Origin of the sequence: Streptomyces sp. SID13726 (assembly GCF_010548375.1) — a bacterium.
GTDB lineage: Bacteria > Actinomycetota > Actinomycetes > Streptomycetales > Streptomycetaceae > Streptomyces.
On record NZ_JAAGLY010000006.1, the window covers coordinates 55,936 to 113,198 of the forward strand.

Consider the following 57,263-nt stretch of genomic DNA (forward strand, 5'->3'; position numbering starts at 1 on the left):
GGTGGCGCCGACGGCCCAGTACCAGCGCTGGCCCGAGACCAGCTGGCCGACGACGAGGGCGAAGCCCGCGCCCGCCGTCGCCTGGACCGCCTGCCGGGTGGTCGCGCGGGCGAGGCCGGTGCCGGCGTGCGGGGCCGGCACGGGGGCCGGGGGCAGTCGGCGTTCGTAGCACCACAGGCCGAAGCGGACCCCGGCGGCGGTGAGGACGGAGAGCAGGACGGCGGCGTACAGCTGGGGCAGTTGGCCGGTGCTCGCGTGCAGGAACTGCGCCACGAAGAAGGTCATGAACGCGAAGACGCCGAGGCTGTGGCCGCGCGGACCCCAGCGCCTGGCGTACACGCCCGCGCCGACCACGGCGAGGAAGGTGAGGTCGCGGGCGACGGGGTGGTCGTGGAGTTCGGCCGCGGCGGTGAGGACGGGCAGGCCGACGGCGGGCAGCAGCGCGGTGGTGAGCGCCTGACCGCGCACGGTGGCGTCGGTGACGGTGAACAGGGCGAGCAGCGCGGCAAGACCGCCGGTGACGGCACCGGCGAGCGAGTGGCCGGCGAGTCCGCACACGGCGACCGCGAGGCCGATGCCGAGCACCGCCCGCGTGGCGAAACGCAGCCGGACGCGGCCCGGGTCCGGCGCCACGAACACCCTCTTCAGCACGTACCGCCCCCTGAGTCCCTCGTACAACGGCATGGAAAAGGCGCCGCGGGGTCCGCAGCGCCATCGACGGGCTCATTGCAGCATCCTCGCCGCTGTCGGCTCAAGCGAGGTCGCATACGCTGGGCCATTGGTACAGGGAACGCGGTCCCGGATGGTCCATCGGCGGGCCAACGGACCAGGTGTGAGGAGGCCGTACGGCATGGCGGTGGACGAGCTGGACACCCGGATCCTGCGGCTGCTGCTGGAGCAGCCGCGCACCAGCGTGCGGGAGTACGCCCGGATTCTCGGGGTGGCGCGCGGGACCCTCCAGGCACGCCTCGACCGGCTGGAGCGGGACGGGGTGATCACCGGGACGGGGCCTTCGCTGTCGCCGGCCGCGCTGGGCCATCCGGTGCTGGCGTTCGTGCACATCGAGGTCACCCAGGGGCGGATCGACTACGTGGGGGACGCGCTGGCCGCCGTACCGGAGATCGTGGAGGCGTTCTCGATCGCGGGCGGCGGGGATCTGCTGACGCGAGTGGTGGCGCGGGACAACGCGCATCTGGAGGACGTGATCCAGAAGGTGATCAGCCTGCCGGGTGTGGTGCGCACGCGCACCGAGGTGGCGCTGCGGGAGCGGGTCGCGCACCGGCTGCTGCCGCTGGTGGAGTCGGTCGGGCGCGCTGCCCGGAATTGATCTTTGACATCCTGGGGGCCATGAGCAGGCTCAGCGGCATCTCGGTCATCTTCGATCTCGACGGAACACTCGTGGACAGCGAGCCGAACTACTACGAAGCCGGTCGGCAGACCCTCGCGGAGCACGGCGTCCCGGACTTCACCTGGGCCGACCACGAGCGGTACGTCGGCATCAGCACCCAGGAGACGGTCGCGCGGTGGAAGACGCTGTACGGCCTGCGGGCGTCCGTGCCGGAGCTGCTGGCCGACAAGAACCGGCGCTATCTGGAACTGGCCCGCACCGCCACGCGCGCATACCCGGAGATGCGGAAGTTCGTGGAGCTGCTGGCCGGTGCGGGCGTGCCGATGGCCGTGGCCTCGGGGTCCTCGCTCCGGGCCATCGACGCGATCCTCGCCGGGACGGGCCTGGACGCCCATCTGCGTACGGTCGTCTCGGCCGACGAGGTCGCCCACGGCAAGCCCGCGCCGGACGTCTTCCTGGAGGCGGCCCGCCGGCTGGGCGCCGACCCGGCCGACTGCGTGGTCCTGGAGGACGCGGCCCCGGGCGCCGCCGCCGCGCACGCCGCCGGGATGCGCTGCATCGCGATCCCGTATCTCGCCGCCCAGGCCGACGCCCCGGAGTTCGCCCGCGCCGATCTGCTCCTGCGGGGAGGCCAGGAGGAGTTCACGGCACGGGCGGCTCATGAGTGGCTGGTCCGGAGCGCGGGCTGACACCGCTCGCGCTCCGCTCCGGTGTCCGCTCCGATGTCCGCTACGGCCGTGCCCCGTGCGAGGGCTTCGGCGCGGGCTGGATGTTCTGGTTGAGGCGGAACACGTTCTCCGGGTCCCGGTCGGCCTTGATGCGGGCCAGCCGGTCGTAGTTGCCCCGGTAGCTGGCGCGGACCCGCTCCTGGCCCTCGTCCATCATCATGTTGACGTAGGCGCCGCCCGCCGAGAACGGGTGCAGCGCGTCGAAGTAGTCGACGGTCCACCGCTTGATCAGCTCGGCGTTGGCCGGGTCGGGGTCGACGCCCGCGAAGACGGACGCCCAGTTGGCGTGGCGGTAGGCCCAGGGGGTTTCGTCCTGGCCCACGTCGTGGGCGGCACCGTCGATCGGGTAGAGGTGCATGGTCGACTGGACGGTCGGCACCTCGGCGCCGAACTTGGCGTGCAGCTGGACCGCCTCGTCGGGGACGGTCTCCACGAAGTCGGCGCGCCAGTACCACTGGTGACCGGGCGGGTAGAGGCCGTCGAACATGGTCTGGAGGTCGGGGTGCTGCATGACCATGGGCGCGTGCAGCAGTGGCGCGGGCAGGGCGTCGAGCAGCGGGGCCATCGCGCGCGCCGCGGCCTCGGTGTCGTCGCCGGTCCAGCACCAGACCACGCCCGCCGTCTTGCGGAGCTGGATCTCCTCGGGGAACGGCGGGGCCGGCGGGACGGTGCCGTGCAGGAAGAAGCCGCCCAGCTCGCGGGGCGCGCCCAGGATGAAGTCCCGGTAGGCGGCGAGGACTTCGGCGCTCTCCTCGACGGCCCAGAAGGTCGGCCCGGCGATCACCGTGCCGATCTCGTGCAGCCGGAAGAGGAAGGACGTCACGACGCCGAAGTTGCCGCCGCCGCCCCGGATCGCCCAGAACAGGTCGCTGTTCTCGTCGGCGCTCGCTCGTACCTTGCGGCCGTCGGCGAGGACGACGTCGGCCTCCAGCAGGTTGTCGATGGTCAGCCCGCACCTGCGGGTGAGGTGGCCGAGCCCGCCGCCGGTGGTGATGCCGCCGACTCCGGTGGTGGAGATGATCCCGCTGGGCGTGGCCAGGCCGTGCGCGTTGGTCGCGCGGTCCACCTCGCCCCAGACGCAGCCGCCGCCGACCCGTACGGTGCGGGCCGCCGGGTCAACCTGGATGTCCTTCAGGGGGGACAGATCGGCGACTACTCCCCCGTCGACGGTGCCGAGTCCGGCGCCGTGGTGGCCGCCGCCGCGTACGGCGAGCGGGAGGCTGTGCGCGCGGGCGAAGCCGATCGTGCGGGCGACCGCGTCCGCGTCGGCGCAGCGGGCGACGAGCGCGGGGCGCCGGTCGATCATGGCGTTGTAGACAGTGCGCGCCTCTTCGTAGCCGGTGTCCTCGGGTCCGATCAACTCCCCGGTGAATCCGGTCAGTTCCCGGCGAGCGGCCTGGGCGGGTGTGCTGGACATGCGGTCCCCCGTTTCCGAATCGGGTTGATTCGCCCGTTCTACTCGCGTCACGCGGAAGCGGACATCCGTGACCGTCACCCACCTCGGCGGCCCGGTATACCTACCTTTGCGTGGCGTCGGGCAGCAGCCCCAGCTCGGCGGCGCGGGCGGCGGCCCGGCGCCTGGTCGGGGCGTCGAGCTTGTCGAGCACGGCCCGCACATGGTTGTCGACGGTGCGGACGGACACCACGAGCCGGGCGGCGATCTCCGCGTTGGTGAGCCCTTCGGCGAGCAGCCGGATGACCTGGAGCTGGCGTTCGGTGAGTCCGGCGGGGTTCTCACGGGTCGCGGCGAGCGGACCGCGGGGGATGCGGCGCACCCCGAGCCGCCGCAGCTCGACGCGGAGCAGCCGGGCCGCGGGTTCGGCCCCGAGCGCGTCGAAGGCGGCGAGGGCGTCGAGCTTGTCGGCGGGGTCCGGGCTCTCGGCGAGCGCGGCGGCGTGTTCGTACGGACATCCCGCGGCCTGCCAGAGCATGGCGGCCCGGCGCCACTCGCCGCGCGTCTGGAGGGCGTACGGATGGTCCGAGTCGTCCGGCGGGACGGGGTGACCGGCCTTGGTGAGCCAGTAGCCCAGTTCGGCCCGGTGCGGGGCGCCGGGCAGCCGGATCGCCTGGGCGAGGACGGGCTCGGCGGCCTCGAACACCGCCTTCGCGTCCCCGCGCAGCCACGCGGATTCCGCCCGCGCCGCGGCCACCGGCCCGGTGCGTTGCAGCTCCTTCGTCCCTACGGCGATCTCCCAGGCCTCGGCGAGCAGTTCCTCGGCGCCGGGCCGGCCGCAGCGGACGCGGACCCGGGCCAGGACGGTCAGGGCGGGGCAGCGGGCCGGAACGAAGTCGTGCATGCCGTACTCGGCGTGCTTCTCGGCGTCGCACCAGTCGGCGGCGGCGAGTCTGCGCATGGCGAGTTCGACGTGCAGGTAGTTGAGGAAGCCCAAGTGCTCGGCGCGGTCGGCGAGTTCCATCGCCGGGGGCAGGAAGGTGTCGGCCTCGTCGTACCGGAGGTTGTCGAGGAGGGTCCAGATGATGTTGGCGTAGGAGCGGCAGGCGTGCTCGACCTCGCCGGCGGTGAGCGCCACGTCCAGGCTCTCCTCCAACTGCGCCCGGCCGCCCGGGTCTCCTGAGCGCCAGCGCGCGGTGCCGACGTTGTTGAGGGCGTGGGCGAGGATCGCCGGGTCGTCGGCCTTGCGGGCCAGGGCGATGGCGCGCTCGCCGTGCTCGACGGCCTCGGCGTAGCGCTCGGACAGCATCCGCAGCTGGGCGGTGTTGCTGACGGCGAGCGCCAACAGCCGGTCGTCCCCGGCGTGTTCGAGGACGGCCACGGCCTCCCGGGCGGCGTCCTGGGCCTGGTCGGCGTTGCCGGCCCACCAGTGGATGCGGGACAGCCAGCGCAGGTCGGCGCCGAGGGCGAGGGTGTCACCGAGGGCGCGGCGCAGGGCGACGGCCTCCCGCTGGGCGGCGACGGCGGCGGCCGAGTCGGCGATGGTGTAGCTCTCCACGGCGTAGCGTTCGAGCAGGTCGGCGAGTTCGGCGGGGGCGTAGCGGTGCCGTTCGCGCAGCACCAGCCGGAGTTGGGCGGCGGCCTCCCGGTGGGCGCCGGTCGCGGAGGCGTCGCGCGCCGCGTCGGGGCCGTAGCGGGCGATGGCGTCCTGGTCGCCGGCATGGGCCGCGTGGTGGACGATCCGGGCGGCGTCGGAGCCGGGGCGGGCGACCAGGGCCGCGAGGACGGCCCGGTTGAGGCCGATGCGCCGGGCGGCGGGCAGCGAGTCGGCGACGGCCCGCCGGATCAACTCGTGCCGGAACGCGACCCGTTCGGGAGTGACGGTGAGCAGACCGCGCTGCTCGGCGGCGGCGAGCACGGAGACTCCGCCGGTGAGCGGGCTGCGATATTCGACTGCCGCCGGTTCGGAGACCCCACCGGCGAGCGGACCACGGTGTTGGGACACCGCCGGTCCCGAGACTCCGCCGGTGCGCGGACCACGGTGTTCGACCGCCGCCGGACCGGAGACCCCACCGGCGAGCGGACCACGGTGTTCGACCGCCGCCGGACCGGAGACCCCGCTGGCGAGCGGACCACGGTGTTCGTCTGCCGCCGGACCCGAGACCCCACCGGTGCGCGGACCAAGGCTTTCGCCTACCGCCGGACCCGAGACCCCACCGGCGAGCGGACCACGCCAGTCACCGGCCACGGCCCCTTCGTCGGCCAACAGCGCGTCCATGAGCGGGCGTTCGACGGCCGAGGGCACGACGGCCAGTTGCTCCAGCGCGTCCACGGTGGCGCCGGGCAGCCCCCGCAGCCGGGCGAGCACGGCGTCGACGACGGTCGGGGGCACCTTGCCGGTGCCGCCCGCGGCGACGATCTCGGCGACGAAGAAGGGGTTGCCGTTGGTGACCGCGTACACCTGGGCGGGGTCGGCCCGGCCGGCGCTGAGGGTGCGTACGGCGTCCAGGGAGAGCCGGGCCAGGGGCAGCCGGTGCACGCGGGGCGCACGGGACACCTGTCCCAGGAGATGCCGCAGGGGGTGTTCACGGCTCAACTCGTCGTCCCGGTAGGTCAGGACGAGCAGGGCGGGCAGCCGGTCCGTCCGGCGGACCAGGAAGCGCAGGGCGTCCAGGGAGGCCTCGTCGGCCCAGTGGACGTCCTCCACGACGAGGACCGCTCCGCGCAGCTCGTCGAGCAGGGCCTCGTGGACGCGGTGCCGGTCGCCGCCCTCCGCCACGGCACCGGCGAGTTCGCCGCCCACGCTGCCGATCAGGTCGCGGAAGGGGCCGAGGGGGCGCCGGGTGGCGAGGTCGTCGCACTCGCCGACGAGGATCCGGGTGCCGGCTGGGAGGCGGTCCGGAAGGGCCTTCACCAGGCTCGACTTGCCGATCCCGGCCTCACCGGAGACGAGCACCACGGATCCGGCCCCGTCCGCCGCCTCCTGTGCGGCCGTGGCCAGTCGCGCCAGCTCGGGCTCGCGCTCGAGGATCCCCCAGTCCACGGGGCCGATTCTGCCACCGGGGGCGCCGGGCGGGCCCTGCCGCGACGGGCGGGGTCCGCCGCCTGCTGTACGGCCGCGGGCACGGCCTGCGTATCCGGTGCGCGAAGGGCCCGTGTTCCAGGGGGCGTCGGGGAGTCCGTCCCGGGCGGCTGACCGGAACTGACCGCTCCAGACCCGTTGACCCTCCCCTTCCTCCTCTTTATCGTCTGCTCGAAGATCCGAACACTGTTCGTCATTCCGAACATCCTTGAGCCGTAGAGGAGCACCCATGGCACCGCCCCTCTCCAGACGATCCCTTCTCCAGGCCGCCGCCCTCGCGGCCGCGACTCCAGCGATCAGCTGCACGGCGGGCGGGCGGGCCGTCGCCGCGGTTTCGGAGGCACCGTCCGTGTGGACCGCCCAGCCCTTCGCCCTCGACGAAGTCGCCCTCGGTCCGGGCCTCTTCGCCGACAAACGGGGGCTCATGCTCGACCACGCCCGCGGCTACGACGTGAACCGGCTCCTCCAGGTGTTCCGCGCCAACGCGGGCCTGTCCACCGGCGGCGCGGTCGCGCCCGGCGGCTGGGAGGGACTGGACGGCGAGGCCAACGGCAATCTGCGCGGCCACTACACCGGGCACTTCCTGACCATGCTGTCGCAGGCGTACGCGGGCACCGGGGAGCAGGTGTTCGCCGACCGCATCGCGACCGTGGTCGGCGCCCTGACCGAGGTGCGCGCGGCCCTGCACACCGACCCGAGGATGCTCGCCGTCACCGGGAAGTGGGGCGGCGCGCTGGAGAACGTGCGCGGCTCCTACCAGTACGTCGAGCTGCCGTCCGCGGTACTCGGCGGGGCCTCCGCGATCACGCTCTCGGTGTGGGTCCGGCCCGCCCATGACGCCAACTGGCAGCGGGCGTTCGACTTCGGCAACAACACCACCCGGTACATGTACCTGGCCACCCGCAACGCGAGCGGGGTGCCGCGGTTCGCGATCACCACCTCCGGCGCCGGGGGCGAGCAGGCTCTCAACGGCACGGCCGCGCTGCCGCTGAACCAGTGGAGCCATCTGGCGGTGACGCTCTCGGGGAGCACCGGCACCCTCTACGTCAACGGCACCGCCGTCGCCACCAACACGGCGATGACGCTCACCCCGGCGACGCTCGGCACCCTCACCAACAACTGGCTCGGCCGCTCGAACTACGCGGGAGACCCGGTGTTCGCGGGCGCCTTCGACGAGTTCAACGTCTGGTCACGGGCGCTGACCCCGGCCGAGATCACCTCGCTCCAGACCAGCGAGGCCAAGCTCTCCTCGCCGGGACTCGGCACGCTGGCGTCGTACTGGTTCCAGGCCACCACCGGCGGCACCTTCACGGACGCCTCGGGCCGCGGCCTCACCGCCACCCTGCGCCGGACCTGGGGCGGGCCGAGCCACCCCGGGTTCCTGGCCGCCTACCCCGAGACGCAGTTCATCCAGCTGGAGTCGATGACGTCCAGCGACTACACCAAGGTGTGGGCGCCGTACTACACCGCGCACAAGATCCTCCGGGGCCTGCTGGACGCGTACGCGGCGACGGACGACGCCCGGGCGCTGGACCTCGCGTCGGGCATGGGCGACTGGATGCACTCCCGCCTGTCCGTGCTCCCGGAGGCGACGCTCCAGCGGATGTGGGGCATCTTCTCCAGCGGTGAGTTCGGCGGCATCGTCGAGGCGATCGTCGACCTGCACTCCTACACCGGCAAGGCCGAACACCTCGCGCTGGCCAAGCTGTTCGACCTCGACTCGCTCATCGACGCGTGCGCGGCGAACACCGACACCCTCAACGGGCTGCACGCCAACCAGCACATCCCCATCTTCACAGGCCTGTTGAGGCTGTACGACGCCACGGGCGAGGCCCGCTACCTCGCCGCCGCGAAGAACTTCTGGGGCATGGTCGTCCCGGTCCGGATGTACGGCATCGGCGGCACCAGCACCGGTGAGTTCTGGAAGGCCTCCGGGGTGATCGCGGGCACGATCAGCGACACGACGGCGGAGACGTGCTGCGCGTACAACATGCTGAAGCTGAGCCGGACCCTGTTCTTCCACGAGCAGACCCCGAAGTACATGGACTACTACGAGCGGGCCCTCTACAACCAGGTGCTCGGCTCCAAGCAGGACAAGGCCGACGCGGAGAAGCCGCTGGTCACCTACTTCATCGGGCTGACGCCCGGTCATGTCCGGGACTACACGCCCAAGCAGGGCACCACCTGCTGCGAGGGCACGGGCATGGAGAGCGCCACCAAGTACCAGGACTCGGTGTACTTCAAGGCCGCCGACGGCAGCGCGCTGTACGTCAATCTGTACAGCCCGTCCCAACTCACCTGGGCCGAGAAGGGCGTGACGGTCACTCAGACCACGAGCTACCCGAGTGAGCAGGGCACCACGCTCACCTTCGGCGGGAGCAGCGCGGCCTTCGGGCTGAAGTTGAGGGTGCCGTCGTGGGCCACCGCGGGCTTCCAGGTGACCGTCAACGGCGGTGCGGTGAGCGGGACTCCGGTCGCCGGGTCGTACTTCACGGTGTCGCGGACCTGGAAGGCCGGGGACGTCGTACGGATCACGATCCCGTTCCGGCTGCGGGTCGAGAGGGCGCTGGACGACCCGACGTTGCAGACCCTGTTCTACGGCCCGGTCAACCTGGTCGCCCGCAACTCGGCCACCAGCTCTCTCCCGTTCGGGCTGTACGCCAACGCCGCCCTCTCCGGCGACCTGTTGCCGACCCTGGCCCCGGTGAGCGGCAAGCCCCTCCACTACACCCTGAACGGCACCGAGTTCGCGCCCTTCCACGAGGGGACCGAGGACCCGACGCACGCCTACTTCCGGCGCTCGGAGCCCAAGGCGGTGTTCGGCAGGCTGGACTCCGGTGTGGCCAACCCCGTGAAGGCGGACGGGACTTCACTGCTCGACGAGATCTGGGCGGGGGCACCCTTCGCCTCGAAGAGCGCGCTCGTCACCCGGGTGCAGTCGACGGTGAACTCGTGGGTGTCGGCCGGGCTGCTCAGCCAGGCGAACGGCCAGACGGTGGTGAGCACGGCACAGCAGGCCACGTACGTGGCCTGAACCCCCGTAGGACGCGGGCGCGTTACGACCCCACCACCTTGGCGACGAAGCCGGCGAGGTTCGTCACCGTCCGCCGGACCTTCTCCTCCAGGGTGAGCGTCTCGTGCAGGCGCGCACCCGCGCCCGCGTCCTTCTTGCCCCGCACGTAGAGCGAGCACGCGAGGTCGTCGCAGATGTAGGCGCCGACCGAGTTGCCCTGCTGCCCCGCCTTGCCCGCCTTCGGCGCGACCATCAGGGACACCCCACCGGAGTGCACGGTCAGACACAGGGAGCACATGCTCTTCCGCGTCTGCGAGAACCCGCGCGACCCGGCCCGCAGCTGGACGGCGCTCGGGCGACCGTCCAGGACGGTCACGAGGTAGGCGCGGTCGGGGGCCTGCGGGTCGCGCCAGCCGAGGTAGTCCAGGTCCTCCCACGGCCGCTCGGCCAGGTCGCGCGGGACGGACAGGCGCTTCGCCTCGCCCTTGGTGCAGTTCACGAAGGCGGCACGGATCTCTTGCTCGGTCAGCGGTTCCATAAGCTCACGCTAGTTTGCCTAAAAGCTTTAGGCAAATGCATAATCGGTTCTGGCGAGCGAGAGGATGCTGATGGCACGGGTAGGGCTGAGCACGGAACGGCTGGTCCGGGCGGGGGCGGATCTGGCCGACGAGGTGGGCTTCGAGCACGTGACCGTCTCGGAGCTGGCCCGGCGCTTCGACGTCAAGGTCGCGAGCCTGTACTCGCACGTCAAGAACTCCCAGGACCTCAGGACCCGGATCGCCCTGTTCGCGCTGGAGGAGCTGGCCGACCTGTCCGCCGACGCGGTGGCAGGACGGGCCGGCAAGGACGCCCTGACCGCCTTCGCCAACGTCTACCGCGACTACGCCCACGCGCACCCCGGCCGGGCCGCCGCCGCCCGGCTCAGGCTCGACCCCGAGACCGCCGCTGCCAGCGCGGGCGTACGGCACTCGCAGATGATGCGGGCGATCCTGCGCGGCTACGACCTGTCCGGACCCGACGAGACCCATGCCGTACGGCTGCTGGGCAGCACCTTCCACGGCTACGCGAGCCTGGAGGGGGCAGGAGGGTTCAGCCACAGCTCGCCCGACTCCGAGGAGTCCTGGAACCGGATCCTGGACGCCCTCGACGCACTGCTGCGCAACTGGCCCACCCGCTGACCGACAGGCTGAGGACATGCCCGACTTGATCACCACCCCCGTCACCGCCGAGCTGCTGCGCGGCGCGCTGGACGTGGAGCGCACCGAGCTCGGCGTGCTGCCGCACCGGCTGCCCGCCCGGGCCCGTGCCCAGAACACCGACGGACAGCTCGCCATGGCCGAGTCCCAGCCGTCGGGCGTACGGCTGGTCTTCCGTACCCGGGCCACCACTGTGGAGCTGGACACGCTGCCGACCAAGCGGGCGTACGTGGGTGCGCCGCCCCGGCCGGACGGTCTGTACGACCTGGTCGTCGACGGGCGCCCGGCCGGCCAGGGCAGTGTGCTCGCCGGCCATGTCATCACCGTCGACATGGCCGCGGGGACCTCTGAGGTCCGGACCGGGTCGCCCGGCACCGTGCGGTTCGACGGGCTGCCCGGTGACGGTGAGCTCAAAGACGTAGAGATATGGCTGCCCCACAACGAGACCACCGAGCTGATCGCCCTGCGCACCGACGCCCCCGTCGAGCCCGCCGCCCCCGTCGACCGCCGGGTCTGGCTGCACCACGGCAGCTCCATCAGTCACGGCTCCGACGCGGCCGGCCCGTCGCACATCTGGCCCGCGGTGGCCGCGACGCTGGGCGGGGTGGAGCTGGTCAACCTCGGTCTCGCGGGCAGCGCGCTGCTCGACCCGTTCACCGCGCGGGCCGTCCGGGACACCCCCGCCGACCTGATCAGCCTCAAGATCGGCATCAACATCGTCAACCACGACGTGATGCGGCTGCGCGCCTTCGGTCCCGCGGTCCACGGCTTCCTCGACACGGTCCGAGAAGGCCATCCGGACGTGCCCCTGCTGGTCGTCTCGCCGATCCTGTGCCCGATGCACGAGGACACTCCCGGGCCCTGCTTCCCGGACTTCAGCGCGATCGGGGAAGGGCGGCTCAGGTTCAGGACCCTGGGCGACCCGGCGGAGCGCGCGAGCGGCAAGCTGACCCTTCAGGTGATCCGCGGGGAACTGGCCAGGATCGTGAAGCAGCGGGCCACCGAGGACCCGAACCTGCACTACCTGGACGGGCGTGAGTTGTACGGGGAGAGCGACTCGGCGGAGCTGCCGCTACCGGACGACCTGCATCCGGACGCGGCGACGCATCGACGGATGGGGGAACGGTTCGCCGGGGCGGTCTTCGGGGGCGACGGGGTGTTCGGGGGCGTGTGAGGTGTGCTGGGGTGGTGTGCTGGGGCGCGCTGTCCCGCTGCGCCTGAGGCCGCGTCCCGGTGCGCGCTATCCCCTGCGCTTGGGCTTGCCCTTCCGAGCGCCGGCACCCTTGGGGCCACCCGACCTGCCGGAACCCCCGGATCTGCCGGAAGCCCCGGACCTGCCGGAAGCTCCCCGAGCCGCCCCCTTCCCGGTGCCCGCCGCCTTCCGAGCACCGGTCTTCTCGCTGCGCTCCTTGCGCTCCGGCTCCGGCTGGGTGCGGCCGCGGGAGCTGTTGACCGTCCGGCCGCGGACGATGCCGATGAAGTCCTCGACCCTGTCCGTGGTCGCGTCCTCGCGCCAGGACAGGGCGATGTCGGACTGCGGGGCGTCGGTGAGGGGGCGGTAGGTGAGGTCGCGGCGGTGGTGGAGGCGAGCCAGGGACTGGGGGACGACCAGGACGCCGATGTTCGCCGCCACCAGCTCGATCGCGTCCGCCGTGGTGGCGGGGCGCTCGAAGGCGGGTTCCCCGGGGAGCCGTTCCCAGCCGATGACGTCGTCGAGGGGGTGCAGGACGACCTCGTCGGCCAGGTCCTCCAGGGTCACTTCCTCGGCCGCCGTCACCACGTGGTCCTTGGGGACCACGACGACCGTGGTCTCGCTGTAGAGGGGGATCGCGCTGAAGACCGTACGGTCGACCGGCAGCCGTACGAGACCGGCGTCCGCGCCCCCGTCGCGCAACACGTCGGAGGCCTCGGCGGCGGCGACCTGGAGCAGCTCCAGGGGGATGTCCGGCAGCCGCTCGTTCCAGATCCGCACCCACTTGGCGGGCGTCACCCCGGGGACGTACGCGAGCCGGAAGGAGGCGGATTCTGGGGAGTCTGTCACGCGGCAAGGTTACCCACTGTGGTCGGAGGTCTCGTGCGCGGCCGATAGTCTTGACTCCATGAAGTCGCACCAGACCGCCCAGACGATGAAGCCCGCGACGGCGGCGAAGAAGCTGGGTGTGTACCTCCCTGCCACGCCCGCCGAGTTCCAGGAGGGTGTCGTGTCGCGCGCCGAGCTCGGCGAGCTCCAGACGAACCCGCCGCAGTGGCTGCAGGATCTGCGACGCACCGGTCCGCACCCCCGCCCGGTCGTCGCGGCCCGGCTCGGTGTGTCCATCGCCGGTCTCGCCCGCGGCGGGGTCACCGAGGCCCTCACCACCGAGCAGATCGACGCCCTGCGCGAGGACAACCCCGACTGGCTGGAGAAGGAGCGCGCCACCCAGGCCGAGGTCCGCAAGGAGACCGCGCGCCTGAAGGAGAAGAAGAAGGCCCAGGAGGACTAGGTCCGGTCCGGCGGATCAGGCCGGCGTCGCGGGGCGGGCGCGCCGGTCCGCCGTGTTGTCGTCGGTCGCCGGCGGCCTCGAAAACCCCGGTGCGCGGGATCGAACGTCTCTGCGACCATTCCGGCATGGTCCACCGTCTCGAATCCCTGGTCATTCGGCATGCCCTGCGGCTGCCCGCGCCCGCGGGCCCCGCGGGGCAAGGTGACATCGCGGCGCGGCAGTTCGACGCCGCGCTGATGTCCGTCGGCTTCAAGCTGTCGGCGCAGGCGCTGCGGGAGTTGTCGGGGCTGTCCGAGGGGGCGGTCGTCGACACCGCCGTGCGCACGCTGGACACCGTCCGAGAGATGTCCGGCGACCACGTCCGGCACAACGTCTACTTCAAGGACTTCCCGGCGAACGTCCCGGACACCTTCGAGTTCTGGACGCGCTGCGTGCGCGAGGCCCTGGAGGACGGCAAGGCCCGTTCGAGCGTCCTCGCACAGCTCCGCAACGGCGTGCTCAACCTGCTCACCCTGCCGTCGTACGGCACCTACCGGCACACGTACGAGGAGATGCTCGCCGCCCACGACGAGCTGACCGCGGCGGTGGGCGACCGGCTGACCGTCCTGCACCTGGGCGGCCCCCTGGACGCCGAGGTCACCGCCCTGTACCTGGCGCTGGCCGGGAGCACCACGCCGCTCGGCGAGGAGCACCTGACCGACCTCGGGGTGCTCGCCGGGCACTGCGTGGACGGGCCCCAGCCGGAGACGATCCCGGTGCGGGAGAACCGTGCCGTCGTCAACGCGGCCCGAGTGAAGGCGGGTTCGGGCCCGCTCCTCGACACGGTCACCGATGTGCTGCGACTGGCCTGCGTGTTGGCGGACGGGGACGTGAGTCTTCAGGAGCCGACCCGGTTCCGGTCCCTGTCGCGGCCGGTCCGGCGAGCCCTGCTCGCGGGCCTGGACTCGGTCGTCGCGGCGAACCCCGCCAAGGTCGCCGACGTACGTCTGCACCGCGAGCCCTTCAAGCGGCTGGGCGAGCGGCTCCATCCGCACGAGTTCCCCCAGTGGCCGTACGCCGCCGAGGTGTTCGCGGTCGCCCGCGGTGACAAGCGGGTGTCCACCTTCGACGGCCGGATCGAGGTGCTCCTCGGTGCGGGCGATCTCACCGGGGCGGTCGCACTGCTCACGTCGGCGCCGGGCAAGCTGCTGCGCGCGCTCGACCGGCTGCTGCGCGAGGCCGCGACCCAGGAGGAGCGGGACGCGGTCGTGGCCGCCGTCGAGCGGGTCGCACCGGAGGTCTCCGGGCGGGTCCTGCTCTCGGTGCGGGAGCATCTGCACAACCGGGCCGAAGAGGCGGGCCGGCGGCGGGTGTTCGTCAACCGGCTCGGCCGCGCCCATGTTGCCGACGACGCGCGTCCGGCCGTACCGGAGGCGGAGCGCAAGCGGCTGATCGCCCTGCTCGACGCGGAGATCGGGCGCCGACTGCCGGTCACGGAACGGCTGTTGGTGGGCCCCGACGTGCTGGACGTGGCGCTGCCGCTCAGCGGGCGGGCGACCACGGCGGGGCTCGGTGTGCTGCCGCGCGGGTCCCGGTCGCCGGTCGAGGGCGAGTTGCTGCGGTTCTTCGTGTACTGGAAGCAGGCGCAGCGGGTCACCGACTACGACCTGTCGGCGCTGCTGCTCGACGAGGACTACGAGACGGTGTCCTGGCTGTCGTACACCAACCTCCGGGACATGGAGGGCGAGCACTCCGGTGACATCACCGACGCCCCCGACGGCGCCTCGGAGTTCATCAACCTGCGGCTCGGGACCGTGCGCGGCGCGTACATCGTGCCGCAGGTCAACATCTACTCCGGGGAGGGGTTCGAGGAGGCCGAGGAGTCGTTCTTCGGGTTCATGCTGCGCGAGGGCGAGCAGCAGGGGCGGCCCTTCGAGGCGCGGACCGTGCGGATGAAGTCGGAGCTGCGGGGGCCGGGGCGGGTGGCGCTGCCGCTGGTGTTCTGCCGTGCGCAGGACGGGAGTTGGCACGCGCGGTGGCTGCACCTGTACCTGAAGGGCGCCCCGGCGCAGAACCAGGTGGAGAACAACCGGGCGTCGGTGGCGACACTGCTGCGGGGCATCGTCGAGCGCGAGCAGCTCACGGTCAGGTACGTGACCGATCTGATGGCGAACGGCGGTACGGACGTGGTGCCTTGGGACGCCGGGGCGGTCCCGGACGGGCCCGTGACCTACATCGGACTGGAGCGTCCCGAGGGGCTGCACCCGGACTCGGTGGTCATCACCCCGGAAAACCTGCGCGACTTGATCCCCGAGTGACTGTTACGGTTCACGTGGCGAGGCCATGGAAGGGCTTCCTTCTCACATGAGATGAGCCTCTCGGGGCTTGGATGCCAGTCCTTCCGCTCTCCTCGCCCTCGACGTCACACGCGGGGCCATGAAGGGGCTTCCTTCTCATCGGCTGTCAACCGAATCCTTCAGTCCCTTCGCTCTCCCCGCGCGTGACCTCGCGGACCTCGGCGGCCCGGACCGGTGCACTCACCGCTCCAGGGCCGCCTTCGCCGTGCTGAGCGCCTGTTCCGCGTACCCCCGCCCGAACAGCACCGCGTGCACCAGCAGCGGGAACATCTGGTGCAGTCCGATGCGGTCGGCCCAGCCGTCGGCGAGCGGGGCCGACCGCTCGTAGCCGCGCAGCACCTCGTCCAGGTGCGGGCAGCCGAAGAGCCGGAGCATCGCGAGGTCGGTCTCGCGGTGGCCGCCGTGCGCGGCCGGGTCGATCAGCCAGGCGTGGCCGTCGGCGCCCCACAGGACGTTGCCGTTCCACAGGTCGCCGTGCAGCCGGGCGGGCGGCTCGGCGGGGCCCGCGAGGCCGGGCAGCCGCTCGCAGAGCCGCTCGATCACCGGCGTCTCCCCCGCACCGATCGTGCCGTCGTCCACCGCCCGCCGCAGATACGGCAGCACGCGGTGCTCGGCGTACCACTCGGGCCAGTCGGCGCCCTCGACGTTCCGCATGGGCGCGCGTCCGATGTACGCCTCCCGTGGGCCGCCGGGCGGCGCGGAGCCGAAGGCGGGCGCCCCGGAGGCGTGCAGGGCTGCCAGGGCGCCGCCCAGGCCGAGGGCCGTGTCCCGGCCCGGGCGGCCCCGCGGGACCAGGTCGGTCACCAGCCAGCGGTCGTCGTGGCCGTGCACGGCCGGCACCCGGACCGCGCCGGCCGCGGCCAGCCAGCGCAGGCCGGCCGCCTCGGCACGTGTCTCGTCGGGCTCCTCGCCCCGCTTGACCATCACCGCCCGGCCGTCGTCGAGTCCGACATCGGTCAGCGCGCCGGAGAGCGGGCGCTCCCCGCTCGCCGGCCGGCCGGTGAGCCGCGTCGCCGCCGCACCCGGGCCGTCGCCGTCGTCGTACACCTGCGCCTCCCTGACCACTCGCACACCCCGCGTTCCCCGAGGGGCTCGTGCATAGCCTCTGTGAAATCTCCCAGTCATGTCTTGACATACGGAAGAAACGATCCGTAGCTTGGCCGATCATTTAGATTCGTGAAGCAGGTTCACGGATATGAACGGAGAGTGTCCATGGGCGATCGCCGACGACGACGCCGCCTGGCCGCGGCGGCCACCGTCGCGGGATTGATGTTCGCAACGGCCGCCTGTGGCTCCGGCTCCGGCAGCGCGGGCAGCAGCGATCCGAACACGCTGGAGGTCTGGACCCGGAGCAATCCGGACTCGGCCGCCACCTACGACCGGGTCTTCGCCGCCTTCACCAAGAAGACCGGCATCAAGATCGACTACCAGCCGGTCATCAACTTCGACCAGCAGCTCCAGAGCCGGGCGTCCACCAAGGACCTGCCGGACGTCATGATCAACGACACGGCGCTGATGGGCAGTTACCAGAGCCAGGGCCTGCTCAAGCCGATCGACCCGGCGTCGATCGCGGGCGGCGACCAGATCACCGACAACTCCTGGGCGTCCACCGTGGGCGTCGACGGGAAGCACTACGGCGTCCCGTACTCCCGGCAGGCCCAGACGCTGATGATCCGCAAGGACTGGCTGAAGAAGCTCGGGCTCAAGGCGCCGACAACCTGGCAGGAGATGCTCTCCGTCGCCAAGGCGTTCGCCACCGAGGACCCGGACGGCGACGGCAAGGCCGACACCTACGGCATCGTCGCGCCGGCCAGCGCCACGAACGGGTACGCCGCCTGGTGGGGCTCCAGCTTCCTGTGGCAGGGCGGCGCGCAGATCATCGAGCCGGACGGCAAGGGCAAGTACACCCCGGCCATGGACTCGGCCGCCGCGGTGAACGCCGTGACCTGGCTGAAGGACAACCTCTTCTGCGGCAAGAAGGGCATCGTCCAGCCCGGCGCCATCACCGCCGTGACCGGCACCGCCACCAACTTCCAGGACGGCAACGCCGGGATGTACATGACCGGCCCGTACAACATCACCACCTTCGACGCCACGCCCGGCAAGGACAAGTACGAGGTCGTCCCGGCCCCGGCGGGTCCGGCGGGCGGCGACGTACTGGCCGACGGCGAGAACGTCTACCTCGGCGCCAAGACCGGCAAGGACAAGCAGGAGCTGGCCCTGGCCGCGTTCCTGGTCTCGCCCGAGGGCCAGAAGATCGCCATGACCAGCGTCGACGGCCACCAGCCGGTCGTCCGCATCCCGGTCAACTCCACGCTGGACGCGGCGAAGGTACGGAACGACGCCCGCTGGAGTGTCGTACAGAAGGCCTACGAGACCGCCTCCCAGCAGTTCCCGAACGCGCCGGACTTCGCGCCGATCAAGCAGGACACCGCCGACGCGCTGAACTCAATCTTCACGTACTGCGGCGGTGACGTGCGCTCGCAGCTCAAGGAGCTGAACGACACCCTCGCCGGTGACCTCAAGGACCAGGGGCTGCTGAAATGACCGCGACCGTACCCGCCCCCGCGACGCGCAGAGGCCTCGACAGGGCGGCCACCGGCAGGAGGGCCTTCAACAAGAAGGCCGTCGTCCCCTGGCTCTTCCTGGCCCCGGGTCTGCTGCTCGCGCTCGTCTTCAAGTTCTGGCCGATGGCCAAGGGCATCTGGCTCAGCTTCTTCGACGTGCGGCCCTTCCTCGGCGACAAGTGGATCGGCCTCGACAACTACACCCGGGTCCTGACCGACCACCGCTTCCAGGACGCCATCGGGCACACCCTGATCCTGGGCATAGGCCAGTCGGTCGGCGCGATCGTCCTCGGGTTCGCCCTCGCGCTGCTCCTGGAGGGCCAGACCCGCTCGCTGAAGATCCTGCGTACCGCGGTCTTCCTGCCCGCCGTGACCGCCACCGCGGTCGTCGGCGAGCTGTGGCGGCTGATGTACTACCCGACCGACGACGGCCTGATCAACAGCGGCCTGCACCTCTTCGGGCTCGGGACCGTCCAGTTCCTCGACAACCCCAACATCGCGCTCTACTCGACGATGGCGATGGGCATCTGGATCTGGGCCCCGTACAACATGGTGATCTTCCTCGCCGGTCTCGCGGGCGTGGACCGCTCGCTGTACGAGGCGGCGGCGATGGACGGCGTCTCGCTGTGGCAGCGGCTGCGGTACGTCACGATCCCCGCGATCCGCCCGGCGCTGATGATCGTGCTCACGCTCGCCACCATCCGCGGGCTGCGCGTCTTCACCGAGGTCTACGTCCTCACCAACGGCGGCCCCGCCGGGTCGACCGACGTGTGGATGACCCGCGCCTACACCCTGGGCTTCACCCGCAACGACATCGGCGGCGCCTCCGCGGCCTCGGTCGTGCTGCTGTGCGTGACGCTCCTGCTCACCGTCATGGTCAACTACCTCCGCAAGAGGGGAGAAGCGCGATGAGCGCCCCCGTCATCGAACCCGTCCGGCCGGCGGCACCTGACACCCCGGCCGGGCGGAGCACCAAGGACCAGAGCACCACCCCGGCCCGTTTCGACACCGCTCTCGGCTGGAACGACAAGCCCGGAGTCGCCTGGGGCCTCAGGATCCTGCTCTGTGCGATCGCCCTCGCGATCTTCGCGGCGCCCTTCCTGACAATCTTCTCGGGCGCCTTCACGACCCACCCGAGCGGCTCCTCGCTGTCGTTCCTGCCGCACGACACCACCCTGTCGAACTTCAAGGTGGCCGGCGCGCAGGGCATGTGGGACTACCTCGGCAACTCGCTGGTCATCGCGGGCGGCGGACTGCTGCTCCAGCTGGTGGTGTGCACGCTCGCCGCGTACGCCCTGGCGCGGCACCGGTTCCGGGGCCAGGCCCTGATCATGATGCTGTTCATGATGACGCTGATGCTGCCCGAGGAGGTCATCGCGATCCCGCTGTCCCTGGTCCTCGGTGACGTCCCGGTGGTCCACCTGGACCTCAAGGGCACCGTCTGGGGCGTCATCCTGCCGCTGGGTGCCTGGGGCTTCTCGGTGATGATGCTGACCGAGTTCATGCGGGACATCCCCGACGAGATCGAGGAGGCGGCCCGTCTCGACGGCGTCGGCGAGCTGCGGATGCTGTGGCAGATCATCCTGCCGCTGTGCAGGCCCGCGCTCGGCGTGGCCGGCGTCCTCGGGTTCATCATGATCTGGGACCAGTACCTGCTGCCCCTCATCGCCGCCAAGGACCCCACCGACTACACGGTCACCGTCGCCCTGGCCACCCTGCGCACCGACCCCGTGGTCGGCTCGGGCGTGGTGCTCGCCGGTGCGGTGATCGCCCTGATCCCCAGCCTGATCGTCTATCTGCTTCTCCAGCGCTCCCTGGTCACCGGCATCGCCGCCGGTGCCACCAAGGGCTGAGCACACCGTAGTTACGAGGGAGACATGAAGTTCCAAGGAGTCCTGTTCTTTCCGGTGACGCCGTTCGCCGCGGACGGCTCGCTGGACGAGGAACGACTCGCCCAGCACATCGAGAACGGCGTCACGGCCGGGGCCGGAGGCGTGTTCGTCGCCTGCGGCACCGGTGAGTTCCACGCGCTGACCCCCGACGAGCTGGAGCGGGCCACCCGGGTCGCGGTAGAGACGACCGCGGGCCGGGTGCCGGTCCTGGCGGCGGCCGGCGGCCCGACCCCGGTCGCCCGCGACCACGCGGCCCGCGTCGCCCGCGCGGGCGCCGACGGCATCCTGCTGCTCCCGCCGTACCTGGTGACGGCCCCGCAGCAGGGCCTGGTCCGCTACGTCGAGGAGGTCACCGCCGAGACCGACCTCCCGGTGATCTTCTACCAGCGCGGCACCGCCCGCCTCACAGCGGAGACGGCCGCCGAGATCGCCGCCCTCCCCAAGGTAGTCGGCCTCAAGGACGGCCTCGGCGACATCGAGCGCATGCACCGCATCGTCCGCGCGGTCCGTGCCGTACGGGGCACGGAGGACTTCCAGTTCTTCAACGGCCTCCCGACGGCCGAGATGACCGCCCCCGCCTACCAGGGCATCGGCGTCTCCCTGTACTCCTCCGCGGTCTTCGCCTTCGCGCCCGAGATCGCCCTCGCCTTCCATCGGGCGCTCGCCGCGGGCGACCGACCGCTGATCGACACACTCCTCGACGAGTTCTACGGCCCCCTCGTGCGCCTTCGCGACGAAGTACCGGGGTATGCCGTGGCGTTGGTCAAGTCGGGAGTGGCCCTGCGTGGCCTGGACGTGGGTGGGGTGCGGGCGCCGCTCGTGGATCCGACGCCGGAGCATGTCGCGCGGTTGTCGAAGCTGATCGACCACGGCCTGGAGGTGATCGGCGCATGAGTGAGCCGACCCGCATCAAGGAACTGATCGTCACGCCGATCGCCTTCCGCGACCCGCCCCTGCTCAACTCCAACGGTGTGCACGAGCCGCTCGCCCTGCGGATCATCCTCCAACTCGTCCTGGAGGACGGCACGGTGGGTCTGGGCGAGTCCCCCGGCGGGGTGGCCCGGCTGGAGCGACTTGAGGCGGCGGCGAAGGTCGTGGTCGGCATGGACGTCTTCGACACGACCGCCGTCTCGGCCGCGATCGACGCCGCCCTGCTGCCGACGGTGCCCTCCTCGCACGAGCGCGGCTGGACCAGCTCCGCCGTCGAGGTGGCCTGTCTGGACGCGCAGGGCAAGCTGCTCGGCCGTCCGGTGAGCGACCTGCTCGGCGGGACGGTCCGGGACTCGGTGCCGTTCGCCGCGTACCTCTTCTACAAGTGGGCCGAGCACCCGGCCCTCGACGGCCGTGCCGCGGTCGGCGACGAGTGGGGCGAGGCGCTGGACCCGGCCGGCATCGTGGAGCAGGCCCGGCTGATGCAGGAGCGGTACGGGTTCAAGTCGTTCAAGCTGAAGGGCGGCGTCTTCCCGCCCGACCAGGAGATCGCCGCGATCAAGGCGCTCGCGGAGGCCTTCCCCGGACAGCCGCTGCGCCTCGACCCCAACGTGGCGTGGACGGTGGAGACGTCGACGTACGTGGCCCGTGAACTCGACGGTGTCCTGGAGTACTTGGAGGACCCGACCAAGGGCATAGAGGGCATGGCGGAGGTGGCGAAGGAAGCACCGATGCCGCTGGGCACCAACATGTGCGTGATCGCCTGGGAGCATCTGAAGCCCGCGATCGAACAGAACGCCATCCAGGTACTGCTGACGGACCATCACTACTGGGGCGGCCTGCGCCGCACCCGTGAACTGGCCGCGGTCTGCGAGGCGTTCGGCATCGCGCTGTCCATGCACTCCAACTCGCACCTGGGTATCAGCCTCGCCGCCATGACCCATGTGGCGGCGGCGATCCCGAACCTCGACCACTCCTGCGACACCCACTACCCGTGGAACCACGCCGACGACGTGATCCGCCCGGGTGTCCTGGAGTTCCGCGACGGCGAGGTCAAGGTGCCGACCGGACCGGGACTCGGCGTGGAACTCGACCACGACGCGCTGGAGCGCCTGCACCGCCTTTACGTCGACTCCGGGGTACGCAGCCGGGACGACACGGGGTACATGCGGCGGTTCCAGCCCGACTACGAACTCAGGCTCCCCCGCTGGTGACAAGACGGCTGACAGGACCCCCATGAGACAAGGCGCCCGGCGTACCCGGGCGCCTTGTCTTTTCCGGCCGCCGTCGTCGGCGCGCAGCGGCACGCGCCCGGTCCACGGTCGGCGTCTACACCACTCCGGCCGGCAGAACGGATCGATCCACGATGCCGTCCAGCCCAACGGCGAGCTGGACGAGGCGTTCGTCGAACACGTCCGCGATCAGCACTACCGGATGCCCACCATCACCCTCGCGCGATTCGCTCCGCACTACGACGAGACCATGCCCCTGGTCGGCTGGTCCTCGGCCGCCCCATGGCGATCGACTGCGACCACGCTTGTACCTGAACCACAAGCGGTGACCAGCAAGGCCCAAATCGACGCGGCGATGACGGCCCGAGACCGGAACCGCCCGCACGGCAGCCGGGGCAGGTCGCGCAAGCCGCGCAAAGCGTGAGTGTCACCAGGTCAAGTGCCCTCTGCGGCAAGCCCTCCCGGAGACCCTGCGAGCGTGCCGGGCCGAGGGCCCTGACATGATCGCCTGTGGACGAGAGGGGCTGTGACGGCCATGGACGAGCGATCCGATCCGGTGCAGATCATCGCCGGAGTGGGGACCGGCTTCTCCGCGGAGCATCCGGAGCGAGCGATCCAGGTGTGGATGCATCTCGCGGCGACGGCGGGCTGGGATGTCAGCCGTGTCGACGGGGCCTCCATCGACCTGGACGCCGGCGAGCGCGGACTCGTCGACGTGGAGGGCCTGCGATACGTGGTGCGTCGGGGCCGGAGGGTCCGTCGGACTCTGTACGACGACAGCGACGGCACGCTCGCTCAGCGACCGATCTTCGGCTTCGCCGCATGGGCGGAACCGGTGCTCTCCGCGGACAGCATCATCCCCTGACGTCGGCAACGCGCTGGACCAGGGAGGCTTCGGCCACTTCGAGACCTTGACCTCGGCACGTGCTGTGGCAGGCTCAGCCTTCTCATCGACGACGAACCACGGTGCGTCACTCCGACCGGTCGACCGCGTCGGCGGCGGTGCCGCCGAGCAGGCCCGAGGCCGGAGTTGGCGGGCGGGGAGAGGCCGTGTGGACGAGACCTCGGCCGGAGACTTGTCTGCGGTACATGGTGGGCCGGGCCCTGGCGGGAGCCGAGCCGCAGCCGTGGTGGCTGCCCCGGCGCGTGCTGACCGTGGTGTCCATCGACGTCGACGAAACCGCCAGCGTCGCAGCGATCTGGCTCTTGCGGCGACCGAAGTCACCGAGCGTGCGTGAGTACATCGCGCTCCTGGAGCGGCACGACGAGGAGTGGCGGTACCTGGGAAGCGGCAGCGGCTCCGGAGGCGATCCCGCCGCCGTCGACGTGCTGGACATGCTCCACGTCCGCGACGGCGGGGGCTCTGTCGGACTCACCCGCCGCCACGACCTTCCCGACTCCCCCACCCCGGACCGCTGGATCGGTTACGTCATCGTGCGACTCGGGCCGGACGTGGGTCATCTCCTCATCGGCGCCCGCCGGATCGCGGCACCCGAGCAGCGCAGGCTCGCCGCCGTCTGGACCTCTCCCTACAGCGGCCGCCGCGGAGTACGCCCCGTCATCGTGGCTGTGGCACCCGACGGCACCGAACTGTCCCGTATCGGCCCCCACCAGGGCCTGGACACCCACACCTGGGCGCAATTGCAAGAGGAGCTGTAGCCGGCTTCCTGGCGAGACCGCCTCCCGCTGAAGATCCACCGGTGCTTCAATGTCACCCCCTGGGTGGAGGAGCGGCGGCATGGGTCCGAAGTCGGGCGGAGTCCTCGTGACCGGCGGCAGTGGTTTCGTCGGCAGTCATCTGGTGCGGCGGCTGTTGGAGCGCGGTTACGAGGTGCGCGCGACCGTGCGCAGCCTCGGGAACGTGGTGAAGGTACGGCCGCTGCGGGCCATGCAGGTCGAATTCCCGGGCCGGCTCACGCTGTTCGAGGCCGACCTGTTGAAGGAAGGTTCCTTCGACGAGGCCATGGCGGGCTGCCGGGTCGTCTTCCATGTCGCCTCGCCGTTCTTCATGCCGGAGAAGATCAAGGACGGCCAGCAGGACATGGTCGACCCCGCCCTCATCGGCACCCGCAATGTCCTGGCCGGCATCGAGCGGACGCCGTCCGTGGAGCGGCTGGTGTTCACCTCCACCGTCGGCGCGATCTTCGGTGACTACGCCGACGTGCGGGAGATGGACGGGCAGGTGCTCTCGGAGCGGTACTTCAACACGTCCAGCACGGTGGAGAACAACCCGTACCACTACGCCAAGACGGTCGCCGAGCGGGCTGCCTGGGACGCGGAGGCCGGGCAGGAGCGGTGGCGGATGGTCGCCGTCAACCCGGGGCTGATCCTGGGCCCTTCGCTCGCGCCCGCCTCCGAGTCCGGCAGCCTGTTCCTGCTGGAGGAGCTGTTCAAGGGCTACTTCTTCTACGGCGCCCCGGACTTCAGCTTCACCACGGTCGACGTCCGTGACGTGGCCGAGGCGCACATCGCGGCCGCGGAGAAGCCCGACGCGAAGGGCCGGTACATCCTGGCCGCGGAGACGATGACGTCGTTCCACGACATGTCCCGCATCATCCGCGGCCGGTACCCGCGCGGTCTGCGCATCCCGCGCACCGCGCTCCCCCACTGGCCGGTGCGGGTCCTCGGCCCCGCCTTCGGGCTCACCCAGGACTACATCCGCAAGCACCTCGGCATTCGCTTCCGGGTGGACAACAGCCGCAGCGTGCACGAACTGGGCATCACCTACCGTCCCATCGAGGAGACGGTCCTCGACCACTACGAGACATGGCGCGAGCAGCACGGAAAGCACTGACCCCGGACGGTAGTTGCGGCATGCACGCGACGAAGGTCACAGTTACGTATCGCACTTTTCACACTTCAATCTTCACGTGAGCCACACAAGTTGGCTAAGTTGACGTGCGAGCAGCACGACGGAAGGGGCACGTCTTTCATGGCGCCGGATCGAATATCGCGCAATGGAGGGTCCAGCCTCCCGGCCAAGCGCAACTCAGCAATCGCGACGGCGGCCATGGCCTCCGCGGCCCTCCTCTCCCAGTCCGGGAGCGCCGCCGCGGACGAGGCGCCGAGCCGCGACGAGGTGAGCCGGCGGATCACCAACCTGTACGACCGCGCGGAGAACGACTCCGGCACGTACAACGCCACCCGCGCGGCCGGAACGGCGTCCAGCAAACGTGACCGCCGTGGCGCCGCGACCGGCGGCAGCCGGGGGTCCGGGGGCGGTCGCGAGTCCGGCGGCAGCCGCGACTCCGGCGGCGATCCCGGGCTCGACGCGATCGCCAAGCAGTGGTACGGCGTGGCCCGCGCGAAGCTGGGTCCGACGTTCGAGGCGACCCTGCCCTCCGACCGCGCCCCGATACGCTCCGCCGAGACCCGGCGACCCCGCCCGTCGGAGGCTCCCGCGTCCCGCGACCAGAAGCCGGCCGAACGCGCCGTACCCGAGCTGACGGCCAGGCCCATGCTCGCGCTCCCCGCCGCCCCGGAGCCGACACCGGCACCCCCCGCACTCCCCGCCGCACCGGACCAGCCGCCCACGTGGTCCACGCAGTCGACACCGCAACTCCTCACCGGAACCGGCGAGATACCCGTAGTGGGCACTGCGGGCACTCCGCAGCTGGAGACCGGGTTCCCCGAGTACAGCGCACAGCCGAGCACGGGCTTCCCGGAGTACGGCGGTCAACTCACGAGCGGTCTGCCCGAGTACGCCCCCGCACTCACCGCGGCCATGCCCGAGTACACCCCCGGACTCCCCGACCACACCGGCCAGTTCGCCACCGGCCTCCCCGAGTACGCCCCGCAGGCCACCACGGGCTACCCGGTGTACGGCGACCAGCTCACCACCGGCTTCCCGGACTACACCGCCCAGGTCAGCACCGGCTTCCCGGACTACGGCGGCCAACTCACCACGGGTCTCCCGCAGTACACCGCACCGGCCACCACCGGCTTCCCCGAGTACGGCGGCCAACTCACCACAGCCGTCCCCGAATACCCCGCCTACCCCGACTACGGCACCGGCACCGGCACCCCGCTCGCGACCCTCGCGCCCCCGATAACCGACGGCACCCAGGCCGTCCCGGTCATCCCCGCGCCACGCGCCCCCGAGCCCCAGTGGCAGACCCCCCAGCCCCAGCAGGACTCAGCACCGGCACCGGCACCGGCACCGGTCCAAGCAGCCGCCCCCGCACCCCCGTTCCCCTCCCTCCCCGCACCCGACCCCGGCTACGACTCCAAGGTCATCCAGGTCCTCGCCTTCGCCCGTTCCCAGATCGGCAAGCCCTGTGTCTGGGGCGCGGCGGGCCCGGGGTCGTACGACAACTCCGGTCTCACCCAGGCCGCCTGGAAGGTCGCCGGCGTCTCGCTCCCGCGCACCGCGCTCGGCCAGGCGAGCACCGGCACGGCGGTTCCGCTGTACGCCATGCAACCCGGTGACCTGGTCTTCTTCCACGACGACCTCAGTCACGTGGGCCTGTGCACCGGCAACGGCATGATGATCCACGCACCGGGCCCGGGCGCCGCCATCCGCGAGGAGTCGATCTACCCGACCGGCGAGTCGATCATCCGCGGGGCGATCCGGCCGGTCTGACCCTCCGCCGACAGCCGTTCCGGCACCGCCGGAACCCGTCCGCCACCCTGCCGGGGCCCGTCTGCCACCCGGCCGGGGCCCATCTGCCCCCGGCCGGAGCTGGCCAACCACTCGACCGAAGCCCATCCGACCCCGGCCGGGACCCGCCCGCCCTCCCCCGGCCGCGAACCCGTCCGCCTCCACCGGAACACGAGACCCCACTCCCTCACGCACACCCCTGGACGCCCCGCGAAGACCTCCCCTAGGGTTCCGGAGAAAGCGCTTTCTGGCCTGATCATGCCAACCAGGGGGAGCGTCTCGTGCCGCACCAGCAGTGGACCCGCAAGTCCTTCCTCCGGGGAATGGCCGCCGTCGGCGCGGCCCCCTTCCTCCCCGGTCTCATCCCGGAGAGCGCCGAGGCGGCCGTCTCGGGCCGCCCCGACTTCCCGCTGGCGGCGGGAGGTACGGCCGTCGGCATCTTCGTGGACGCGGCGGACGACCCCGCCGTCGTCCGTGCCGCGGGGGATCTCCAGGCCGACGTGGAGCGGGTCTGCGGGGTGAGACCCGACCTGCTGCACACGCTCCCCCGGAACGCCCCGCTGCTCGTCCTCGTGGGCACCCTCGGCGCCAGCCCGGCGATCGACCGGCTGGTCGCGCGAGGCCGTCTCAATGCGAGCCGGGTGAAGGGCCGTTGGGAAGCCTCGGTGACCCAGGTGGTGGACCGCCCGTTCCCAGGGGTGGACCGCGCCCTGGTGATCGCCGGCAGCGACCGGCGCGGCACGGTGTACGGGATCTACGACACCTCCGAGCGCATCGGCGTCTCGCCCTGGTACTGGTGGGCCGACGTCCCCGTCGAGCACCGCGACACCGTGACGGTCCCCGCGGGCCCCTTCACCCGCCACGAACCCTCGGTGCGCTATCGAGGCATCTTCATCAACGACGAGCAGAACATGACCACTTGGTCGCACCGCACCCAGGAGACCGACAAGAACATCGGCCCCGAGACCTACAAGCGCGTCTTCGAGCTGCTGCTCCGCCTCAAGGCCAACTACCTGTGGCCCGCGATGCATCCGTACTCCGACTTCTTCAACAAGTACCGGGAGAACCCCGAACTCGCCGACCACTACGGCATCGTCGTCGGCTCCAGTCACCCCGAGGCCCTGCTGCGCAACGGCGTCCACGAGTGGGAGCCGTGGATCGCCGAGCACCCGAACGCCGACGGCACCGCCCCGGTCTACGACTACACGGTCAACCCCGCCGTCATCTCCGACTACTGGAGAGCCCGGGCGAGACAGAACGCCGCGTTCGAGAGCAGCTGGACGCTCGGGATGCGCGGACTGCACGACAGCGCGCTGGAGACGAAGTACGCGACCACGATCCCGGAGAAGGTCGTGGTGATGAACGACATCATCGCCGACCAGCGAAGGATCCTCACCGAGGAGGTCGGCGGCGCCGCCGAGCCGCAGATCTTCATCCCGTACAAGGAGGTCCTGGACCTGTACAACGCGGGCGTCCAGGTCCCCGACGACGTCACGCTGATCTGGCCGGACGACAACCACGGCAACATGCGCCAGCTGCCGAACGAGGCCGAGCGGGCGCGCTCCGGGGGCAACGGCATCTACTACCACCTCTCCTACTGGGGCCGCCCGAAGAGCTACCTGTGGCTGGACACCACCCAAGTGGCCAAGGTCTGGCAGGAGTTGCGGCGGGTGTACGAGCACGGCACCGACCGGATGTGGATCTTCAACGTCGGTGACCTGAAGTCGATCGAGACCGGCCTGTCCTTCGCGATGGACATGGCCTGGGACGTGGACCGCTGGAACGCCGACGACGCCGAGGGCTTCCTCGCCGAGTGGTACGGGAGGCAGTTCGGGCGGCGGCACGCCCGGGAGATCGCCGGAATCCGCACCGAGTACTACCGGCTCGCCGGGGAGCTGCGCCCGGAGTTCATCGCCGCGGGCCTCGTCTCCGTGGTCCACCACGGCGACGAGGCGGGGCGCCGGATGGCGGCGTACGACCGGCTCCTGGCCCGGGTCCGGGCGGTGGGCGCCGAACTCCCCGCGGTCTACCGGGACACCTTCTACGAGCTGGTCGAATACCCGGTGCACGGTGCCTACTTGATGAACCTCAAGTACTACTGGGCCGACCGCAACGCGCTCGCCGCCCGGCAGGGCCGGGGTGCGGGAACGAACCGCTTCGCGGATCTGGCGCTCGCCGCGCACACCGCGGAGGCGGCCCTCACCACCCGGTACAACACCGAGGTGGCGGGCGGAAAATGGAACGGGATCGTCAATCCGTACCCCTCCGAGATCCCGAAGGCACCGGGCCGCCCGACCGTCACCCGGGTGCCCCGGCGGGAGACCTCGGGGCTCGGGGTGGCGGCCGAGGGGAACGAGACCGGGGCGGCCCGGCCGCTGTCGTTCTCCTCGTACACCCGCGACCGGCGCTTCGTCGACGTCTTCAACACCGGGTTCCTGCCCCTGGAATGGGCGGCCGAGGCGAGCCCGCCCTGGGTGCTGCTGAGCGCGTCCGGTGGATCGCTCAGCGAGCAGCGGCGGGTGTGGGTGGAGATCGACTGGGAGCGGGTCCCCGAAGGCGCGCAGGAGGCCGTGGTCGTCCTCACCGGCGGCGGGCAGCGCTTCGAGGTGCCGCTTCGGGTGGTCAACGCCCCCAGGCGGGCCCGGGGGTTCGTCGAGGCGCACGGGTACGTGTCGATCGACGCGGCGCACGCCGACCGGAGGGTGGCGCGAGGCGGGCGGCGCTGGCGGACCGTACGGGGCCTTGGACGTCGTACGGGAGCCGTCGAGGCGGTGCCCTCCACGGCGGCTCCGGTCACCGGTGACTTCGCCTCCCGTGCGCCCGAGTTGAGGTACCGGGTGTGTTTCAGCAGCACCGGGACCTTTCCCGTCACCGTGTTCCGGTTGCCGTCGCTGGACGAGCGGGGGCAGCGGCGGGTGGCCGTCGGGCTCGACGACCAGCCGGTGACCGTGCTGTCGGGGCAGGCCGTCGCGACCGGGAACCGCGGGGACGCGTGGGCCCGGCAGGTGGAGGACGGGGTGGAGCGGCTGACCGCCACCGTGACGGTCGCCGAGGCCGGGGAGCATGTGCTGCGGATCTTCATGGTCGATCCCGCCATCGCGGTGGACCAGATCGTGATCGACACGGGCGGACTGCCCGCCGGCTATCTCGCGCCGCCGGAGAGCCACCACCCGGTGTTCAACCCCGAGCCGGCTCCCGGGGCGGGCCTGGAGGCCCCTGATCAGTAGGGTCGGAGCTTCGTGCGGGCCGCCGGTCCCCCGTACTGGCGGCCCGCCGGAGCTTCCATGAGCGGGACATCCGAGAATGTCGATGTTGCTCGGATGTTGCTCGGATGAAGTGTGGGTCAGCGAGGTACTACGCCGGTATGGGTACAACTGCGTATGAGCGGGTGCTGCGGGTCACCGTGGCCACGCTCCAGGAACGCGACCCGGAACAGCTCTGGCCGCATCTCGCGGCCGAGTTGCCCCGGCTGTGTGGCGGTGACGCCCTGATCTACAAGCTCGACAACTGGGACGCGAGCGAGGGCACGCTCGGTCTGTCCCCGGGGGCCGCCGCGGAGTTCGCCCGGCTCGGCGACGAGGAGACGGTACTGCTGCGCGCGGGCTACCCGCTGGCCGAGCACTACGCGGGCAGGGCGGACCGTACGCCCGTCACGGCCCGCCGGGTGGCCGGTCCTTCCTGGTCGGGGAGCCCGACCGCGCGGCTCCTCGACGACCTGCTGGACGTCGACCACGTACTGGGGATGCCGCTGCCGCGGTCGACCACGCCGATCACCGGTGCCATCGTCTACCGCTCCGGCCGGGACTTCAGCGACGACGAACTGCGGCTCGCCGAGCAGTTCCAGCCCCTGCTGGCCGCCGTGGAACAGCAGCGGCAGCTCCTGCGACGGCTCGACGCCCCCTCCGAGGAGGTGGCCGACCTGGCGCTCACGCCCCGCGAGACGACCGTGCTGCTCCTGCTCGGCGACGCGCTGACCGCCGCGTCCATCGGCCGCAGGCTCGGCATCTCCGAGCGCACGGTCCACAAGCACATCGCGAACGTCTACCGCAAGCTCGGCACCCACGACCGCATCAGCACGGTGCTGCGCGCCCAGCGGCTGGGGCTCGTCCCTACGGCTGTGGCGGGCCGCCCTTGAGGCGTTCCAGGTCGGAGGGGCGGACCTGGATGACGGCGACGGCGATGAGGGCGGCGAGCACGGTGAAGATGGCGGCCATGACGAAAGCGGCGGAGGCCCCGGCGGTGAGGACCTCGTCGGACCAGGGCCGCGGGAGCTCACCGGTGCGCTCGAACAGGCGGCGCTCGGCCGGGGTGGCCTGCGAGAGGAAGCGGGGGACCTGCTTCTCCGCCTCGTTGGTGCTGGCCGTGCCGAACATCGTGACCAGGATGGACAGGCCCAGCGAACCGCCCACCTGCTGGGTCGCGTTGAGGAGTCCGGAGGCCGCGCCGGTCTCCTCGGTGGGTACGTCGGAGAGGGCCATCAGGGTCAGCGACACGAACTCCATGCCCATGCCGAGGCTGAAGACGAGCATCGGGCCCAGCACACTGCCCGCGTAGGTCGAGTGGACGTCGGTCAGGGTCAGCCAGGCGAGCCCGGCCGCAGCGAGGACCGCGCCCAGCACCATGAAGGGTTTGGGCCCGTAGACCGGCAGGAACCGCGAGGCGAGTCCGGCGCCGACGGCGATGACCGCGCTGACCGGCAGGAAGGCGAAGCCGGTCGCCAGCGGGCTGAAGTCCAGCACGTTCTGGGTGAAGAGGGTCAGGAAGAAGAACATGCCGAAGATCGCGGCGGCGAGGCACAGCATGATCCCGTAGGTGCCCGCGCGGTTGCGGTCGGCGAACATGTGCAGCGGGGTGATGGGCTGGCGGGAGCGCTTCTCGACCAGCACGAACACCACGAGCAGGACCACCGCGGCGGCGAACGAGCAGAGGGTGAGGGCGTCCCGCCAGCCGTCCTGGGCGGCCCGGATGAAGCCGTACACCAGCAGCACCATGCCGCCGGTGGAGGTCAGCGCGCCGGTGATGTCGAAGCTGCCGGGGTGGCGTTCGGACTCCCTGATGAAGCGGGGTGTGGCGAGCGCGATGAGCAGTCCGATCGGCACGTTGACGAAGAGCACCCACCGCCAGTTCAGCCACTCCACGAGGACTCCGCCGGCCAGCAGCCCGATCGCGCCGCCGCCCGCGGAGACGGCGGCGAAGACGCCGAACGCCCGGTTGCGCTCGGGGCCTTCCCGGAACGTGGTGCTGATCAGGGCGAGGGAGGTCGGTGAGGCGATGGCGCCGCCGACGCCCTGGAGGGCGCGTGCGGCCAGGAGTTGGGTCTCGTTCTGGGCGAGTCCGCCGAGCAGCGAGGCGAGCACGAAGAGCAGCACTCCGCAGATGAACACCCGCCGCCGGCCGAGGATGTCACCGGCCCGGCCGCCGAGCAGCAGCAGGCCGCCGAAGGTGAGGGTGTACGCGTTGACCACCCAGGCGAGGCTGGTGGTGGAGAAGTCCAGGGAGCGCTGGATGTCGGGGAGCGCGATGTTCACGATGGTGATGTCGAGCACCACCATGAGCTGGCAGGACGCGATCACCAGAAGAGCCATGGCGTTTCCGCCGCCGCCGGGGTCCGGCGTGGTGGTCCGCGGTGCAGAACTGGCCTGCGGGTCGGTGCTCATGGTCTCCGTTCGACCGTACGCCCGCGCCGTGGCCGTCACCACTCGAGGACGTGGCACCCCCAGGCCGCCAGGGACACGAACAGTCCGGAGTCGGCCAGTTCGTCTCCGTCACGGTCGTAGACCGCTCCGTCCAGCAGGTCGGTCAGGCGGTGCGCGCGTCCTCGCAGGTCGTCCCAGGGCAACGGCACTCGGGCCTGCGCCGGGCGGCCGGAGTCGTTGACGACGACCAGGTGACGGGCGTCGGGATCGGTCCAGGTCCAGGCGAGCAGGCCACGGTGGGTGTCGTTGTCGGGCCAGCCCACCGGGGTCACCGGCCGCCAGTCGCCCCGGCGCACGGTGGCGGCGGCGGGCAGCAGACGGCCGTAGAACTCGCGCAGCGGCTCGTCGACCGGCTCCCGCGGCCTGCGCCGCAGGAAGACGGGCGGGCGTACGCGGCGGCCCTCGAACTGGCCCTCGTGCCAGAGCGTGGCGCCGGGCAGGGTCGCGACCGCGACGGCGGCAGCGCGCTCCCGGTCCCCGATGAGCACGGCGGCGGCCCGTGGTTCGTCGTGGTTCTCCAGGAAGCGCACGAGGCCGCGCTGGTAGGAGAGGTCGGCGCCCAGGTGGGCGCGGACGGAGTCGGCGTCCTCGTGCAGGAGGCGGTCGTAGAGGCGCTTGTCGTAGCAGTGGTCGAAGCCCTGCTGCTGAAGGGCCCCTTCGAGGTCCCAGTAGGCCTCGGCGAGGAGGAGCAGGCCGGGGTGGCGGGCCCGGACGCGCGAAATGACGTACGGCCAGAAGTCCTCGGCCGGGGCGGTGCCCGCGCGGTCGCCCCAGGTCTTTCCGAAGATGTCGTTCATCAGCAGCATGGCCATGTCGCAGCGCACGCCGTCGGCCTGGTCGCCGATGGACACGAGGGTCTCCACGGTCGCCTCGCGCAGTGCCGCGCTGAAGGCGTTCAGCTGGACCACGTCCGGCCAGGGCGGGAAGTACGGGTCGCGGCCACGGGCGTAGACCTGTCCCCCGGCCTCGACGAAGTCGGCCGGCGCGCGGGTCAGGTCCTCGGCGGTGCCCCGCACGAGCCGGTCGGGGTCCGACATGAGCCAGGGGTGGTCGGGGGCCACATGGTTGGGGACATAGTCGAGGATCAACCGCACTCCGCGCGCGGCGAGTCGGGCGCGGGCCTCGGCCAGTCCCTCCGGTCCGCCGAGGGCGGGATCGACGACGTAGTTCCGTACGCAGTACGGCGATCCGGCGAGGTCCGCCTCGGTGACGTCGGGCAGGGCCTCACGGAAGGAGGCCATGAGCCCCGGGTCGCGCAGGGCGATCTCCCGGCCGGCCGGGCTGCGTTCCCACACGCCCATCAGCCAGACGGTGTCGACGCCGGGCAGCGCGACGGAGTCCCAGTCCTCGCCCGGCACGTCCCCGAGGGTGACGGGACGACCGTGGCGGCTGCTCAACTCACCCAGCCAGACAAGGGTGTTGATCTCGTGGATCACCGTCATGACAGCGGCTCCTCGCGCTCGGTCGGCTTCAGCGAGTCCCGCCCGCCGCGCTGCCAGTCCTCCTCGCTGATCGCGTGGAAGAGCGTCGCGGTGGCCGCCACCAGACCTGTCCAGCCGGTCTGGTGGGAGGCGCCGAGGCCCGCGCCGTTGTCGCCGTGGAAGTACTCGTAGAAGAGGATCAGGTCCTTCCAGTGCGGGTCCTTGGCGAACATCGGCTGGGCGCCATGGACCGGCCGGTGGCCGTCGGCGTCGGGCAGGAAGGTCGCGGTGAGCCGGTCGGAGATCTCGCGGGCGACCTCGTACAGGTTGAGCTGCCGTCCGGAGCCGGTCGGGCACTCCACGGTGAAGTCGGGGCCGTGGTAGCCGTGCAGGTTGAGCAGGGCGCGGATCAGCAGGATGTTCATCGGGAACCACACCGGGCCACGCCAGTTGGAGTTCCCGCCGAACATGCCCGAGTCGGACTCGGCCGGAAGGTAGCCGACGCCGTACGTCTGCCCGTGCACGTCGAAGGTGTACGGGTGGGTCGCGTGGTGCTTGGACAGGGACCGGATGCCGTGCGGGCCCAGGAACTCGTCCTCGTCGAGCATCCGGGCCAGGACGCGGCGCAGCCGGTCCTCGCCGAACAGCGCGAAGAGGTACCGCCCGTCGACGGTGGGCCCGGCGTCCGGGTGCTGCGAGACGAAGGCCTCGACGGCGGGGTGGCGTCGGATGAAGTCCCGTGCCCCTTCGACCAGTTCGGGGAAGGCCCGGTCCGCCCGGCCCCCGATGACGCTGGTCGCCGCAAGCGGTATCAGACCGACCAGGGACCGCACCTTCAGCCGGGTCGCGGTGCCGTCGGGCAGCCGCAGGACGTCGTAGAAGAAGCCGTCCTCCTCGTCCCACAGGCTGGCGTTGTCCTTGCCGATGCGGTTCATGGCGACGGCGATCCACGCGAAGTGCTCGAAGAGCATCTGCGCCTGTTCGACGTACACCGGGTTCTCCACGGCGAGTTCGATGGCGATGTCGAGGAGGTTCTGGCAGTACAGCGCCATCCACGCGGTGCCGTCGGCCTGGTCGAGCTGCCCGCCGGTGGGCAGGGGCGCGCTGCGGTCGAAGACGCCGATGTTGTCGAGGCCGAGGAAGCCGCCCTGGAAGACGTTGTTGCCGTCGGCGTCCTTGCGGTTGAGCCACCAGGTGAAGTTCTTCGTCAGCTTCTGGTAGGCGTTCTCCAGGAAGGCCCGGTCACCGTGGCCCGTGCGGTGCTTCTCCAGCTCGTAGACGAACAGGACCGCCCAGGCGTGCACGGGCGGGTTGACGTCCCCGAAGTTCCATTCGTACGCGGGGATCTGGCCGTTGGGGTGGAGGTACAGGCGGCGCAGCAGCAGGTCGAGCTGGGACTTGGCGAAGCCGATGTCGACCATGGCGAGGGACAGGGTGTGGAAGGCGAGGTCCCAGGCGGCGAACCAGGGGTACTCCCAGGTGTCCGGCATCGACATGATCTCGTCGTTGACCATGTGGTACCAGGCGCTGTTGCGGACCCGCGGGTCGGCGGCGAGCGGGTCCACGCCGTGTTCGGCGAGCCAGCGCTCGACGTCGAGGTAGTAGTACTGCTTGCTCCACAGCATCCCGGCGAGGGCCTGGCGGACGAGTCGCCGCTCCTCGTCCCCCATCGAGGGGGGTGTGATGCCGGCGTAGAAGGTGTCGGCCTCGGTGCGGCGGGTGTCGAGCACGGTCTGGAACTCGGCCCAGGGGTCCGGGAGTTCAGTGTCGGTGAGACGCAGGCGGATGCGGGCGCTGTCCCCGGCGGGGATCGTCAGGACGTGGTGGACGGCGGACTTGGTGCCGGTGCGGGCGGGGTTGACCGCCTCCTGTGTGCCGTGGACGACGTACCTGTCGATGCCGTCCTTGACGTACGGAGTGCTGTTGGGGCTGCCGAAGACGCGCTCGTTGTTCGTCTCGTTGTCGGTGAAGAGCGGCTCGCCGCCCTGGTGGTAGAGCCAGCGGGAGCCGAGTTCCTCGTGCTCGGCGCGCACAGCCCCTTCTGCCGCCCGGAGTGCGGGGACCGCCGTACCACCCGCCCAGGACCAGGTGTGCCGGAACCACAGCGTCGGCAGCAGGTGCAGTACGGCTTCGTCCGGGCCCCGGTTGTGCGCGGTGATCTCGATCAGCAGGTCCTCGGGGCCCGCCTTCGCGTACTCGACGAACACGTCGAAGTAGCGGTCCTCGTCGAAGACCCCGGTGTCGAGCAGCTCGTACTCGAAGTCGTGGCGCCCGCGCTCGCGGTTGACGGCCACGAGGTCGCCGTAGGGGAACTCGCCCTGCGGGTACTTGTAGAGGTACTTCATGTACGAGTGGGTGGGCGTGTTGTCGAGGTGGAACCAGTACTCCTTGGCGTCCTCGCCGTGGTTGCCCTCGGCGTTGGTGAGGCCGAACATCCGCTCCTTGAGGATGGGGTCGCGGCCGTTCCACAGGGCGAGCGCGAAGCACAGGCGCTGCTTGTCGTCGCTGACCCCGGCGATGCCGTCCTCGCCCCAGCGGTAGGCGCGGGAGCGGGCCTGGTCGTGGGTGAAGTACGACCAGGCGTCGCCGTTCTCGCTGTAGTCCTCGCGGACCGTGCCCCACTGACGTTCGCTCAGGTACGGCCCCCAGCGTCGCCAGGAGGCCGTGCCCGCGTCGGCCTCGGCCAGCCGCCGCCGTTCGGCGTCCGGTGTGCCGCTGTCAGTCGCCATCGCCCGTCCTCCTCGCCGCCCGAGACATGCATCCCAGACTCAGCGCACCGACGGGAAGCCGCAATGGCGGTGCGCTGTACGGAAGCGGGTGTCACCGTTCCGGAGCAACCTCCGAATCAGCCGATCTCGACCAGCAGGTCGCCGCCCTCCACCTGCTGGATCCTGTTGATGGCGAGCCGGGAGACCCGGCCGGACTTCGCCGCCGTGATCGACGCCTCCATCTTCATCGCCTCGATGGTGGCCACGGTCGCGCCCGCCTCGACCTCGTCGCCCTCGGCCACCGCGAGCGTGACCACGCCGGCGAACGGAGCGGCGACATGCCCGGTGTCGGAGCGGTCGGCCTTCTCCGTGGTCGGGATGGACGAGGAGGCGGCGACATCGCGGATCTGGATGGGCCGCAGCTGGCCGTTGAGCGTGGACATCACCGTGCGCATGCCCCGCTCGTCGGCCTCGCCGATCGCTTCGAGGGCGATGAGGAGCCGGACGCCGGGCTCCAGGTCGACGGCGTACTCCTTGCCCGGGCGCAGGCCGTAGAAGAAGTCCTTGCTGTCCAGGAGGCTGGTGTCGCCGTAGGACTGGCGGTGGGCCTCGAACTCGCGGGTCGGGGCCGGGAACAGGAGCCGGTTGAGGGTGGCGCGGCGGTCCTTCTCCAGGCCGGTGCGGTCCTCGGCGTTCAGCTCCTGGACGGGCTTGGCGTCGGCGCGGCCCTGGAGGGCCTTACTGCGGAAGGGCTCGGGCCAGCCGCCGGGCGGGGTGCCCAGCTCGCCGCGCAGGAAGCCGATGACCGAGTCGGGGATGTCGAAGCGGTCCGGGGTCTCCTCGAAGTCCTCGGGGGCGACCCCGGCGCCGACGAGGTGCAGGGCGAGGTCGCCGACCACCTTGGAGGACGGGGTGACCTTGACCAGGTGCCCGAGGATGCGGTCGGCGGCGGCGTACATCGCCTCGATGTCCTCGAACCGGTCGCCGAGGCCGAGCGCGACGGCCTGGGTGCGCAGGTTGGAGAGCTGGCCGCCGGGGATCTCGTGGTCGTAGACGCGCCCGGTCGGGGAGGCGAGGCCCGCCTCGAAGGGGGCGTAGATCTTGCGGACGCTCTCCCAGTACGGCTCCAGGTTCCCAACGGCCCGCAGGTCGAGGCCGGTGGGCCGGTCGGAGTGGTCGGTCGCTGCCACGATCGCGGAGAGGGAGGGCTGCGAGGTCGTACCGGCCATGGAGGCGACGGCTCCGTCGACGGCGTCGGCGCCCGCCTGGATCGCGGCCAGGTAGGTGGCGAGCTGGCCGCCCGCGGTGTCGTGGGTGTGGATGTGGACCGGCAGGTCGAACTCGCGGCGCAGGGCCGAGACGAGCTTCGCGGCGGCGGGGGCGCGCAGCAGGCCCGCCATGTCCTTGACGGCCAGGACGTGGGCCCCGGCATCGACGATCTGCTCGGCGAGGCGCAGGTAGTAGTCGAGGGTGTAGAGGCGCTCGTTCGGGTCGGACAGGTCCGAGGTGTAGCAGAGGGCGACCTCGGCGATCGAGGTGCCGGTGGCGCGTACGGCCTCGATGGCGGGGCGCATCTGGCTGACGTCGTTGAGGGCGTCGAAGATGCGGAAGATGTCGATGCCGGTCTCGGCGGCCTCCTGGACGAAGGCGTCGGTCACCTCGGTCGGGTACGGGGTGTAGCCGACGGTGTTGCGGCCGCGCAGCAGCATCTGGAGGCAGATGTTGGGGACGGCCTCGCGCAGGGCGGCGAGCCGCTCCCAGGGGTCCTCGGCGAGGAAGCGCAGGGCCACGTCGTAGGTGGCGCCGCCCCAGCACTCCAGGGAGAGCAGCTCGGGAAGGGTGCGGGCGACGGCCGGGGCGACGGCGAGCATGTCCTTGGTGCGCACGCGGGTGGCGAGCAGTGACTGGTGGGCGTCGCGGAAGGTGGTGTCGGTGACGCCGATGGTCGGCGACTCGCGCAGCCAGCGGGCGAAGCCCTCGGGGCCGAGTTCGGTGAGCTTCTGCTTGGAGCCCGCGGGCGGCTCGATGTCGGGCGTGCCGGGCAGCTTGGAGATGGAGTCGATCAGGTCGGGCCGCTCCCCGTGCGGCTTGTTGACCGTCACGTCGGCCAGGTAGGTGAGCAACTTCGTGCCGCGGTCCGCGGAGTGACGGGCCGTCAGCAGATGCGGGCGCTGCTCGATGAACGACGTGGTGACGTTGCCCGCCTGGAAGTCCGGGTCGTCGAGCACGGCTTGCAGGAACGGGATGTTGGTGGCCACACCGCGGATGCGGAACTCGGCGACGGCACGCCGGGCCCGGTTGACCGCGGTGGTGAAGTCCCGGCCCCGGCAGGAGAGTTTGACCAGCATCGAGTCGAAGTGGGCGCTGATCTCCGTACCGGCGTGGGTGGTTCCGCCGTCGAGCCGGATGCCGGAGCCGCCGGGCGAGCGGTAGGCGCTGATGCGGCCGGTGTCCGGGCGGAAGCCGTTGGCGGGGTCCTCGGTGGTGATACGGCACTGGAGGGCGGCGCCGTGCAGCTGGACCGTCTCCTGGGAGAGCCCGAGGTCGGCGAGGGTGGCTCCGGCGGCGATGCGCAGCTGGGCCTGGACGAGGTCGACGTCGGTGACCTCCTCGGTGACCGTGTGCTCGACCTGGATGCGCGGGTTCATCTCGATGAAGACGTGGTTGCCCTCGCGGTCGAGGAGGAACTCCACGGTGCCCGCGTTGCGGTAGCCGATCTCGCGGGCGAAGCGCACGGCGTCGGCGCAGATCCGGTCGCGCAGGTCGGGGTCGAGGTTGGGCGCGGGGGCCAGCTCGATGACCTTCTGGTGGCGGCGCTGGACCGAGCAGTCGCGCTCGTAGAGGTGGATGACGTTGCCGTGCCCGTCCGCGAGGATCTGCACCTCGATGTGGCGGGGCTCGACGACGGCCTTCTCCAGGAAGACGGTCGAGTCGCCGAAGGCGGAGGCGGCCTCGCGCGCGGCGGCCTCGATGGACTCGCGCAGCTGGGCGGGGTCCTCGACCCGGCGCATACCCCGCCCGCCACCACCGGCGACGGCCTTCACGAAGACCGGGAAGCCGATGTCGTCCGCGGCCCTGACCAGCTCGTCCACGTCGTCCGAGGGTGCCGAGGAGCCGAGCACCGGCACTCCGGCGGCCCGGGCGGCGGCGACCGCGCGGGCCTTGTTGCCGGTCAGTTCGAGGATGTCGGCGCTGGGTCCGACGAAGGTGATGCCCGCTTCCTCGCAGGCCCGCGCGAGCTCCGGGTTCTCGGAGAGGAAGCCGTAGCCGGGGTAGACGGCGTCGGCGCCGGCCTGCCGGGCCGCGCGGATGATCTCGTCGACGGAGAGATAGGCCCGCACGGGATGGCCCGGTTCGCCGATCTCGTAGGCCTCGTCGGCTTTGAGTCGGTGCAGTGAGTTGCGGTCCTCGTGGGGGAAGACGGCGACCGTCCTCGCGCCCACCTCGTATCCCGCGCGAAACGCGCGGATCGCGATCTCACCACGGTTGGCGACCAGTACCTTGCGGAGCATTCCCGTTCCCTTCCGCCTGCCGGTGACGCCCCCCATGGTCGCGGCAAAGCCCGCCGCTGGCCATGAGAGTCAGGTCACGTGTCGCAGGCTGTTTGGGGATGATCTGCGCAGGTACGGCAGTTGTCACGGAGGACAGGACACCGCCGTACCAAGGAGTGGGCATGAGCTTCGCCGAGGAGTGGGAGACCTGGCACCGGCAGAAGGAGGAGGTGCTCTCCGGACCGCACGGCTTCCTCGCCATCACCGGCCTGCACTGGCTGAACCCGGACCCGAGCCGCTTCGAGGACGCCCCCGGCGCCTGGTCGGCGGGCACCGACGGGGTCGTGGTCGAGCTGGACGAGGGCGAGGAGCTGACCGTGGACGGGCAGGTCGTGCGCGGCCGGCACGGCTTCGGGGTCATCGCCGAGCGGGACAGCGTCCACGCCGACTGGGGCGACGCCCGTCTGGAGATCGCCAGGCGCGGCGGCAACGACATCCTGCGTCCGCGCCACCCCGACAGCGCCTTGCGTACGGCCTTCAAGTACACCCCCGCCTACGATCCGGACCCGCGCTGGGTGATCGAGGGCCGCTTCCTGCCGTACGAGGAGCCGCGCCCGGTGACCGTGGGTGCCGCGGTCGAGGGGCTGGAGCATGTCTACGACTCCCCCGGCCAGGTCGAGTTCGAGCTGGAGGGCACACGGCACAGGCTGACCGCGTTCAACGGGCGGGGTCCCGGCGCGCTCATGGTGCTGTTCACCGACAGGACCTCGGGCGTGACGACGTACGCGGCGAACCGTTCCCTCCAGATCGCCGCGCCTGACACGGACGGCCGGGTCTCGCTCGACTTCAACCGTGCCGGGAACCTGCCCTGCGCCTACACCGACCTGGCCACCTGCCCGCTCCCGCCGACCGAGAACCGGCTGCCGGTCGCGGTCGAGGCGGGTGAGCGGATTCCGCTGGAGCGGGGCGGGCAGCCCTGAAGTGGGGCGGCCTTGAGGTCTCGCGGCCCTGAGGTCGGGCGGCCTTGATCACTTCACGGTTCCGGTGAAGGGCGTGACCGGTCGCTCCACGCGCTCCCCGTCCACGGTGATGTCGACGACCTCGTTGAAGAAGGCGAGCAGTCCCTTGACGGCGCCGACGGCGGGGAGCGGGTCCGGGTAGCTCCAGACGATGTTCGGGTGGCCGCCCGTGGACCAGTACTCGGCGGTGCCCTTGTAGGGGCAGCCGGTGTGGTGGTCGGTGGCTTCGAGGAGGTCGAGGCGGACGTCCTCGCGCGGGATGTAGTAGCGCGTGGGCAGGCTGGTCTCGAAGAGCAGGACGGGACGGCGGGTGTCGGCGACGACCGTGCCGTCGACCTCGACGACGACATGGCGGCCGCTGGGCATGGCGTCGACGCGTTTGTGCGGGTCACGGGGGTGGATGAAGATCTCTTCCGCCTCCTCGTACCAGTGGTCGAGGCCGGTCCCCCAGCGCCGGAACCACGCGAAGGCGATGTGGTCGGCGAGGTCGGCGGCCGGGAAGGTCCAGGCGGCGTTCTCGACGAGTTCGCCGTCGACTTCGAGGTCGTAGAAGATCTGCGATCCGGTGTGGGTGCCGGTCTGCGGGTTCTTCGCGGGGCGCAGCAGGTCCTCGCGGACGTCGGTGCGCGGGAAGGCGTACAGCGGGACGGGGAAGTCCGGCTCCCAGACCAGGACGGGGTGCCGGCTGTCGACGACGGTGACGTCCCCCTTGCGCCCGCGCACCCAGCGCTCGCTGGGCTCCCACAGCAGGCCTTCCGGGGTGGTCCGTACGTTCGGTGCGGTGGGGAACGTGGTCATGATCGGTTCACCTCTTCGAGAAGTCACCTCTTCAGGAAGTCCGCCAGTCCGGTCAGGAGCCGGTCGACGTCCTCCAGGTCGTTGTAGGGGGCTAGGCCGACACGCAGGCCGCCGGTGTCCCCGAGGCCGAGGTGGCGGGAGGCCTCGACGGCGTAGAAGGACCCGGACGGCGCCTGGATCGCGCGCTCCGCGAGGAAGGCGTAGGCGTCCGTCGTGCTGTGGTTCTCGAAGGTCAGCAGCACGGTGGGGGTGCGGTCGGCGGCCCGGGAGTGGACGACGACGCCGTCGAGCGCGGCGAGGCCCTCGTCGATCCGGGTGCGCAGGACGTGTTCGTGGGCTTCGAGTGCGGCGAACCCGGCGGTGAGCCGCTCGCGCCGGGTGCCGGTCGCCAGGGGGTCGAGGCGCTCGGCGAGGAAGTCGACCGCCGCGGCCGTGCCGGCGAGGAACTCGTAGGGCAGCGTGCCCAGTTCGAAGCGCTCCGGGACCGCGTCGGTGGAGGGCAGGAGCTTGTCCGGGCGCAGGGTCTCCAGCAACTCCGGGCGGGCGGCGAGGACTCCGTGGTGCGGGCCGAGGAACTTGTACGGGGAGCACGAGTAGAAGTCGGCGCCGAGTGCTTCGAGGTCGACGAGGCTGTGGGCGGTGTGGTGGACGCCGTCGACGTAGACGAGCGCCCCGGCCTCGTGCGCGGCCCGGACCATGGCGGGGATGTCGGGGCGGGTGCCGATGAGGTTGGAGGCGGCGGTGACGGCGACGAGCCGGGTGCGCTCGGACAGGACGGACCGGATCGCGTCGACCGGCAACTCCCCGGTCTCCGGGTCGAATTCGGCCCAGCGCACGGTGGCGCCGCACTGCGTCCAGGGGCGGATGTTGGCGTCGTGGTCGAGGCGGGTGACGACCACCTCGTCGCCGGGTGACCAGGTCTTGGCGAGGGTGCGCGAGAACTCGTAGGCGAGTTGGGTGGCGCTGCGGCCGAAGACGATGCCCGACGGGCTCGCCCCGAGCAGGTCGGCCATGGCGTGGCGGGCCCCGGTGACGATCCGCTCGGCGTTGCGCTCGCCCAGGGTCACCCGGCCGCGGTTGGACAGCGGCTGTGCGAGGGCGTCGGTGATCGCACGGATGACGGGCTCGGGGGTCTGGGTGCCGCCGGGGCCGTCGAAGTGGGCGGTGCCGGCGGCGAGGGCCGGGAAGTGGGAGCGGATGGCGGCGATGTCGTACGTCACGTGGGCTCCTTGGTCCGACCGGTTCCGGGATCTCAGCCTGTCACGCGGTCCGCAGGGTCTCCCGGTGGGCCCGGTTGATGGCCATCAGCGCGTCCAGGGAGTCCCGGGTGCGGACGAGTTCGGCGATGTGGTCGGTGAGCCGGTCCCGTTCCTCGGCCATCCGCTCCAGTGCGGCGTCGGAGGTCTCCTCGCTGGGTGACTCGACGCACGGGAGGAGTTCGGTGATCGTCCGGCTGGACAGCCCGGCGGTGTACATCCGCTGGAGGAAGAGCACCCGCTCGACCGCGTCCTCGCTGTAGTGCCGCTGCCCGCTCGTGCTGCGGGCGCTGGTGAGCAGCCCCTGCTCCTCGTAGTAGCGCAGGGCCCGGACGCTGACCCCGGCCCGCTCCGCGAGTTCTCCGATCCGCACGGTTTCCTCCCTGACAGGGTCGCCCCTCACGTGGACGTCAGGTTTTAGCGTAACGGAGGTGCCCGGCCGACGGGCAGGGCGGATCACTGGGGAGATATGACGTGACGTCTCTCTTCGACGGTTCCCGGCCGCGTGGACCGCGGCTGCCCAACCGGGTGGTGAGGGACCCGATGACCAGGGTCCGGGCCACCGAGGGCGGTCCGGCGACGCCGTCGACGGCGCGCCGCCACGCCCAGCGGGCCACGGCCGGCCTGATCGTCAGCGAAGGGGGGCGGCCAAGTCTCGTCGGGCAGTCCGATCCGGGGACGCCGGACGAGCAGGTGGCTTCCTGGTGCCCGGTGACCGACGCGGTGCACACCGACGGCGGGCGGATCTTCGCGCGGATCATGCACGGCGGGCGGTTCTCGCACCCGGACACCACCGGCCTGTCGCCCGTGGCCCCCTCGGCGGTGCCCGGTGCCGGTGAGGTGTTCACGCCCACGGGACCGCAGGCCGTGCCGGTGCCGCGGGCGCGGCGCGAGGAGGAGGTGCCCGAGCACGCCGAGCCGTACACGGGGACGGCGCGCAGGGCGGTGGCGGCCGGGTTCGGCGGTGTCGAACTGCACGGCGCCAACGGCTGCTTGATCTCGCGGTTCCCGTCCTCCAACGCCACTGTGCGCACGGACCACTGGGGCGGTTCCACGGCCGACAGGATCAGGTTCGCCGTCGAGCGACCGTGGACGCCGTGGGCGCGGAGCGGACGGGTGTCCGGCCCTCGCCGGGCGGCACCTTCCGGGGAGCCGAGGAGACCGGGGTCCTGTGGCTGTACACCGCGCCGCCGACCGAGCTGTCCCGGCCGGGCCTGACCCACGTCCACCTGGAGGCCACCGCTCCCGAAGAGACGCCGGTCGCCCTGTGCCGGCTCCGGCCCGGCACCCTCGTCATGAATCCGCCGCTGTCGCTGGGCCCGAAGCGGACCAGCCGCGCGGAGGCCGACCACCGGCTCGGGCTGGGCGCCGACCTGATCAGCTTCGGCCGCGCCTTCATCGCCGATCCCGACCTGGTCGAGCGGCTGCGCACCGGCCTGCCGATCGCCCCCGTCGACGAGTCCGCCCCCTTCCAGGGCGGCGACCGCGGCCACCTCATCTATCCCGCATACCAGTACACGGCATGACATCCGGATGGCGGGCACACCACGAATGGGTAACGAGCACCAACCAGATGCGGGTCGCCGTGGTCTAGCCCGGCATGAAGATCTCTTTCCTGCTCCACAACGCCTATGGGATCGGAGGCACGATCACCACCACCTTCAACCTGGCCCAGGCCCTGGCCGAGCGGCATGAGGTGGAGATCGTCTCGGTGCTGCGGCACCGGGAGCTGCCCAGCTACGTCCTCGATCCGCGGGTCTCGCTGCGTCCGCTGGTCGATCTCGGACAGGAGGGGGAGCATCCGCTGAACCTGAGACCGGCGCGGGTGTTCCCCCGCGCCGAGTACCGGTACGACCAGTACAGCGAGCTGACCGACCGGCGGATCGCCGAGACCCTCGCCGCGACCGACGCGGACGTCGTGATCGGCACCCGGCCCGGGCTCAACGTGCACCTCGCGCTCCAGGCGCCGGGCCATGTCGCCCGGGTCGGGCAGGAGCACCTGACCCTGGACAACCACTCGCCCCGGCTGCGCACCGCGCTGCGCCGGGCCTATCGCGGGCTGGACGTGCTCACCACGGTGACGGAGGCGGACGCGAGCGCGTACCGGCGCCGGATGCGGCTGCCCGGCGTACTGGTGGAGGCGCTGCCGAACAGCGTGCCCGATCCGGTGCTGCCGGCCGCGGACGGCTCCGCGAAGGTGGTCGTCGCGGCCGGGCGGCTGGTCAGGGTGAAGCGGTACGACCTGCTCGTCGAGGCCTTCGCCGCGGTCGCCGCCGAACATCCGGACTGGCAGCTGCGTATCTACGGCAGAGGAAAGGAACGGGACCGGCTGCGGCAGCTCATCGCCGACCTCGGGCTGTGGAACAACGTCTTCCTGATGGGCGCCGCGGCCCCGATGGAGGCGGAGTGGGTCAAGGCGTCGATCGGGGCGGCCACCTCCGACTTCGAGCCGTTCGGCATGACGATCGTGGAGGCGATGCGCTGTGGGCTGCCGGTGGTGAGCACGGACTGCCCGCACGGCCCCGCCGAGATCATCGCGGACGGGGTGGACGGGCGGCTGGTGCCGGTCGGGGACCGGGACGCGCTGGTCGGGGCCCTGCTGGAGCTGGTGCGGGACGACGAGCTGCGGCGCCGGATGGGACGGGCCGCCCTGGAGAACTCGGGGCGGTTCGCTCCTGGTCCGGTCGTGGAGCAGGCCGAGCGGCTGCTCACGGAGGCGGTCTCGGCCCGGCGGGAGGGACGGCCTGTCGTGCGGGGGCGGCAGGGCGGCACCCTGGCCGCCCGGCGGGCCGGCGCGCGCGACTCCGCGCTGGCCTCGGCGAGCGGCGCGCTGCGGACCGTGCGGCGGGCGCGCGGTGCGCTGAAGGGTGTGGGGAAGGTGGGCGGCGCACCCGGTGCCGTGGAGAAGGCGAGCGGTGACGAGCGCGCCGCACGAAAGGGGAGATCATGACGACGCCACGGGCCGGATGCGCCGTCCACGCCGACGGCCGGATCACCTTCGAGGTGCCCGACGCCGACGGACAGCGGCTGTTGCTGCGGCTGCGCCCGAAGCAGGGGGAGCCCGAACAGAGCCTGCACGTCATGGAGTTGAGCGGGCTCGGGCACGCCGTGCTGGACGCCGATCCCGTGCTGGCGGAGGGCCGGTGGGACGTGTTCCTGCTCCAGGGCGACGAGCGGACGCGGCTGCGGCCGGGCCCGCGTGACCTGCGCGCGCTCGTCGCCGGGCATCTGCGCGAGCGGCGGGCGCCGCTGGCCGTGCGGATTCCGTACGCCACCAAGGACGGCTACCTCGCGGTGCGGACCTGGCTGCGGCCCGCGCACGCGGAGATCGACCGGGTCGACGTCACGCCCCGGTCGCTGACCGTCGGCGCCCGGCTGCACGGCGCCGAGCTGGAGGACGGCGCCGAGGTGCAGTTGCGGCTGCGGCGCGGCGCCGGTGTCTTGCGCACCCTTGAGCCGCTGGCCGGGGCGGACGGCCGGGGCTTCTCCTTCACGGTCGACCACGCGGACCTGGCCGTCGGCGTCTGGAACGCCTTCGTACGGCCCGCGCCCGGCGCCCCGCTGGTCCGGCTCGCGCGGCTGCTGGACGACGTGGCGGACCGCAAGGAGGTCTACGTCTATCCGGGCACCGCGGTCGAGAACGCCGTGGTGCGCCCGTACTACACGGTGGACAACGACCTGTCCGTGGAGGTGACGCCGGCCGGCTGAGGCGCGGTCACTCCCAGACCACGACGTTGCGCCGCACCGGCACCGTCGAGGTGTCGCCGGCGAACAGCTCGGGCGAGTGGGCGCGGATGCGTTCGATGTCGTCGAAGACGGCCCGCAGATGGGTGCGCATCGCGGTGCGGGCGAGCGCGACGTCGCCGCCGACGACGGCGTCGAAGATCTCGTGGTGCTGGGCGGCGAACACGGCCGGGGACACGTTCTCGTGCAGGCCGAGCCGGCGCGCCCGGTCCAGGTGGCCCTTGGCGGCGGCGACGGTCGTCCAGACCTCGCCGTGGCCGCTCAGCCGCATCAGCCCCTGGTGGAAGGCCTCGTCCAGGGCGAAGAACTCCTCGATGCCGAGGCCCTTGCGCCGCTGCCGCTCGAGATTGCCCCGCAGTTCCTCCACCACCCCGGAGTCGAGCACCGCGGGCAGGTCCTCCAGCGAGGCCAGTTCCACCGCCTCCCGCAGGAACTGCGCGTCCGCGACCCGCGCCGGGTCCACCCGGGACACGAACGACCCGATCTTCGGGAAGACCTGCACCAGACCCTCCTGCGCCAACAGGATCAGGCTCTCCCGCACCGGGGTGCGGCTGACGCCCAGGGACGCGGCGAGTTCGTTCTCCGACAGGGCGGCGCCCGGGGCGAGTTCGAGGGTCAGGACCAGCTGGCGAAGCTTCAGGTAGATGTCGCGACGGCTGGTCCTGCCGTTGGTTTGAGCCATGCGCACATCGTACGTAGTCAGCGCGGCACAAGTATTGCCACGCTTCGCGACAGCTGCTTGTATACAAGTACTCCACGACCTCGCGCCCAAGAACAGACCGGGAGCCGCCTTGACCACGATCGAAAGCGCGGAGGTGTTCGTCGCCTCCCCGGGCCGCACCTTCGTCACCCTGCGCATCACCACCTCGGACGGCGTGACCGGCCTGGGCGACGCCACGCTCAACGGCCGTGAACTGGCCGTGGCGAGCTATCTGCGCGACCACGTGGTGCCGCTGCTGATCGGCCGGGACCCCGCGCGCATCGAGGACATGTGGCAGTTCCTCTACAAGGGCGCCTACTGGCGGCGCGGCCCGGTCACCATGACCGCGGTCTCCGCCGTCGACACCGCCCTGTGGGACATCAAGGGCAAGGTGGCGGGCCTGCCCGTCTACCAGCTCCTCGGCGGCCGCTCCCGCGACGGTGTCCTCGTCTACTCGCACGCCAGCGGCACCGACGTGCCGTCCCTCCTCGACGACGTCGAGCGCTACCTGGAGCTGGGCTACAAGGCCGTCCGCGCGCAGGCCGCCGTGCCCGGGGTCGGGGGGACGTACGGGGTCCGCAAGGGCACGGTGTACGAGCCGGCCGCGACGGACCTGCCGGACGAGCAACCCTGGGACACCGAGGCCTACTTGGGCTTCGCGCCCGGCTACCTGGAGGCCGTCAGGGAGCGGTTCGGCTTCGGTTTCCACCTCCTGCACGACGTGCACCACCGGCTCACGCCGATCGAGGCGGCCCGGTTCGGCAGGAGCGTCGAGGCCTGCCGGCTGTTCTGGATGGAGGACCCGACCCCGGCCGAGGACCAGTCGGCGTTCCGGCTGATCCGGCAGCACACCACGACGCCGATCGCGGTCGGCGAGGTGATGAACTCCATCTGGGACGTCAAGGACCTGATCACCGAGCAGCTCATCGACTACGTCCGCACGACGGTCGTGCACGCCGGCGGCATCACCCACCTGCGCCGCATCTTCGACCTCGCCGCCCTCCACCAGGTCCGCACCGGCTCCCACGGCGCGACCGACCTCTCCCCCGTCAGCATGGCCGCCGCCGTCCATCTCGACCTGGCCGTACCGAACTTCGGCATCCAGGAGCACATGGGCCACCCCGCCGAGACCGCCCAGGTCTTCCGCACGGGCGTCACCTTCGCCGACGGCATGCTGAACCCCTCCGAGGAGCCGGGTCTCGGCGTCGAGTACGACGAGAAGGCCGCCGAACGCTTCCCCTACCAGCGGCGCTACCTCCCGGTCGCCCGCCGCCTCGACGGGTCGGTGCACGACTGGTGAGCGAGTCCTTGAGCCGTACGACGGTCTCCCGGCTCCCCGCCGAGCTGCGTCCGTTGGCCGATCCCGCCGAACTCCGCACCCGGGTCGTCCACTTCGGGCTCGGCGCCTTCCACCGGGCGCACCAGGCGGTGTACACCGAGCGGGCGGCGGCGCTCTCCGGCGAGCCCTGGGGCATCACGGCCGTCGCGCCCAGTTCGACGGAGACCGTGCGGGCGCTGCGGGAGCAGGACTGTCTGTACTCGCTCACCTCGCGCCGCCCGGGTGGCCTTCGCTGCCGGGTGGTGGGGTCGGTGGTCGACGCGCTGGCCATGGGGCCGGACGCCGGCGCGGTCGACGTACTGCTCACGGACCCTTCGGTGACGGTGGTGTCCCTGACCGTGACCGAGAAGGGGTACCGGCGCTCGCCGTTCTCCCCGGTGATCGAGCGGCTGGCCACCGGACTCGCCGCCCGGATGCGCGCGGGGGCGCCGCCGGTCACCGTCGTGTCCTGCGACAACATGGCCGCCAACGGGGCGGTGCTCCAAGGGGTGTTGTACGACTTCGTACGGTCCTCCCCCTGGCCGGACCGCTCGGCCGTCCTGGACCGCATGGCCGAGTCCGTCGCCTTCCCCTCGACGGTCGTGGACCGGATCGTGCCCGCCACGAGCGAGGCCGACCGGGCGGGGGCGCTGGATGCGCTGGGCCTGGAGGACGCCCTCCCCGTCACGGGCGAGCCGTACCGGCAGTGGGTCCTGGAGGACTGCTTCGCCGCGCCCCGGCCGCCGTGGGAACGGGACGGCGCACTGTTCGTCCCGGACGTGACGCCGTATCAGCTCACCAAGCTGCGGCTGCTGAACGGCTCCCACTCGGCACTGGCGTATCTGGGGCTGGCCGCGGGGCTCGACACCATCGCCGAGACCATGGAGTCCGACTGGGGCGAGCGTCTCGTACGGGCCCTGTGCGCGGAGGTCTCCCCCACCCTCCCGGCCGGTGGACCTGATCCGCTCGCGTACGCCGACGATCTCGTCGTCCGGTTCCGCAATCCCGCGATGCGGCATCTGCTGCGGCAGATCGGCACCGACGGGGCGCTGAAGATCCGGGAGCGGTGGCTGCCCGCGCTGCGGCAGCTACGGGCCCGTGGCGGGAGCACTCCGGTCCTCGAACTCGCCCTCGCCGCCTGGACACTGACCGTGGATCAGCCGGTCCCGGCGGTGCTCCGCGCCATGGATCTGGCCGACGACGACACCCTCGCCGCCGCCATCACCGCCCGGCTCCCCGCTCTGCGTGCCGGACGCATCGAGATCTGACACTTTCGTCCCCGAACAACGGAGTTCACGATGAAGGACAGCGTCACCGCCGACCGGCGGACGCCATCCGCCGAGCGCACCACGAGAGACCTGGCGCGGGCCGCCGTCTCGGGGTGGCTGGGTACGGCCATGGAGTTCATGGACTTCCAGCTCTACTCGCTGGCCGCCGCGATCGTCTTCAACAAGATCTTCTTCCCGGACGTCAGCCCGGCCATCGGGCTGATCGCCGCGATGGCCACCTACGGCGTCGGGTATGTGGCCCGGCTCGCCGGGGCCGTGTACTTCGGGCGGATGGGCGACCGGATCGGCCGCAAGAGGGTCCTCTACCTCACCATCCTGCTGATGGGCGCGTCCACCACCCTCATCGGCGTGCTGCCGACCTACGCCTCCATCGGCCTCCTCGCGCCGATCCTGCTCGTCGCGCTGCGGCTGGTCCAGGGGTTCGGCGCGGGTGCCGAGATCGCTGGGGCGACCGTGCTGCTCGCCGAGTACGCGCCCGTCAAGCGGCGCGGTCTGGTCTCCTCGCTGGTGTCGCTCGGCACCAACTCCGGGACGCTGGCGGCCTCCGGGCTGTGGGCGATCCTGCTGGCCACCCTCACCGAGGACCAACTGCTGTCCTGGGGCTGGCGGTTGCCGTTCCTGCTGAGCTTCGTGCTGATGCTGTTCGCGTTCTGGCTGCGCCGGGGCCTCAAGGAGAGCCCGGTCTTCGAGGAGCGCCCCGACGTCGTCGACGGGGTGGCGCTGGACAAGGAGGAGGTGATCGCGGCGGCGCAGGAGGGCGATGCCCTGGCGGCCGGGATACGGCAGCGCAAGGGCAGGGCGTTCTTCCTCGCGCTCGGGCTGCGGTTCGGGCAGGCGGGCAACTCGGGCCTCGTGCAGACGTTCCTGGTCGGCTACATCGCCACCAACCTCGCGGTCGGCCGGTCCGTGCCGACCGACGCGATCGTGTACGGCTCGCTGCTCGGCTTCGTCACCGTGCCCCTGGTGGGTCTGCTCGGCGACCGCTTCGGGCGCCGTGTGCTGTATCTCGCGCTCACCGCGCTGACCGTGGTCGTCGCGTTCCCGGTGATGTTCCTGATCACCTCCGGCTCCAGCGCGGGCGTGATGCTCGGCATGGTCGTCGGTCTGAACGTCGGTGTCCTCGGCCTGTTCTCGCTGGAGAGCGTCACGATGGCCGAACTCTTCGGCTCCCGCACCCGGTTCACCCAGCTCGCGCTCGCCAAGGAGATCGGCGGCATCCTCGCCACCGCGATCGGGCCGGTCCTCGCGGCCACCCTCACGGCGGTCACCGGCAGTTGGTGGCCCATCGCGGCGATGCTCGTCGTCTACTCGCTCATCACCTTCGTCAGCGCGCTGCTCGCGCCCGAGACACGCGGACGGGACCTCGTCCGGCTGGAGGACGCCGTATGAGGGCGGTGGTCGTGCACGGACCCGGTGACGTACGGATCGACGAGCGGGACCGTCCGGTGCCCGGGCCGGGCGAGGTGCTGCTGGCCATGGAGTGGGGCGGGATCTGCGGTTCCGACATCGCGTACTGGAGGAAGGGGGCGTCCGGGACGGCCACGCTCGCGCATCCGCTGGTCCTCGGACACGAGGTCGCGGGGCGGGTCGCCGGGCTGGGCGAGGGGGTCACCGGGCTCGACGAGGGGCGTCCGGTGACCGTCCATCCGGCCCAGCTCGTGGGCGACGGCGTGCTTCCGGACCGGATCGCCGGGCGGACCAACCTCTACCCGCGGGTCCGCTACTTCGGCTCGGCGGCCTTCGATCCGCACACCGACGGCGGGTTCAGCGAGTACCGGACCGTGCCGGCGGCCCAGATCCGGCCGCTGCCCGAGGGGGTCGGCACCGAACAGGGCGCGCTCGCCGAGCCGTTGGCGGTCGCGCTGCACGCCGTCGGCCGGGTGCCGCGACTGCGGGGCCGTGCGGTTCTGGTCAACGGCTGCGGGCCGATCGGCTCGCTGGTCGTGGCGGCCGCCCGGCTGCACGGCGCCGAGACCGTCGTGGCGGCCGACCTCGCGTCCTCGTCCCTGAAGGTCGCCGGTGCCATGGGGGCCGACGAGACCCGTGACCTGTCCGCGGGCGAGACGCTGCCCGAGGACGTGGACGTGGTCTTCGAGGCGTCCGGGGCGGCGGGCGCGCTCGGCCCCGTGCTGCGGGCCACGGCCCGGGGCGGGACCGTCGTGCAGGTGGGGAACCTGCCCGGTACGGCCGTGCCCGCGGCCCTCGGGGACCTGGTCACCCGGGAGATCACCTGGATCGGCTCGTACCGGTTCGTCGAGGAGATCGACGAGGCGCTGGCCGCGCTGCGGGACGGCCTCGACGTGAGCCCGCTGATCACCCATCGTTTTCCGCTGGCAAGGGCGGAGGAGGCCCTCGCGGTGGCCGCCGACCCGTCCAGCGGGAGCAGCAAGGTCATGCTGCGGCTGGCTCCCTAGGAGCCGTTCGTGTCCGCCCTTCCCAGGAGTGCTTCGTGCCCGTTCCGTCTTCCCCTCGTCCCGCCGACGTCGTGTGCGTCGGCGAGACGATGGTCGTCCTCAGTCCGCCGGACGACCGTCCGCTCGCCGAGCAGGACTCGCTCGACGTGGCGATCGGCGGCGCCGAGTCCAACGTGGCCTGCGGTCTGGCCGGGCTGGGTCATCGCGCCGCCTGGCTGAGCCGTCTCGGCGACGATCCGTTCGCCCGGCGCGTCCTGGCCGAACTCGGCGCGCGGGGCGTGGACGTGAGCGCGGTGGAGACCGACCCGGAGCGTCCGACCGCCGTCTACTTCAAGGACCCCGGCCCGGACGGCACCCGCACGCACTACTTCCGGGGCGGCTCGGCGGCCACCGCGATGGGCCCCGCGACCGCCCGGCACCCCGTGCTGCGCACCGCGCGCATCGTGCATCTGTCGGGCGTGGCCGCGGCCCTCTCGGACAGCTGTGCCGGGCTGCTCGACACCCTCCTCGCCCGGCGCTCCGAGCGGCCCCTCGTCTCCTTCGACGTGAACCACCGCCCCGCCCTCTGGCACCGGGGCGAGGCCGGGCCGAGGCTGCTGTCGCTCGCGCGCGCCGCCGGCATCGTGTTCGTCGGCCGCGACGAGGCCGAGGAGTTGTGGGGCACCGCCCGCCCCGACGACATCGCCGCACTGCTGGCGCCCGCGCCCGTGGTGATCGTCAAGGACGCCGAGTTCGGGGCGACTTCGTACGCCTGCGGGATGCGGACGTTCGTGCCCTCGCTGCCCACGAAGGTGGTCGAACCGGTCGGCGCGGGCGACGCGTTCGCCGCCGGTTACCTGGCCGCCGTGCTTGAGGACCGGGACGAACGGTCACGGCTGCGCCTCGGGCATCTGACGGCCGCGGCAGCGCTGCGGACCAGGGCGGACGTGCCCGTCATGCCGTCGCGGGCGGAGACCGACCGCTGTCTCGCGCTCGACGAGGACGGGTGGGCCGCGCTGCCGCCGCGCTGAGCGTCAGCCCCAGCGGACGTGCAGCGTGGGCGGCTTGCGGAAGACCAGGCCCTGCGGGGCGCTGGGGTGGTCCGGGTCGAGACGCAGGGCGGGGAGACGGTCGAGCAGGTGCCGCAGGGCGATACGGGTCTCCAGGCGGGCCAGATGGGCGGCCAGGCAGTAGTGCGGGCCGTGGGCGAAGGCCAGTTGGAGACGGGCGTCGGCTCGGCGGACGTCGAAGCGGTCGGGGTCCGGGAAGACCTCCGGGTCCCGGTTGGCGCCGGTCAGGGAGACGGTGACGAGATCGCCCGCGCGGATCGCGGCCGGGCCCAGGGTGATGTCACGGGTGGCGTAGCGGTCCACGACGGCCGCGCCGGGTTCGAGACGCAGGGACTCCTCGATCGCGCCGTCCAGAAGGGCGGAGTCGGCCCGGACGAGGGCGAGTTGGTCGGGGTGCCGGAGGAGATGCAGCAGGGCGTTGGTGATCATCGCCTCGGTGGTCTCTATGCCGCCGAACATCAACACGGCGGCGTTGGAGGCCACTTCGGGGAGGGCGAGGCGGTCGGCGGCGGAGGTCAGAAGCGAGGTACCGGCTGCTTGCGTGACGGTGGCCTCGACGGCTGCCCGCAGTTCCGCGTACGCCTTCGGGCCCGCGGGGTCCGCCGGGTGGCCCGCGGTGATGTCCGAGACCGCGCGCACGATGGCGTCGTACCAGGTGAGGACCGTGTCGGTGCCAACACCCGTGAGGCCGAGCGCCTTGGTGACGACGGCCACGGCGAGTGGTCCGGCGAAGGCGCGGCGCAGTTCGGCGGCTCCCGCCGGTTCGAGTGCGGCGACCAGACGGCCGGTCTCCCCCTCGATGAACTCGGCGAATCCGTCCCGTACTTCGCGCGGACGGAAGGGCGCGGTGAACGGCTCGCGGTGGCGGGAGTGTTCGTCGCCGTCCAGGGAGAGCATGCTCGGGCCGACGACCTGGGCGGTCGAGAAACGGGGGTCGTCGACCGTGAAGGTCCCGGCGTCCCGCATCACGTCGAGGGCGAGGTCACGCCGGGTCACCAGCCAGCCGTTCAGCTCGGGCAGCCAGGAGACCGGCTCTCGCGCGCGCAACTCGGCCAGGCGCGGGTGCGGGTCCCGGGCGAGTTCGGCGAGCGTGGTCCCGGCACCGAGGGGGAATTCGATCACGCTGTCGAGGCTAACAACACCGGCCGCGGCACCGGACGTACTTCTTTCTGGCCGCGCGTGCGCGAGTTCGCCGTACCGGCCTTCATGATCGAGACCGCGACCGCCCGCCGTCTCACCGGTGACTGAGCCGGGGCGTGCGCCGCCGCGGGCTTCGGCGTCGCAGCGGTGGCGGGATCTGCTGGGCGCGGCCATGCGCTCGGCGGTCTGCGGTGCCGGGGCGGGCGACGACTACGGCTACGGCCGGCCGTCGCGGCGCTCGGCGGAGGTGCCGGGCGCGGTGCTGCCGAGCCTCAGGCGCCGGCCGCCCCGGGTCAGCGTGATCATCGACACCTCCGGCTCGGTCGGCAACGACGAACTGGGCGGCGCGCTCCTGGAGGTCGCCGCGATCTCCCGGGCCGTGGGCGGCCGCCGTGACCTGGTCGAGGTGCTGTCGTGCGACGCGGCAGCGGGGGTCGTACGGCCGTTGTGCCGGGCCGAGGGCATCCCGCTGACCGGGGGCGGCGGCACGGACCTGCGCACCGGCTTCCGCAACGCCCTGCGGGCGCGTCCCCGGCCGGACGTGTCGTGTGCCCCACCGACGGCCGGACGCCCTGGCCGGACGCCCGGCCTCCGTGCCGCACGGTGATCGGGCTGTTCTCCCGGCCGGGAATGAGCCAGGCCCGCCGCGAGAACTCCGAGTACGTGCCCAGGTCACCGCCCGAGTGGGCGCGGGTGGTCGAGATCGGGGCGGGGTGAGACGTGTCGCCCATGGGGTGGACGGGGAGGTGGTGGGCCGGGAGATCATGGGCTCCCGCGCGGTCCGGAGGACACCGCGCGCCCGGGTGGGAGGAGCGGCATGACCAATGTCGACGTGCACCAGCATCTGTGGAGCCCTTCGCTGGTGGCGGCCTTGAGGGCGCGCCGCGAGCCGCCGTGGCTCGACGGCTGGACGCTGCGTCTGGACGGCGAGCCGCCCTACGACCTGCCGCCCGCCGACCACGACGTGGCGCTGCGCGCGGAGCTGGCCGCCACCGACGGGCTGGGGCTGGCGCTCGTCTCGCTGTCGGCGCCGATCGGCGTGGAGTGGCTGCCCGCGGCCGAGGCGCGGCCCCTGCTGGACGCCTACCACGAGGGCGCTGCCGCGCTTCCGGAGCCGTTCGGGGCGTGGGCCGCCGCCGGGGTGCGCGACATCGATGCCAAGGCGACGGCCGAGGTCCTCGACCAGGGGTTCGCCGGTCTCCAGCTGCCCGCCAACGCCCTTGCGGACGCGGCCGGTTACGACCGGTGCGCCCCGCTGCTCGACCTGCTCGAAGAGCGCGGCCTGCCGCTGTTCGTCCACCCGGGACCCGCGGCCGGTGGTTCGGCGGGGCCCGGCTGGTGGCCCGCGATGGTCCCCTACGTCCAGCAGATGCACGCGGCCTGGTTCGCCTTCCGCGCCCACGGCCGGCCCCGCCACCCTCGGCTGCGGGTCTGCTTCGCGCTGCTGGCCGGGCTCGCCCCGCTGCACGGGGAGCGGTTCGCCGCCCGCGGGGACGGCGGGGAGACGCGGCCGGACCCGCTCGTCTTCGTCGAGACGTCCTCGTACGGTCCCCGGGCGGTCGAGGCCGTCGTACGCGCCCTCGGTGTGGACGCGGTGGTCCAGGGTTCGGACCGGCCGTACGCGGAGCCGCCGCAGCACCCCGGGTTCGGGCTCGGCGGGGCGGCCGCGTACGCCTTCCGGATCGCCAACCCGAGGCGGCTGCTCACCGGGAAGGAGTGACCGCGCGGTCGGCGGCCGGGCTCCAGCTCAGCGCGGGGTCGGGGTGGCTGGTGAAGCCGAGCTCGCGGTAGAGGGGTTCGTCGGCTCCGGGGGTGTGCAGGTCGACCCGGGCGATCTCGTGTTCCCCGAACCAGTCGAGCAGGCCGCGCAGGACCGCCCGGCTGGGCCCGGGGCGCCGCTGGTCCGGGTCCGCGGCCACCCCGATGACCTGTCCGGTCCGGCCGTCCGACAGGCCCGGGCCGGGCAGCCGTTGCTCGATGGTGCCGATGCCGCAGGCCGCGAGGCGTTCGCCGGCGCCGTCCACGACGAGGACGCGCACGGCGTCCGAGTCCAGCTGTCTCCGCAGCACGACGGCCAGCGCGTCCAGCCCGTCGTCGTCGAGTGCCTCGGACGGGGGTGCGTGCAGCCGCAGGAGTTCCACGAGGTCGTGCTCCACCGCCCGCCGTACGGCGGGGAGGCTTCCGGTGCGTTGTCCCATACGGACCAGGCTGATGTAATGACCTTGTGCATCTCAACCCTTACGGCGAGGACCCCGTGAAGCTGGCGGCGGATCTGGCCAACCGCCGTCCGGCCGACATCGGGGAGCTCACGGACCGCTGCCGGGCTGCCGGAGTCGCACTGGACCTCCCGGTCACCGACCGGGATCTCGACCGCACGCTGGAGGTGCTGGAGGCGTGGGAGAAGGTCGTCGACGCCGGTG

General features: G+C 71.8%; 46 protein-coding genes and 2 pseudogenes (2 of these 48 only partly in view). 31 read left to right on the plus strand and 17 right to left on the minus strand.

Going from position 1 to position 57,263, the window contains the following annotated elements; all coding sequences use genetic code 11:
* Nucleotides 1–651, minus strand: partial view of an FUSC family protein gene (locus G3I78_RS17415; protein WP_164425455.1) — the 5' end (the start) only. Its footprint begins 837 nt before the window's first position; the window shows 651 of its 1,488 coding nt (coding positions 1–651); its start codon is at nt 649–651; its stop codon lies off the left edge, out of view.
* Between the two features lie 199 nt (nt 652–850).
* Between G3I78_RS17415 and G3I78_RS17420 the strand changes: the two genes are divergently transcribed.
* The gene (locus tag G3I78_RS17420; RefSeq protein WP_164425457.1) at nt 851–1,327 is read left to right on the plus strand and encodes an Lrp/AsnC family transcriptional regulator; all 477 of its coding nucleotides are present in this window, start codon (nt 851–853) and stop codon (nt 1,325–1,327) included.
* A 20-nt stretch (nt 1,328–1,347) separates the two neighbouring features.
* Nucleotides 1,348–2,037: an HAD family phosphatase gene (locus tag G3I78_RS17425; protein ID WP_164425459.1), complete on the plus strand. Its 690-nt coding sequence runs from the start codon at nt 1,348–1,350 to the stop codon at nt 2,035–2,037.
* Nucleotides 2,038–2,077: 40 nt separating this feature from the next.
* Here the strand turns inward: G3I78_RS17425 and G3I78_RS17430 are convergent, their stop codons facing one another.
* On the minus strand, nt 2,078–3,493 hold the full coding sequence (locus tag G3I78_RS17430; protein ID WP_164425461.1) for an FAD-binding oxidoreductase: 1,416 nt from the start codon (nt 3,491–3,493) through the stop codon (nt 2,078–2,080).
* Nucleotides 3,494–3,593: 100 nt separating this feature from the next.
* The gene (locus G3I78_RS17435) at nt 3,594–6,512 is read right to left on the minus strand and encodes an AAA family ATPase (RefSeq protein ID WP_164425463.1); all 2,919 of its coding nucleotides are present in this window, start codon (nt 6,510–6,512) and stop codon (nt 3,594–3,596) included.
* A gap of 268 nt (nt 6,513–6,780) precedes the next feature.
* Between G3I78_RS17435 and G3I78_RS17440 the strand changes: the two genes are divergently transcribed.
* A complete protein-coding gene (locus G3I78_RS17440; protein WP_164425465.1) occupies nt 6,781–9,585 on the plus strand; it encodes a beta-L-arabinofuranosidase domain-containing protein in 2,805 nt (934 codons plus the stop codon).
* A gap of 22 nt (nt 9,586–9,607) precedes the next feature.
* Here the strand turns inward: G3I78_RS17440 and G3I78_RS17445 are convergent, their stop codons facing one another.
* Nucleotides 9,608–10,102, minus strand: coding sequence for an FBP domain-containing protein (locus G3I78_RS17445; RefSeq protein ID WP_164425467.1), 495 nt, complete (start codon nt 10,100–10,102; stop codon nt 9,608–9,610).
* A 70-nt stretch (nt 10,103–10,172) separates the two neighbouring features.
* On the opposite strand from G3I78_RS17445, the gene G3I78_RS17450 reads away from it, so the two are divergent.
* A complete protein-coding gene (locus tag G3I78_RS17450; protein ID WP_164425469.1) occupies nt 10,173–10,742 on the plus strand; it encodes a TetR/AcrR family transcriptional regulator in 570 nt (189 codons plus the stop codon).
* Nucleotides 10,743–10,758: 16 nt separating this feature from the next.
* Nucleotides 10,759–11,934 carry a GDSL-type esterase/lipase family protein gene (locus G3I78_RS17455; RefSeq protein ID WP_164425471.1) on the plus strand — a complete coding sequence of 392 codons (1,176 nt, stop codon included), beginning with the start codon at nt 10,759–10,761 and terminating at the stop codon, nt 11,932–11,934.
* 66 nt (nt 11,935–12,000) lie between these two features.
* Here G3I78_RS17455 and G3I78_RS17460 read toward each other — a convergent pair whose 3' ends face one another.
* A complete protein-coding gene (locus tag G3I78_RS17460; RefSeq protein ID WP_164425473.1) occupies nt 12,001–12,801 on the minus strand; it encodes a LysR substrate-binding domain-containing protein in 801 nt (266 codons plus the stop codon).
* A gap of 58 nt (nt 12,802–12,859) precedes the next feature.
* Here G3I78_RS17460 and G3I78_RS17465 point away from each other — a divergent pair, with 58 nt between their 5' ends.
* Nucleotides 12,860–13,243, plus strand: coding sequence for a DUF5997 family protein (locus G3I78_RS17465; RefSeq protein ID WP_164425475.1), 384 nt, complete (start codon nt 12,860–12,862; stop codon nt 13,241–13,243).
* Nucleotides 13,244–13,368: 125 nt separating this feature from the next.
* Nucleotides 13,369–15,540 carry a TerD family protein gene (locus G3I78_RS17470; protein WP_164425477.1) on the plus strand — a complete coding sequence of 724 codons (2,172 nt, stop codon included), beginning with the start codon at nt 13,369–13,371 and terminating at the stop codon, nt 15,538–15,540.
* 219 nt (nt 15,541–15,759) lie between these two features.
* On the opposite strand, the gene G3I78_RS17475 is transcribed toward G3I78_RS17470, so the two are convergent.
* A complete protein-coding gene (locus G3I78_RS17475) occupies nt 15,760–16,626 on the minus strand; it encodes a fructosamine kinase family protein (protein WP_343243804.1) in 867 nt (288 codons plus the stop codon).
* Nucleotides 16,627–16,791: 165 nt separating this feature from the next.
* Here G3I78_RS17475 and G3I78_RS17480 point away from each other — a divergent pair, with 165 nt between their 5' ends.
* From G3I78_RS17480 to G3I78_RS17510, 7 genes are all read left to right on the plus strand, one after another.
* The gene (locus G3I78_RS17480) at nt 16,792–18,126 is read left to right on the plus strand and encodes a sugar ABC transporter substrate-binding protein (protein ID WP_164425481.1); all 1,335 of its coding nucleotides are present in this window, start codon (nt 16,792–16,794) and stop codon (nt 18,124–18,126) included.
* On the plus strand, nt 18,123–19,058 hold the full coding sequence (locus G3I78_RS17485) for a sugar ABC transporter permease (protein WP_164425483.1): 936 nt from the start codon (nt 18,123–18,125) through the stop codon (nt 19,056–19,058). Before G3I78_RS17480 ends, G3I78_RS17485 begins: the two co-directional genes overlap by 4 nt.
* Complete coding sequence (locus G3I78_RS17490) at nt 19,055–19,999, plus strand: carbohydrate ABC transporter permease (RefSeq protein WP_164425485.1); 945 nt, start codon at nt 19,055–19,057, stop codon at nt 19,997–19,999. Before G3I78_RS17485 ends, G3I78_RS17490 begins: the two co-directional genes overlap by 4 nt.
* Before the next feature lie 24 nt (nt 20,000–20,023).
* On the plus strand, nt 20,024–20,932 hold the full coding sequence (locus tag G3I78_RS17495) for a 5-dehydro-4-deoxyglucarate dehydratase (RefSeq protein WP_164425487.1): 909 nt from the start codon (nt 20,024–20,026) through the stop codon (nt 20,930–20,932).
* Nucleotides 20,929–22,182 (plus strand): glucarate dehydratase family protein, encoded by a 1,254-nt coding sequence (locus tag G3I78_RS17500; RefSeq protein WP_164425489.1) that lies wholly within the window; start codon nt 20,929–20,931, stop codon nt 22,180–22,182. Before G3I78_RS17495 ends, G3I78_RS17500 begins: the two co-directional genes overlap by 4 nt.
* Before the next feature lie 22 nt (nt 22,183–22,204).
* Nucleotides 22,205–22,624: a hypothetical protein gene (locus G3I78_RS17505; RefSeq protein WP_164425491.1), complete on the plus strand. Its 420-nt coding sequence runs from the start codon at nt 22,205–22,207 to the stop codon at nt 22,622–22,624.
* A 111-nt stretch (nt 22,625–22,735) separates the two neighbouring features.
* Nucleotides 22,736–23,065: a hypothetical protein gene (locus G3I78_RS17510; RefSeq protein ID WP_164425493.1), complete on the plus strand. Its 330-nt coding sequence runs from the start codon at nt 22,736–22,738 to the stop codon at nt 23,063–23,065.
* A 106-nt stretch (nt 23,066–23,171) separates the two neighbouring features.
* On the opposite strand, the gene G3I78_RS51210 is transcribed toward G3I78_RS17510, so the two are convergent.
* Entirely contained in the window at nt 23,172–23,444 is a 273-nt protein-coding gene (locus tag G3I78_RS51210; protein WP_203615223.1) for a hypothetical protein, read from the minus strand.
* On the opposite strand from G3I78_RS51210, the gene G3I78_RS17515 reads away from it, so the two are divergent.
* The 5 genes from G3I78_RS17515 to G3I78_RS17535 all read left to right on the plus strand — a co-directional run bounded on the left by G3I78_RS17515 (nt 23,431) and on the right by G3I78_RS17535 (nt 30,935).
* Nucleotides 23,431–23,859: a hypothetical protein gene (locus G3I78_RS17515; RefSeq protein WP_343243783.1), complete on the plus strand. Its 429-nt coding sequence runs from the start codon at nt 23,431–23,433 to the stop codon at nt 23,857–23,859. The two genes, G3I78_RS51210 and G3I78_RS17515, sit on opposite strands and share 14 nt — an antisense overlap.
* 79 nt (nt 23,860–23,938) lie before the next feature.
* Nucleotides 23,939–24,994, plus strand: coding sequence for an NAD-dependent epimerase/dehydratase family protein (locus tag G3I78_RS17520; protein ID WP_164425497.1), 1,056 nt, complete (start codon nt 23,939–23,941; stop codon nt 24,992–24,994).
* 216 nt (nt 24,995–25,210) lie between these two features.
* Nucleotides 25,211–26,782 carry a C40 family peptidase gene (locus G3I78_RS17525; RefSeq protein WP_239157887.1) on the plus strand — a complete coding sequence of 524 codons (1,572 nt, stop codon included), beginning with the start codon at nt 25,211–25,213 and terminating at the stop codon, nt 26,780–26,782.
* A 341-nt stretch (nt 26,783–27,123) separates the two neighbouring features.
* Nucleotides 27,124–30,027, plus strand: coding sequence for a glycosyl hydrolase 115 family protein (locus G3I78_RS17530; protein ID WP_203615162.1), 2,904 nt, complete (start codon nt 27,124–27,126; stop codon nt 30,025–30,027).
* Between the two features lie 137 nt (nt 30,028–30,164).
* Nucleotides 30,165–30,935 (plus strand): LuxR C-terminal-related transcriptional regulator, encoded by a 771-nt coding sequence (locus tag G3I78_RS17535; protein WP_164425503.1) that lies wholly within the window; start codon nt 30,165–30,167, stop codon nt 30,933–30,935.
* Here the strand turns inward: G3I78_RS17535 and G3I78_RS17540 are convergent.
* The 4 genes from G3I78_RS17540 to G3I78_RS17555 all read right to left on the minus strand — a co-directional run bounded on the left by G3I78_RS17540 (nt 30,910) and on the right by G3I78_RS17555 (nt 40,137).
* A complete protein-coding gene (locus tag G3I78_RS17540) occupies nt 30,910–32,457 on the minus strand; it encodes an MFS transporter (RefSeq protein WP_239157888.1) in 1,548 nt (515 codons plus the stop codon). The two genes, G3I78_RS17535 and G3I78_RS17540, sit on opposite strands and share 26 nt — an antisense overlap.
* Nucleotides 32,458–32,492: 35 nt before the next feature.
* Nucleotides 32,493–33,938, minus strand: a complete 1,446-nt coding sequence (locus tag G3I78_RS17545; protein WP_164425505.1) for an alpha-amylase family glycosyl hydrolase — start codon at nt 33,936–33,938, stop codon at nt 32,493–32,495.
* Complete coding sequence (locus G3I78_RS17550; RefSeq protein ID WP_164425507.1) at nt 33,935–36,646, minus strand: glucosidase; 2,712 nt, start codon at nt 36,644–36,646, stop codon at nt 33,935–33,937. Before G3I78_RS17550 ends, G3I78_RS17545 begins: the two co-directional genes overlap by 4 nt.
* Nucleotides 36,647–36,762: 116 nt before the next feature.
* Complete coding sequence (locus G3I78_RS17555) at nt 36,763–40,137, minus strand: pyruvate carboxylase (RefSeq protein ID WP_164425509.1); 3,375 nt, start codon at nt 40,135–40,137, stop codon at nt 36,763–36,765.
* A gap of 161 nt (nt 40,138–40,298) precedes the next feature.
* On the opposite strand from G3I78_RS17555, the gene G3I78_RS17560 reads away from it, so the two are divergent.
* Nucleotides 40,299–41,096, plus strand: a complete 798-nt coding sequence (locus G3I78_RS17560; RefSeq protein WP_164425511.1) for a DUF1684 domain-containing protein — start codon at nt 40,299–40,301, stop codon at nt 41,094–41,096.
* Between the two features lie 48 nt (nt 41,097–41,144).
* Here the strand turns inward: G3I78_RS17560 and G3I78_RS17565 are convergent, their stop codons facing one another.
* The 3 genes from G3I78_RS17565 to G3I78_RS17575 are packed head-to-tail and all read right to left on the minus strand — an operon-like array spanning nt 41,145 to nt 43,562.
* On the minus strand, nt 41,145–41,933 hold the full coding sequence (locus G3I78_RS17565; RefSeq protein ID WP_164425513.1) for a DUF427 domain-containing protein: 789 nt from the start codon (nt 41,931–41,933) through the stop codon (nt 41,145–41,147).
* A gap of 23 nt (nt 41,934–41,956) precedes the next feature.
* The gene (locus tag G3I78_RS17570; protein ID WP_164425515.1) at nt 41,957–43,153 is read right to left on the minus strand and encodes a cysteine desulfurase-like protein; all 1,197 of its coding nucleotides are present in this window, start codon (nt 43,151–43,153) and stop codon (nt 41,957–41,959) included.
* A gap of 40 nt (nt 43,154–43,193) precedes the next feature.
* The gene (locus G3I78_RS17575) at nt 43,194–43,562 is read right to left on the minus strand and encodes a MerR family transcriptional regulator (protein WP_164425517.1); all 369 of its coding nucleotides are present in this window, start codon (nt 43,560–43,562) and stop codon (nt 43,194–43,196) included.
* Between the two features lie 101 nt (nt 43,563–43,663).
* Between G3I78_RS17575 and G3I78_RS17580 the strand changes: the two are divergent.
* The 3 genes and pseudogenes from G3I78_RS17580 (at nt 43,664) to G3I78_RS17590 (ending at nt 46,897) form a co-directional block, all read left to right on the plus strand.
* Nucleotides 43,664–44,715 (plus strand): annotated as a pseudogene (locus G3I78_RS17580) (alkene reductase).
* Between the two features lie 74 nt (nt 44,716–44,789).
* Entirely contained in the window at nt 44,790–46,139 is a 1,350-nt protein-coding gene (locus G3I78_RS17585; protein ID WP_164425519.1) for a glycosyltransferase family 4 protein, read from the plus strand.
* The gene (locus G3I78_RS17590; protein WP_164425521.1) at nt 46,136–46,897 is read left to right on the plus strand and encodes a hypothetical protein; all 762 of its coding nucleotides are present in this window, start codon (nt 46,136–46,138) and stop codon (nt 46,895–46,897) included. Before G3I78_RS17585 ends, G3I78_RS17590 begins: the two co-directional genes overlap by 4 nt.
* A 7-nt stretch (nt 46,898–46,904) precedes the next feature.
* On the opposite strand, the gene G3I78_RS17595 is transcribed toward G3I78_RS17590, so the two are convergent.
* Complete coding sequence (locus tag G3I78_RS17595) at nt 46,905–47,615, minus strand: GntR family transcriptional regulator (RefSeq protein ID WP_164425523.1); 711 nt, start codon at nt 47,613–47,615, stop codon at nt 46,905–46,907.
* A gap of 109 nt (nt 47,616–47,724) precedes the next feature.
* Between G3I78_RS17595 and manD the strand changes: the two genes are divergently transcribed.
* The 5 genes from manD to G3I78_RS17620 are packed head-to-tail and all read left to right on the plus strand — an operon-like array spanning nt 47,725 to nt 53,664.
* Nucleotides 47,725–48,933 carry a D-mannonate dehydratase ManD gene (gene manD, locus G3I78_RS17600; RefSeq protein WP_164425525.1) on the plus strand — a complete coding sequence of 403 codons (1,209 nt, stop codon included), beginning with the start codon at nt 47,725–47,727 and terminating at the stop codon, nt 48,931–48,933.
* Nucleotides 48,930–50,219: a mannitol dehydrogenase family protein gene (locus G3I78_RS17605; protein ID WP_343243784.1), complete on the plus strand. Its 1,290-nt coding sequence runs from the start codon at nt 48,930–48,932 to the stop codon at nt 50,217–50,219. Before manD ends, G3I78_RS17605 begins: the two co-directional genes overlap by 4 nt.
* A 30-nt stretch (nt 50,220–50,249) precedes the next feature.
* Complete coding sequence (locus tag G3I78_RS17610; RefSeq protein WP_164425527.1) at nt 50,250–51,629, plus strand: MFS transporter; 1,380 nt, start codon at nt 50,250–50,252, stop codon at nt 51,627–51,629.
* Nucleotides 51,626–52,654, plus strand: a complete 1,029-nt coding sequence (locus tag G3I78_RS17615; RefSeq protein ID WP_164425529.1) for an L-idonate 5-dehydrogenase — start codon at nt 51,626–51,628, stop codon at nt 52,652–52,654. Before G3I78_RS17610 ends, G3I78_RS17615 begins: the two co-directional genes overlap by 4 nt.
* A gap of 35 nt (nt 52,655–52,689) precedes the next feature.
* Nucleotides 52,690–53,664 (plus strand): sugar kinase, encoded by a 975-nt coding sequence (locus G3I78_RS17620; protein ID WP_343243785.1) that lies wholly within the window; start codon nt 52,690–52,692, stop codon nt 53,662–53,664.
* Nucleotides 53,665–53,667: 3 nt separating this feature from the next.
* Here G3I78_RS17620 and G3I78_RS52845 read toward each other — a convergent pair whose 3' ends face one another.
* The gene (locus tag G3I78_RS52845) at nt 53,668–54,825 is read right to left on the minus strand and encodes a cytochrome P450 (protein ID WP_164425531.1); all 1,158 of its coding nucleotides are present in this window, start codon (nt 54,823–54,825) and stop codon (nt 53,668–53,670) included.
* Between the two features lie 160 nt (nt 54,826–54,985).
* Here G3I78_RS52845 and G3I78_RS17630 point away from each other — a divergent pair.
* Nucleotides 54,986–55,560: pseudogene (locus G3I78_RS17630) on the plus strand (VWA-like domain-containing protein); the annotation flags it as partial.
* 100 nt (nt 55,561–55,660) lie between these two features.
* The gene (locus G3I78_RS17635) at nt 55,661–56,563 is read left to right on the plus strand and encodes an amidohydrolase family protein (protein ID WP_164425533.1); all 903 of its coding nucleotides are present in this window, start codon (nt 55,661–55,663) and stop codon (nt 56,561–56,563) included.
* Here the strand turns inward: G3I78_RS17635 and G3I78_RS17640 are convergent.
* Nucleotides 56,547–57,041, minus strand: a complete 495-nt coding sequence (locus tag G3I78_RS17640) for a GNAT family N-acetyltransferase (RefSeq protein ID WP_164425534.1) — start codon at nt 57,039–57,041, stop codon at nt 56,547–56,549. The two genes, G3I78_RS17635 and G3I78_RS17640, sit on opposite strands and share 17 nt — an antisense overlap.
* A 26-nt stretch (nt 57,042–57,067) precedes the next feature.
* Between G3I78_RS17640 and G3I78_RS17645 the strand changes: the two genes are divergently transcribed.
* A protein-coding gene (locus G3I78_RS17645; RefSeq protein WP_164425536.1) for a CGNR zinc finger domain-containing protein crosses the window boundary here: on the plus strand, nt 57,068–57,263 show its 5' portion. The gene runs 368 nt beyond the window's last position; only the first 196 of its 564 coding nucleotides appear in the window; it begins with the start codon at nt 57,068–57,070; its stop codon lies off the right edge, out of view.

What these genes read in the sequence shown, in the direction of transcription:
- G3I78_RS17420 (WP_164425457.1), top strand. Translation starts at nt 851, where the DNA reads ATGGCGGTGGACGAGCTGGACACCCGGATCCTGCGGCTGCTGCTGGAG.
- G3I78_RS17425 (WP_164425459.1), top strand. Translation starts at nt 1,348, where the DNA reads ATGAGCAGGCTCAGCGGCATCTCGGTCATCTTCGATCTCGACGGAACA.
- G3I78_RS17430 (WP_164425461.1), bottom strand. Translation starts at nt 3,493, where the DNA reads ATGTCCAGCACACCCGCCCAGGCCGCTCGCCGGGAACTGACCGGATTC.
- G3I78_RS17440 (WP_164425465.1), top strand. Translation starts at nt 6,781, where the DNA reads ATGGCACCGCCCCTCTCCAGACGATCCCTTCTCCAGGCCGCCGCCCTC.
- G3I78_RS17445 (WP_164425467.1), bottom strand. Translation starts at nt 10,102, where the DNA reads ATGGAACCGCTGACCGAGCAAGAGATCCGTGCCGCCTTCGTGAACTGC.
- G3I78_RS17450 (WP_164425469.1), top strand. Translation starts at nt 10,173, where the DNA reads ATGGCACGGGTAGGGCTGAGCACGGAACGGCTGGTCCGGGCGGGGGCG.
- G3I78_RS17455 (WP_164425471.1), top strand. Translation starts at nt 10,759, where the DNA reads ATGCCCGACTTGATCACCACCCCCGTCACCGCCGAGCTGCTGCGCGGC.
- G3I78_RS17465 (WP_164425475.1), top strand. Translation starts at nt 12,860, where the DNA reads ATGAAGTCGCACCAGACCGCCCAGACGATGAAGCCCGCGACGGCGGCG.
- G3I78_RS17470 (WP_164425477.1), top strand. Translation starts at nt 13,369, where the DNA reads ATGGTCCACCGTCTCGAATCCCTGGTCATTCGGCATGCCCTGCGGCTG.
- G3I78_RS17480 (WP_164425481.1), top strand. Translation starts at nt 16,792, where the DNA reads ATGGGCGATCGCCGACGACGACGCCGCCTGGCCGCGGCGGCCACCGTC.
- G3I78_RS17485 (WP_164425483.1), top strand. Translation starts at nt 18,123, where the DNA reads ATGACCGCGACCGTACCCGCCCCCGCGACGCGCAGAGGCCTCGACAGG.
- G3I78_RS17490 (WP_164425485.1), top strand. Translation starts at nt 19,055, where the DNA reads ATGAGCGCCCCCGTCATCGAACCCGTCCGGCCGGCGGCACCTGACACC.
- G3I78_RS17495 (WP_164425487.1), top strand. Translation starts at nt 20,024, where the DNA reads ATGAAGTTCCAAGGAGTCCTGTTCTTTCCGGTGACGCCGTTCGCCGCG.
- G3I78_RS17500 (WP_164425489.1), top strand. Translation starts at nt 20,929, where the DNA reads ATGAGTGAGCCGACCCGCATCAAGGAACTGATCGTCACGCCGATCGCC.
- G3I78_RS17505 (WP_164425491.1), top strand. Translation starts at nt 22,205, where the DNA reads ATGAGACAAGGCGCCCGGCGTACCCGGGCGCCTTGTCTTTTCCGGCCG.
- G3I78_RS17510 (WP_164425493.1), top strand. Translation starts at nt 22,736, where the DNA reads ATGGACGAGCGATCCGATCCGGTGCAGATCATCGCCGGAGTGGGGACC.
- G3I78_RS51210 (WP_203615223.1), bottom strand. Translation starts at nt 23,444, where the DNA reads ATGTACTCACGCACGCTCGGTGACTTCGGTCGCCGCAAGAGCCAGATC.
- G3I78_RS17520 (WP_164425497.1), top strand. Translation starts at nt 23,939, where the DNA reads ATGGGTCCGAAGTCGGGCGGAGTCCTCGTGACCGGCGGCAGTGGTTTC.
- G3I78_RS17525 (WP_239157887.1), top strand. Translation starts at nt 25,211, where the DNA reads ATGGCCTCCGCGGCCCTCCTCTCCCAGTCCGGGAGCGCCGCCGCGGAC.
- G3I78_RS17530 (WP_203615162.1), top strand. Translation starts at nt 27,124, where the DNA reads ATGGCCGCCGTCGGCGCGGCCCCCTTCCTCCCCGGTCTCATCCCGGAG.
- G3I78_RS17535 (WP_164425503.1), top strand. Translation starts at nt 30,165, where the DNA reads ATGGGTACAACTGCGTATGAGCGGGTGCTGCGGGTCACCGTGGCCACG.
- G3I78_RS17540 (WP_239157888.1), bottom strand. Translation starts at nt 32,457, where the DNA reads ATGAGCACCGACCCGCAGGCCAGTTCTGCACCGCGGACCACCACGCCG.
- G3I78_RS17545 (WP_164425505.1), bottom strand. Translation starts at nt 33,938, where the DNA reads ATGACGGTGATCCACGAGATCAACACCCTTGTCTGGCTGGGTGAGTTG.
- G3I78_RS17550 (WP_164425507.1), bottom strand. Translation starts at nt 36,646, where the DNA reads ATGGCGACTGACAGCGGCACACCGGACGCCGAACGGCGGCGGCTGGCC.
- G3I78_RS17555 (WP_164425509.1), bottom strand. Translation starts at nt 40,137, where the DNA reads ATGCTCCGCAAGGTACTGGTCGCCAACCGTGGTGAGATCGCGATCCGC.
- G3I78_RS17560 (WP_164425511.1), top strand. Translation starts at nt 40,299, where the DNA reads ATGAGCTTCGCCGAGGAGTGGGAGACCTGGCACCGGCAGAAGGAGGAG.
- G3I78_RS17565 (WP_164425513.1), bottom strand. Translation starts at nt 41,933, where the DNA reads ATGACCACGTTCCCCACCGCACCGAACGTACGGACCACCCCGGAAGGC.
- G3I78_RS17585 (WP_164425519.1), top strand. Translation starts at nt 44,790, where the DNA reads ATGAAGATCTCTTTCCTGCTCCACAACGCCTATGGGATCGGAGGCACG.
- G3I78_RS17590 (WP_164425521.1), top strand. Translation starts at nt 46,136, where the DNA reads ATGACGACGCCACGGGCCGGATGCGCCGTCCACGCCGACGGCCGGATC.
- G3I78_RS17595 (WP_164425523.1), bottom strand. Translation starts at nt 47,615, where the DNA reads ATGGCTCAAACCAACGGCAGGACCAGCCGTCGCGACATCTACCTGAAG.
- G3I78_RS17610 (WP_164425527.1), top strand. Translation starts at nt 50,250, where the DNA reads ATGAAGGACAGCGTCACCGCCGACCGGCGGACGCCATCCGCCGAGCGC.
- G3I78_RS17615 (WP_164425529.1), top strand. Translation starts at nt 51,626, where the DNA reads ATGAGGGCGGTGGTCGTGCACGGACCCGGTGACGTACGGATCGACGAG.
- G3I78_RS17635 (WP_164425533.1), top strand. Translation starts at nt 55,661, where the DNA reads ATGACCAATGTCGACGTGCACCAGCATCTGTGGAGCCCTTCGCTGGTG.
- G3I78_RS17640 (WP_164425534.1), bottom strand. Translation starts at nt 57,041, where the DNA reads ATGGGACAACGCACCGGAAGCCTCCCCGCCGTACGGCGGGCGGTGGAG.